56 protein-coding genes, 5 tRNA genes, 1 pseudogene and 1 riboswitch (1 of these 63 only partly in view) are annotated in these 55,407 nt (G+C 64.3%); of the genes and pseudogenes, 24 read left to right on the top strand and 38 right to left on the bottom strand.

What is annotated here, in order from left to right; translation table 11 throughout:
* The 15 genes from rpoB to rsmD all read right to left on the bottom strand — a co-directional run.
* Nucleotides 1-784 carry the 5' end (the start) of a DNA-directed RNA polymerase subunit beta gene (rpoB, locus tag BI344_RS18375; RefSeq protein ID WP_071114276.1) on the bottom strand. 3,392 nt of this gene lie to the left of the window's left edge, so the window shows 784 of its 4,176 coding nt (coding positions 1-784); its start codon is at nt 782-784; its stop codon lies beyond the left edge, outside the window.
* Nucleotides 785-938: 154 nt separating this feature from the next.
* Nucleotides 939-1,307, bottom strand: a complete 369-nt coding sequence (gene rplL, locus BI344_RS18370; RefSeq protein ID WP_071114275.1) for a 50S ribosomal protein L7/L12 — start codon at nt 1,305-1,307, stop codon at nt 939-941.
* Nucleotides 1,308-1,343: 36 nt separating this feature from the next.
* Nucleotides 1,344-1,841: a 50S ribosomal protein L10 gene (rplJ, locus tag BI344_RS18365; RefSeq protein ID WP_071114274.1), complete on the bottom strand. Its 498-nt coding sequence runs from the start codon at nt 1,839-1,841 to the stop codon at nt 1,344-1,346.
* An 87-nt stretch (nt 1,842-1,928) separates the two neighbouring features.
* Nucleotides 1,929-2,003 (bottom strand) — tRNA-Thr (locus BI344_RS18360).
* A gap of 178 nt (nt 2,004-2,181) precedes the next feature.
* Nucleotides 2,182-2,877, bottom strand: coding sequence for a 50S ribosomal protein L1 (gene rplA, locus BI344_RS18355; protein WP_071114273.1), 696 nt, complete (start codon nt 2,875-2,877; stop codon nt 2,182-2,184).
* Nucleotides 2,878-3,309, bottom strand: coding sequence for a 50S ribosomal protein L11 (rplK, locus tag BI344_RS18350; protein WP_043575242.1), 432 nt, complete (start codon nt 3,307-3,309; stop codon nt 2,878-2,880).
* Between the two features lie 103 nt (nt 3,310-3,412).
* Nucleotides 3,413-3,946 carry a transcription termination/antitermination protein NusG gene (gene nusG / locus BI344_RS18345; protein WP_071114272.1) on the bottom strand — a complete coding sequence of 178 codons (534 nt, stop codon included), beginning with the start codon at nt 3,944-3,946 and terminating at the stop codon, nt 3,413-3,415.
* Nucleotides 3,946-4,302 carry a preprotein translocase subunit SecE gene (gene secE / locus BI344_RS18340; protein WP_071114271.1) on the bottom strand — a complete coding sequence of 119 codons (357 nt, stop codon included), beginning with the start codon at nt 4,300-4,302 and terminating at the stop codon, nt 3,946-3,948. The genes nusG and secE overlap by 1 nt, the downstream gene beginning before the upstream one ends.
* A 64-nt stretch (nt 4,303-4,366) precedes the next feature.
* A tRNA-Trp gene (locus tag BI344_RS18335) sits at nt 4,367-4,442 on the bottom strand.
* Between the two features lie 11 nt (nt 4,443-4,453).
* The gene (tuf, locus tag BI344_RS18330) at nt 4,454-5,644 is read right to left on the bottom strand and encodes an elongation factor Tu (protein WP_071114270.1); all 1,191 of its coding nucleotides are present in this window, start codon (nt 5,642-5,644) and stop codon (nt 4,454-4,456) included.
* A 37-nt stretch (nt 5,645-5,681) separates the two neighbouring features.
* Nucleotides 5,682-5,756: transfer RNA gene (locus tag BI344_RS18325), tRNA-Thr, on the bottom strand.
* Between the two features lie 24 nt (nt 5,757-5,780).
* Nucleotides 5,781-5,854, bottom strand: a tRNA-Gly gene (locus BI344_RS18320).
* 49 nt (nt 5,855-5,903) lie between these two features.
* Nucleotides 5,904-5,989 (bottom strand) — tRNA-Tyr (locus BI344_RS18315).
* Between the two features lie 137 nt (nt 5,990-6,126).
* On the bottom strand, nt 6,127-6,378 hold the full coding sequence (locus BI344_RS18310; RefSeq protein WP_071114269.1) for a YfhL family 4Fe-4S dicluster ferredoxin: 252 nt from the start codon (nt 6,376-6,378) through the stop codon (nt 6,127-6,129).
* Between the two features lie 108 nt (nt 6,379-6,486).
* The gene (gene rsmD, locus BI344_RS18305; RefSeq protein ID WP_071114268.1) at nt 6,487-7,050 is read right to left on the bottom strand and encodes a 16S rRNA (guanine(966)-N(2))-methyltransferase RsmD; all 564 of its coding nucleotides are present in this window, start codon (nt 7,048-7,050) and stop codon (nt 6,487-6,489) included.
* A 236-nt stretch (nt 7,051-7,286) separates the two neighbouring features.
* Here rsmD and ftsY point away from each other — a divergent pair, with 236 nt between their 5' ends.
* From ftsY to rpoH, 4 genes are all read left to right on the top strand, one after another.
* On the top strand, nt 7,287-8,432 hold the full coding sequence (ftsY, locus tag BI344_RS18300; RefSeq protein WP_071114267.1) for a signal recognition particle-docking protein FtsY: 1,146 nt from the start codon (nt 7,287-7,289) through the stop codon (nt 8,430-8,432).
* A 63-nt stretch (nt 8,433-8,495) separates the two neighbouring features.
* The gene (ftsE, locus tag BI344_RS18295) at nt 8,496-9,149 is read left to right on the top strand and encodes a cell division ATP-binding protein FtsE (protein ID WP_071114266.1); all 654 of its coding nucleotides are present in this window, start codon (nt 8,496-8,498) and stop codon (nt 9,147-9,149) included.
* The gene (ftsX, locus tag BI344_RS18290) at nt 9,146-10,054 is read left to right on the top strand and encodes a permease-like cell division protein FtsX (RefSeq protein WP_071114265.1); all 909 of its coding nucleotides are present in this window, start codon (nt 9,146-9,148) and stop codon (nt 10,052-10,054) included. Before ftsE ends, ftsX begins: the two co-directional genes overlap by 4 nt.
* Before the next feature lie 127 nt (nt 10,055-10,181).
* A complete protein-coding gene (gene rpoH / locus BI344_RS18285; protein ID WP_071114264.1) occupies nt 10,182-11,045 on the top strand; it encodes an RNA polymerase sigma factor RpoH in 864 nt (287 codons plus the stop codon).
* Between the two features lie 82 nt (nt 11,046-11,127).
* Here rpoH and BI344_RS18280 read toward each other — a convergent pair whose 3' ends face one another.
* The 4 genes from BI344_RS18280 to BI344_RS18265 all read right to left on the bottom strand — a co-directional run bounded on the left by BI344_RS18280 (nt 11,128) and on the right by BI344_RS18265 (nt 16,018).
* Nucleotides 11,128-12,918 (bottom strand): PglL family O-oligosaccharyltransferase, encoded by a 1,791-nt coding sequence (locus BI344_RS18280; RefSeq protein ID WP_071114263.1) that lies wholly within the window; start codon nt 12,916-12,918, stop codon nt 11,128-11,130.
* 93 nt (nt 12,919-13,011) lie between these two features.
* Nucleotides 13,012-14,874 (bottom strand): PglL family O-oligosaccharyltransferase, encoded by a 1,863-nt coding sequence (locus BI344_RS18275; protein WP_071114262.1) that lies wholly within the window; start codon nt 14,872-14,874, stop codon nt 13,012-13,014.
* 103 nt (nt 14,875-14,977) lie between these two features.
* Nucleotides 14,978-15,448: a pilin gene (locus BI344_RS18270; RefSeq protein WP_071114261.1), complete on the bottom strand. Its 471-nt coding sequence runs from the start codon at nt 15,446-15,448 to the stop codon at nt 14,978-14,980.
* 93 nt (nt 15,449-15,541) lie between these two features.
* Nucleotides 15,542-16,018, bottom strand: a complete 477-nt coding sequence (locus BI344_RS18265) for a pilin (protein WP_071114260.1) — start codon at nt 16,016-16,018, stop codon at nt 15,542-15,544.
* A gap of 270 nt (nt 16,019-16,288) precedes the next feature.
* On the opposite strand from BI344_RS18265, the gene BI344_RS18260 reads away from it, so the two are divergent.
* From BI344_RS18260 to BI344_RS18245, 4 genes are all read left to right on the top strand, one after another.
* Nucleotides 16,289-17,638: an adenosylmethionine--8-amino-7-oxononanoate transaminase gene (locus BI344_RS18260; protein WP_071114259.1), complete on the top strand. Its 1,350-nt coding sequence runs from the start codon at nt 16,289-16,291 to the stop codon at nt 17,636-17,638.
* Between the two features lie 63 nt (nt 17,639-17,701).
* Nucleotides 17,702-19,234 carry a hypothetical protein gene (locus BI344_RS18255; RefSeq protein WP_083338778.1) on the top strand — a complete coding sequence of 511 codons (1,533 nt, stop codon included), beginning with the start codon at nt 17,702-17,704 and terminating at the stop codon, nt 19,232-19,234.
* Between the two features lie 75 nt (nt 19,235-19,309).
* Entirely contained in the window at nt 19,310-20,428 is a 1,119-nt protein-coding gene (gene proB / locus BI344_RS18250; protein ID WP_071114258.1) for a glutamate 5-kinase, read from the top strand.
* Between the two features lie 107 nt (nt 20,429-20,535).
* Nucleotides 20,536-21,609: an ABC transporter substrate-binding protein gene (locus BI344_RS18245; RefSeq protein ID WP_071114257.1), complete on the top strand. Its 1,074-nt coding sequence runs from the start codon at nt 20,536-20,538 to the stop codon at nt 21,607-21,609.
* A 198-nt stretch (nt 21,610-21,807) separates the two neighbouring features.
* Here the strand turns inward: BI344_RS18245 and BI344_RS18240 are convergent, their stop codons facing one another.
* The 3 genes from BI344_RS18240 to ruvB all read right to left on the bottom strand — a co-directional run bounded on the left by BI344_RS18240 (nt 21,808) and on the right by ruvB (nt 23,931).
* On the bottom strand, nt 21,808-22,386 hold the full coding sequence (locus BI344_RS18240) for a nucleotidyltransferase family protein (protein ID WP_241499399.1): 579 nt from the start codon (nt 22,384-22,386) through the stop codon (nt 21,808-21,810).
* Nucleotides 22,387-22,390: 4 nt separating this feature from the next.
* Nucleotides 22,391-22,813: a hypothetical protein gene (locus BI344_RS18235; RefSeq protein ID WP_071114256.1), complete on the bottom strand. Its 423-nt coding sequence runs from the start codon at nt 22,811-22,813 to the stop codon at nt 22,391-22,393.
* An 83-nt stretch (nt 22,814-22,896) separates the two neighbouring features.
* Entirely contained in the window at nt 22,897-23,931 is a 1,035-nt protein-coding gene (gene ruvB / locus BI344_RS18230; protein ID WP_071114255.1) for a Holliday junction branch migration DNA helicase RuvB, read from the bottom strand.
* 84 nt (nt 23,932-24,015) lie between these two features.
* Nucleotides 24,016-24,162, top strand: a riboswitch (FMN riboswitch).
* A gap of 129 nt (nt 24,163-24,291) precedes the next feature.
* Here ruvB and ribB point away from each other — a divergent pair.
* Complete coding sequence (gene ribB, locus BI344_RS18225; RefSeq protein ID WP_071114408.1) at nt 24,292-24,924, top strand: 3,4-dihydroxy-2-butanone-4-phosphate synthase; 633 nt, start codon at nt 24,292-24,294, stop codon at nt 24,922-24,924.
* Between the two features lie 11 nt (nt 24,925-24,935).
* Entirely contained in the window at nt 24,936-25,610 is a 675-nt protein-coding gene (locus BI344_RS18220) for a riboflavin synthase subunit alpha (RefSeq protein ID WP_071114254.1), read from the top strand.
* 30 nt (nt 25,611-25,640) lie between these two features.
* Here the strand turns inward: BI344_RS18220 and BI344_RS18215 are convergent, their stop codons facing one another.
* The 6 genes from BI344_RS18215 to amgK all read right to left on the bottom strand — a co-directional run bounded on the left by BI344_RS18215 (nt 25,641) and on the right by amgK (nt 29,632).
* Complete coding sequence (locus tag BI344_RS18215) at nt 25,641-26,417, bottom strand: substrate-binding periplasmic protein (protein ID WP_071114253.1); 777 nt, start codon at nt 26,415-26,417, stop codon at nt 25,641-25,643.
* 108 nt (nt 26,418-26,525) lie between these two features.
* On the bottom strand, nt 26,526-27,119 hold the full coding sequence (ruvA, locus tag BI344_RS18210; protein ID WP_071114252.1) for a Holliday junction branch migration protein RuvA: 594 nt from the start codon (nt 27,117-27,119) through the stop codon (nt 26,526-26,528).
* A 38-nt stretch (nt 27,120-27,157) separates the two neighbouring features.
* On the bottom strand, nt 27,158-27,688 hold the full coding sequence (ruvC, locus tag BI344_RS18205) for a crossover junction endodeoxyribonuclease RuvC (RefSeq protein WP_071114251.1): 531 nt from the start codon (nt 27,686-27,688) through the stop codon (nt 27,158-27,160).
* Nucleotides 27,685-28,383, bottom strand: a complete 699-nt coding sequence (gene murU / locus BI344_RS18200; RefSeq protein ID WP_071114407.1) for an N-acetylmuramate alpha-1-phosphate uridylyltransferase MurU — start codon at nt 28,381-28,383, stop codon at nt 27,685-27,687. The genes ruvC and murU overlap by 4 nt, the downstream gene beginning before the upstream one ends.
* An 11-nt stretch (nt 28,384-28,394) precedes the next feature.
* Complete coding sequence (locus BI344_RS18195; RefSeq protein WP_071114250.1) at nt 28,395-28,598, bottom strand: hypothetical protein; 204 nt, start codon at nt 28,596-28,598, stop codon at nt 28,395-28,397.
* A complete protein-coding gene (amgK, locus tag BI344_RS18190; RefSeq protein WP_071114249.1) occupies nt 28,598-29,632 on the bottom strand; it encodes an N-acetylmuramate/N-acetylglucosamine kinase AmgK in 1,035 nt (344 codons plus the stop codon). Before amgK ends, BI344_RS18195 begins: the two co-directional genes overlap by 1 nt.
* 76 nt (nt 29,633-29,708) lie before the next feature.
* Between amgK and BI344_RS18185 the strand changes: the two genes are divergently transcribed.
* The 3 genes from BI344_RS18185 to pdxA are packed head-to-tail and all read left to right on the top strand — an operon-like array spanning nt 29,709 to nt 34,261.
* The gene (locus tag BI344_RS18185; protein WP_071114248.1) at nt 29,709-31,973 is read left to right on the top strand and encodes an LPS-assembly protein LptD; all 2,265 of its coding nucleotides are present in this window, start codon (nt 29,709-29,711) and stop codon (nt 31,971-31,973) included.
* 9 nt (nt 31,974-31,982) lie between these two features.
* On the top strand, nt 31,983-33,272 hold the full coding sequence (locus tag BI344_RS18180) for a peptidylprolyl isomerase (RefSeq protein WP_193431008.1): 1,290 nt from the start codon (nt 31,983-31,985) through the stop codon (nt 33,270-33,272).
* The gene (gene pdxA, locus BI344_RS18175; protein ID WP_071114246.1) at nt 33,269-34,261 is read left to right on the top strand and encodes a 4-hydroxythreonine-4-phosphate dehydrogenase PdxA; all 993 of its coding nucleotides are present in this window, start codon (nt 33,269-33,271) and stop codon (nt 34,259-34,261) included. The genes BI344_RS18180 and pdxA overlap by 4 nt, the downstream gene beginning before the upstream one ends.
* A 15-nt stretch (nt 34,262-34,276) precedes the next feature.
* Here the strand turns inward: pdxA and BI344_RS18170 are convergent, their stop codons facing one another.
* Genes BI344_RS18170 through BI344_RS18160 form a run of 3 tightly spaced genes read right to left on the bottom strand, consistent with a single transcriptional unit; the run spans nt 34,277 to nt 36,225 of the window.
* The gene (locus BI344_RS18170; protein ID WP_071114245.1) at nt 34,277-34,780 is read right to left on the bottom strand and encodes a TPM domain-containing protein; all 504 of its coding nucleotides are present in this window, start codon (nt 34,778-34,780) and stop codon (nt 34,277-34,279) included.
* A gap of 1 nt (nt 34,781) precedes the next feature.
* Nucleotides 34,782-35,627: a TPM domain-containing protein gene (locus BI344_RS18165; RefSeq protein ID WP_071114244.1), complete on the bottom strand. Its 846-nt coding sequence runs from the start codon at nt 35,625-35,627 to the stop codon at nt 34,782-34,784.
* Between the two features lies 1 nt (nt 35,628).
* Nucleotides 35,629-36,225: a LemA family protein gene (locus tag BI344_RS18160; protein WP_420912616.1), complete on the bottom strand. Its 597-nt coding sequence runs from the start codon at nt 36,223-36,225 to the stop codon at nt 35,629-35,631.
* A 322-nt stretch (nt 36,226-36,547) separates the two neighbouring features.
* On the opposite strand from BI344_RS18160, the gene BI344_RS18155 reads away from it, so the two are divergent.
* The 5 genes from BI344_RS18155 (at nt 36,548) to BI344_RS18135 (ending at nt 44,910) form a co-directional block, all read left to right on the top strand.
* Nucleotides 36,548-40,399, top strand: a complete 3,852-nt coding sequence (locus tag BI344_RS18155) for a DUF3683 domain-containing protein (RefSeq protein ID WP_071114242.1) — start codon at nt 36,548-36,550, stop codon at nt 40,397-40,399.
* Nucleotides 40,400-40,637: 238 nt separating this feature from the next.
* Nucleotides 40,638-41,744: a DNA polymerase III subunit beta gene (gene dnaN, locus BI344_RS18150; protein WP_071114241.1), complete on the top strand. Its 1,107-nt coding sequence runs from the start codon at nt 40,638-40,640 to the stop codon at nt 41,742-41,744.
* Between the two features lie 85 nt (nt 41,745-41,829).
* Nucleotides 41,830-43,317, top strand: coding sequence for a sensor domain-containing diguanylate cyclase (locus BI344_RS18145; RefSeq protein ID WP_071114240.1), 1,488 nt, complete (start codon nt 41,830-41,832; stop codon nt 43,315-43,317).
* Nucleotides 43,318-43,357: 40 nt separating this feature from the next.
* Complete coding sequence (locus BI344_RS18140) at nt 43,358-44,329, top strand: D-2-hydroxyacid dehydrogenase family protein (protein WP_071114239.1); 972 nt, start codon at nt 43,358-43,360, stop codon at nt 44,327-44,329.
* 56 nt (nt 44,330-44,385) lie between these two features.
* A complete protein-coding gene (locus BI344_RS18135; RefSeq protein WP_071114238.1) occupies nt 44,386-44,910 on the top strand; it encodes a cysteine hydrolase family protein in 525 nt (174 codons plus the stop codon).
* Nucleotides 44,911-44,971: 61 nt separating this feature from the next.
* Here BI344_RS18135 and BI344_RS18130 read toward each other — a convergent pair whose 3' ends face one another.
* The 3 genes from BI344_RS18130 to paeA form a co-directional block, all read right to left on the bottom strand.
* Complete coding sequence (locus BI344_RS18130; RefSeq protein ID WP_071114237.1) at nt 44,972-46,600, bottom strand: glycosyl hydrolase family 18 protein; 1,629 nt, start codon at nt 46,598-46,600, stop codon at nt 44,972-44,974.
* Nucleotides 46,601-46,877: 277 nt separating this feature from the next.
* Entirely contained in the window at nt 46,878-47,117 is a 240-nt protein-coding gene (locus BI344_RS24970) for a hypothetical protein (RefSeq protein ID WP_071114406.1), read from the bottom strand.
* Between the two features lie 129 nt (nt 47,118-47,246).
* Entirely contained in the window at nt 47,247-48,563 is a 1,317-nt protein-coding gene (gene paeA / locus BI344_RS18120; protein ID WP_204378024.1) for a polyamine export protein PaeA, read from the bottom strand.
* Nucleotides 48,564-48,713: 150 nt separating this feature from the next.
* On the opposite strand from paeA, the gene BI344_RS18115 reads away from it, so the two are divergent.
* Nucleotides 48,714-49,112 carry an HIT family protein gene (locus tag BI344_RS18115; protein ID WP_071114236.1) on the top strand — a complete coding sequence of 133 codons (399 nt, stop codon included), beginning with the start codon at nt 48,714-48,716 and terminating at the stop codon, nt 49,110-49,112.
* 7 nt (nt 49,113-49,119) lie between these two features.
* On the opposite strand, the gene BI344_RS18110 is transcribed toward BI344_RS18115, so the two are convergent.
* Nucleotides 49,120-50,769 (bottom strand): methyl-accepting chemotaxis protein, encoded by a 1,650-nt coding sequence (locus BI344_RS18110; protein WP_071114235.1) that lies wholly within the window; start codon nt 50,767-50,769, stop codon nt 49,120-49,122.
* A gap of 178 nt (nt 50,770-50,947) precedes the next feature.
* Here BI344_RS18110 and BI344_RS18105 point away from each other — a divergent pair, with 178 nt between their 5' ends.
* Nucleotides 50,948-51,787 (top strand): sulfurtransferase, encoded by an 840-nt coding sequence (locus tag BI344_RS18105; RefSeq protein ID WP_071114234.1) that lies wholly within the window; start codon nt 50,948-50,950, stop codon nt 51,785-51,787.
* 81 nt (nt 51,788-51,868) lie between these two features.
* On the opposite strand, the gene BI344_RS18100 is transcribed toward BI344_RS18105, so the two are convergent.
* Nucleotides 51,869-52,465: an alpha/beta hydrolase gene (locus BI344_RS18100; protein WP_071114233.1), complete on the bottom strand. Its 597-nt coding sequence runs from the start codon at nt 52,463-52,465 to the stop codon at nt 51,869-51,871.
* Complete coding sequence (locus BI344_RS18095) at nt 52,465-53,241, bottom strand: exodeoxyribonuclease III (RefSeq protein ID WP_071114232.1); 777 nt, start codon at nt 53,239-53,241, stop codon at nt 52,465-52,467. The genes BI344_RS18100 and BI344_RS18095 overlap by 1 nt, the downstream gene beginning before the upstream one ends.
* A gap of 76 nt (nt 53,242-53,317) precedes the next feature.
* On the opposite strand from BI344_RS18095, the gene pyrE reads away from it, so the two are divergent.
* A complete protein-coding gene (gene pyrE / locus BI344_RS18090) occupies nt 53,318-53,962 on the top strand; it encodes an orotate phosphoribosyltransferase (protein ID WP_071114231.1) in 645 nt (214 codons plus the stop codon).
* Nucleotides 53,962-54,558 (top strand): DUF4124 domain-containing protein, encoded by a 597-nt coding sequence (locus BI344_RS18085; RefSeq protein ID WP_071114230.1) that lies wholly within the window; start codon nt 53,962-53,964, stop codon nt 54,556-54,558. The genes pyrE and BI344_RS18085 overlap by 1 nt, the downstream gene beginning before the upstream one ends.
* A 5-nt stretch (nt 54,559-54,563) precedes the next feature.
* Here BI344_RS18085 and BI344_RS18080 read toward each other — a convergent pair whose 3' ends face one another.
* Nucleotides 54,564-54,893: a hypothetical protein gene (locus BI344_RS18080; RefSeq protein WP_071114229.1), complete on the bottom strand. Its 330-nt coding sequence runs from the start codon at nt 54,891-54,893 to the stop codon at nt 54,564-54,566.
* A 187-nt stretch (nt 54,894-55,080) separates the two neighbouring features.
* Here BI344_RS18080 and BI344_RS18075 point away from each other — a divergent pair.
* Nucleotides 55,081-55,293: pseudogene (locus BI344_RS18075) on the top strand (potassium-transporting ATPase subunit KdpA); the annotation flags it as partial.
* The coding region (locus BI344_RS26205) for a potassium-transporting ATPase subunit KdpA (protein ID WP_420912617.1) at nt 55,277-55,407 on the top strand (131 nt) is incomplete at its 3' end. The pseudogene BI344_RS18075 and the gene BI344_RS26205, both read left to right, overlap by 17 nt.

The following is a 55,407-nucleotide window of genomic DNA, read 5'->3' as shown; positions in this document are numbered from 1 at the left end:
CGGCAACGATGTCGAACTTGGCCACTTCGCCCTTCAGACGGTCCGGCACCACGCGCATGAACACGCCGTTGCGGGTCAGGTAGAAGGTGTCGAAGCTGTAGAACTCGGACAGGATCTCTTCGTTGCTGTAGCCCAGCGCCTTCAGCAGAATGGTCACCGGCATCTTGCGGCGACGGTCGATACGGAAGTACAGCAGGTCCTTCGGATCGAATTCGAAGTCCAGCCAGGAGCCGCGGTAAGGAATCACGCGGGCGGAGAACAGCAGCTTGCCCGAGGAATGGGTCTTGCCGCGGTCGTGCTCGAAGAACACGCCCGGCGAACGGTGCAGCTGGGAGACGATGACACGCTCGGTGCCATTGATGATGAAAGACCCGTTGGTGGTCATGAGCGGAATCTCGCCCATGTACACCTCATTCTCGCGCACTTCCTTCACTACCGGCTTGGACGATTCCTTGTCGAAAATCGTCAGACGGATGCGGGCGCGCAGCGGGGCGGCGAAAGTGATGCCACGCAGCTGGCACTCCTGCACGTCGAACGGCGGTTCGCCCAGGATATAGTGGGCGAAGTCCAGTCGTGCGTAACCATTATGGCTGATGATCGGGAAGATCGACTTGAACGCAGCCTGAAGACCCACATCCTTGCGCTCATCCAGCGGCACACCCAGCTGGAGAAATTCGGTGTAGGAATCAATCTGGGTCGCCAACAGGAATGGGACGTCGAGAACACTGGCACGTTTCGCAAAGCTCTTACGAATACGCTTCTTCTCAGTAAACGAATAACTCATAGAGTCTCCATCGAGGTGGGTGGCGCAAGAAACTAAAAGTCAGCAGCCACGCCAAGTATATTGCTGGCTTTTACCTTCTTCGTTTCCGCCAACTACAAGCGCAATAAGGCTGGCGGATTTCTCCGCCAGCCTCACCTTCTTTTTTCAAAGAAGATTATTTGACTTCAGCCTTAGCACCAGCTTCGATCAGTTGCTTGGCAACGTCGTCGGCTTCAGCCTTGGACACGCCTTCCTTCACGTTCTTCGGAGCGCCGTCTACCAGGTCTTTGGCTTCTTTCAGGCCCAGACCGGTGATTGCGCGAACAACCTTGATCACGCCAACCTTGTTGTCGCCAGCAGCGGTCAGAACGACGTCGAACTCGGTCTTTTCTTCAACAGCAGCAGCAGCGCCGGCCGGGCCAGCAACAGCTACAGCAGCGGCGGAAACGCCGAACTTCTCTTCGAACGCCTTAACCAGGTCGTTCAGTTCCATCACGGTCAGACCAGCAACGGCCTCGAGGATGTCTTCTTTGGTGATTGCCATGTGAAAATCTCCTGAATTCTATAAGAATCAAATAAGTTAAGCGGCTTCGGCTTGCTTCTTGTCGGACAGGGCGGCCAGCGCGCGGGCGAAGCCAGCGACCGGAGCCTGCATAACGTAGAGAAGCTTGGACAGCAGTTCTTCGCGGCTCGGGATGGACGCCAGCTCAGCAACCTGAGCAGCGGACAGCACCTTGCCTTCGTAGGAACCTGCCTTCACGACGATCTTGTCGTCAGCCTTGGCAAATTGATGCAGCACCTTGGCAGCAGCAACCGGGTCAGCGGAAATCGCGTAGACCAGCGGACCAACCATCTGGTCAGCCAAGCCTTCGAACGCGGTACCGGACACGGCACGACGCACCAGCGTGTTCTTCAGAACGCGCAGGAACACGCCGTTAGCTCGCGCCTGAGCGCGGAGCTTGGTCATGCTGCTTACCTCGATGCCCCGATATTCAGCGATAACGAGGGTCTGAGCGCCTGCCAGTTCGGCAGAAACTGCTTCGACGACCGCCTTTTTATCTTCGATATTGAGACTCAAGGTCTACCTCCTAGACTGAAATGAAATGGAAAAAATTTCCATCTCGCTTTGCAGCGGCGACCTGTATCAGGAGACATCATAAAGAACTGGTGCTCATGGGCGGAATTGAACCGCCGACCTCTCCCTTACCAAGGGAGTGCTCTACCCCTGAGCTACATGAGCTTTGAACTTTTCAGAAGCCTGTTCGGGTACACCATCTGCGTAGGATGCTGGCCTCAGTAACAAGCAAGCCTGCTATTAAGCCTTGCGGCACCTACGGTCTTTGACAATCCGGCAGGCGAACCTGCCAGCCCAAAGCCTTGACGGGGCGGCGAACCGCCCCATCGCGACTCCGCAACGCTTAGGCGTTTACGGAGCCGGTATCTACGCGAGCGCCGACACCCATGGTGCTGGATACGGCGATCTTTTTCAGATACACACCCTTGGAAGCTGCCGGCTTGGCTTTCACCAGGGCATCAACCAGAGCGGACAAATTTTCGCGCAGCGCTTCAACTTCGAACGAAGCACGGCCAATGGTGGCGTGGATGATACCAGCCTTGTCGGTACGGTACTGAACCTGGCCGGCCTTGGCGTTCTTCACGGCCTCGGCGACGTTCGGGGTAACCGTGCCAACCTTCGGGTTCGGCATCAGGCCGCGCGGGCCCAGAATCTGACCCAGCTGACCGACAACGCGCATCGCATCCGGCGAAGCAATCACGACGTCAAAGTCCAGATTGCCGGCCTTGACTTGCTCGGCCAGGTCTTCGAAACCTACGACTTCAGCGCCGGCAGCCTTGGCGGCTTCGGCGTTGGTGCCTTGAGCAAACACAGCGACGCGCACGGACTTGCCGGTGCCACGCGGCAGAACCACCGAGCCACGAACCACCTGGTCGGACTTACGCGGATCCACGCCCAGGTTCACGGCGACGTCGATCGACTCGTCGAACTTGGCGGTGGCTGCGGTCTTGACCAGGGCGATCGCCTCTTCAACAGCGTACAGCTTGTTGCGATCAACGGTAGCCTTCAGGGCTTGCAAGCGCTTGGAGATCTTAGCCATTTACACGCCCTCCACTTCCAGACCCATCGAACGGGCGGAGCCGGCGATGGTGCGAACAGCGGCGTCCAGATCACCAGCCGTCAGATCCGGCTGCTTGGTCTTGGCGATTTCTTCCAGCTGAGCGCGGGTCACTTTGCCCACTTTGTCCACGTGCGCCTTGGCGGAACCGGACTTGATGCCAGCAGCCTTCTTCAGAAGGATGGTGGCCGGCGGGGTCTTCATGATGAAGGTGAACGACTTGTCTGCGTAGGCAGTGATCACAACCGGAATCGGCAGACCCGGCTCAACGCCTTGAGTCTGAGCGTTGAACGCCTTGCAGAATTCCATGATGTTCAGACCACGCTGACCCAGTGCCGGACCGATCGGAGGAGACGGGTTAGCCTTGCCAGCGGGCACTTGCAGCTTGATATAGCCGACAATTTTCTTTGCCACGATTAAAACTCCTAAAACGGGTGTAACGCGAACGGCAGCGTTCGCTTCCCAGGACGAAAGCGCAGAATTTTACACGCCTTCGCCAAACTTGCCAAGCAGAATTTTACAGCTTCTCTACCTGGCCGAATTCCAGCTCAACCGGGGTGTCGCGGCCGAAGATCTGCACCGACACGCGCAGTTTGTTGCGCTCGTAATTGACTTCGTCCACCGAGCCGTTGAAGTCGTTGAACGGACCATCGATCACGCGCACGCGCTCGCCCACCTCAAACAACACCTTCGGCTTCGGCTTTTCCACGCCCTCTTGCATCTGCTGCATGATGGCCTCGACTTCCTTCTTGGAAATCGGCGCCGGGCGGTTGGCGGTGCCGCCGACAAAACCGGTCACCTTGGGCGTACTCTTCACCAAGTGCCAGGTATCGTCGGTCATTTCCATTTCCACCAGCACGTAGCCGGGGAAGAACTTGCGCTCGGTGATGGATTTGCGGCCGTTCTTGATATCGACCACTTCCTCTACCGGCACCAGGATCTGACCGAATTGATCTGCGATGTCGGAACGTTCGATACGTTCACGCAGCGCCTTCTGCACGCTTTTCTCAAAACCGGAGTACGCGTGTACCACATACCAGCGCTTTGCCATTATCTACCTCGACCGAGAATCACATCGTAAAACAGCCATGACAGGCTGGAGTCCACCAGCCACATGAAGAGCGCCAGCACGGTGACGAATACAAACACCATCAGCGTCACCTGGGTCGCCTCCTTGCGTGTCGGCCATACCACCTTGCGAGCCTCGACGATGGACTCATTGGCATAGATCACCAGACCCTTGCCAGTCGCAGACGTCCACACCACGCCGGCAGCCAGCACAATGGAGACGATGAATGCCAGCGCGCGCAGCAGGCCCTGACTTTCCGGTATCAGGTAAAAGCCGACGATGCCGGCCACCACCACAAGACCAGCCAGAACCAACTTGATCTTATCTTGCATTTCCATGTCGAATCTTCTCTCGCATATGCGACAAAAGACCAACCGGCGCAAAGCGCCGGCTGGTCTTAATTGGCAGGCCAGGAGGGTCTCGAACCCCCAACCCTCGGTTTTGGAGACCGATACTCTACCAATTGAGCTACTGGCCTTTAAACTTTAATTAAGCAATGATCTTGGAAACAACGCCGGCACCGACGGTACGGCCACCTTCGCGGATCGCGAAACGCAGACCCTCTTCCATCGCGATCGGAGCGATCAGCTTAACGGTGATTTCCACGTTATCGCCCGGCATTACCATTTCCACGCCCTCAGCCAGCGTAACCGCGCCGGTCACGTCAGTGGTGCGGAAGTAGAACTGCGGACGGTAGTTGGCGAAGAACGGAGTGTGACGACCGCCCTCTTCCTTGCTCAACACGTACACGGAACCGCTGAACTCGGTGTGCGGCTTGATGGAGCCCGGCTTCACCAGAACTTGGCCACGCTCAACGTCTTCACGCTTGGTGCCGCGCAGCAGCACGCCCACATTGTCGCCAGCCTGACCTTGGTCCAGCAACTTGCGGAACATTTCCACGCCGGTGCAGGTGGTCTTGGCGGTTTCTTTCAGGCCAACGATTTCCAGCTCTTCGCCGACTTTCACGATGCCGCGCTCTACACGACCGGTCACCACGGTGCCGCGGCCGGAGATCGAGAACACGTCTTCGATCGGCAGCAGGAACGGCTTGTCGATAGCGCGTTCCGGAGTCGGGATGTAGGAATCCAGAGCAGCGGCCAGACGGAAGATCGACGGTTCGCCCATTTCGGACTGGTCGCCTTCCAGCGCCAGACGAGCGGAGCCGGTTACGATCGGGGTGTCGTCGCCCGGGAAGTCGTAGGAAGACAGCAGATCGCGCACTTCCATTTCAACCAGTTCCAGCAGCTCGGCGTCGTCAACCAAGTCAGCCTTGTTCAGGTAGACGATGATGTACGGCACGCCAACCTGGCGGGACAGCAGGATGTGTTCGCGGGTTTGCGGCATCGGACCATCAGCGGCCGAGCAGACCAGGATCGCGCCGTCCATCTGGGCGGCACCGGTGATCATGTTCTTAACGTAGTCGGCGTGACCCGGGCAATCTACGTGTGCGTAGTGGCGGGCTTCGGTTTCGTACTCAACGTGCGCGGTATTGATGGTAATACCACGTGCCTTTTCTTCCGGCGCGCTATCGATCTGGGAGTAGTCTTTAGCTTCGCCACCGAACTTCTTCGACAGAATGGTGGTGATAGCAGCGGTCAGAGTGGTTTTACCATGGTCAACGTGACCGATGGTGCCGACGTTTACGTGCGGCTTAGTCCGCGCAAACTTTTCCTTAGCCATGGCAAAATTCCCAAATACGAAACATAGTAGTAAACGGTGGTGCCCATGGGCAGAATTGAACTGCCGACCTCTCCCTTACCAAGGGAGTGCTCTACCCCTGAGCTACATGGGCCCTTAAAACAGGCTTCTAAACGCTTGGAGCGGGTGAAGGGAATCGAACCCTCGTCGTAAGCTTGGAAGGCTTCTGCTCTACCATTGAGCTACACCCGCCTGGTCACTACACCACAACACTTCCACTGCCAAACGTCCAACTAAATTCTGGTGGGGGGAGAAGGATTCGAACCTTCGAAGGCTAAGCCGCCGGATTTACAGTCCGGACCCGTTGACCGCTGGGGTAACCCCCCCGTGAGAGACCCGAATATTATAGATGCCCCCCGATTCCGTCAACACCTTTCGCAAAAAAATCTGCATTGTTTTGCGCAAAAATAAGAAACGCCCCGCGGCGCGCAAGGCGTTTCTTTTCTTTTCAGTCACTTGCCGCTTCAGGGCTTGGCGGAAATCTTCAGGTACTTGGCGTGCAGTTGCTCTTCCGTCTCCTGATTGGACGGGTCCAGCGGGATGCAATCCACGGGACAGACCTGCTGGCATTGCGGCTCGTCGTAGTGGCCGACGCACTGGGTGCACAGTTCGGGATCGATCTGATAGATCTCCTCGCCCTGCGAGATCGCGTTATTCGGGCATTCCGGCTCGCAGACGTCGCAATTGATGCATTCGTCGGTAATCATCAAAGACATAGTAAATTCCTCAGGTATTCCATTACATGAATTCTGTCACCCGTGGCGGCGGGTCGCAAGTTCGCACTGGTTATAACCTTATGCGGCGACTCCGGCCACGCGGCGCAATCAAACGGGGTCCGCCGCCACACGCCGCAGCAGGCCATACTGTACGGTGCCGGCCTTGTCTCGCCTGACAAGCTCCAAGCCCTCGGGCAGCGTTTCCGGCCATAGCCTGGCCTCCAGATAAACCATTCCCTCCTCCGTCAACAGCGGCGGCAGCAAAGGCAGGGCCTGCTCCAGCAGGTCGGAATCGTAGGGCGGGTCCAGGAAAATCACGTCGAACCGCTCGCGACTGCTCTTCAGATACAGCAGCGCATCGCCGCTCTGCACTTCCAGCGCGGCCGCCTGCAACAGCTGGCGGTTGTCCTGCAGCGACTGATAAGCCTTGCGCGACTTCTCCACCATCACCACGCGGCGGGCCGAACGCGATGCCGCTTCAAAACCCAGCGCGCCGCTGCCGGCGAACAGGTCCAGGCAGCTTTTGCCATACAAATCCTGGCCCAACCAGTTGAACAGGGTTTCGCGGACGCGGTCCGGCGTGGGACGCAACCCCTCCGCGTCGGGGAAGGGCAACAGGCGGCGGCGATAATCGCCGCCTATGATTCTGACCTTGTTACGTGACTGACTCATGGCTCTTGACTCTTGAAACAAGCGCCAGAGTTTAACCTGATCAGGACTTTACCGCCTCAATCATGCTCGGGATCGACCGATTGTGTCGCGCGCCCGCCCACAAACTGCGCAATATTCCTTATATTAGTGCCAGTCTCTCCGGCATGGCGCAAACGCCCGTCGCGAGCCGATTCGGTGCGCGAGGGCATTTGAGGATACAATTTAGCCGTTTACCGAAATCTCTGGCCTGATTACGCATGTTCAGCTTCTTCAAGAAAAAGCCCAAGCCGGTGGAAACGCCGCAAACCGCAAACCCGCCAGCGGAAGCCGCTGAGCCGCTCGCCGCGCCAGCCGCCCTCGTCAGCGCCCCCGAACCGGCGCTCGAAACCACGGCGGCTGCCGTGGAAATCGAGGCGCCAGCCCAGCCCTCCGGCCCTCAGCCCGAAGCCGAGTCCCAAGCCGCCCCGGCGCAGGAGGCCCCGCCAACGCCTAAAAAGATCGGCTGGACCGAACGGCTGAAAGCCGGCCTCGCCAAAACCCGCGACCGGCTGGGCAAGCAACTGGCCGGCCTGTTCGGCGGCGGCAAGATAGACGAAGACCTGTACGAAGAGCTTGAAACGGTGCTGCTGACCGCCGACATGGGCATGGACGCTACCGTGCACCTGCTGAAGGACGTGCGCGAGCGGGTGTCGCTCAAAGGCCTGAAGGATTCGTCCGAACTGAAGGGCGCGCTGAAGGATTCGCTGCAGGACCTGATCGGGCCGCTGGAAGTGCCGCTGAACGTGGAAGGCAAGAAACCGTTCGTGATCATGATGACCGGCGTCAACGGCGCCGGCAAGACCACGTCCATAGGCAAGCTGGCCAAGTACTACCAGAGCCAGGGCAAGAGCGTGCTATTGGCCGCCGGCGACACCTTCCGCGCCGCCGCGCGCGAACAGCTGATCGCCTGGGGCGAACGCAACAACGTCACCGTGATCGCCCAGCAGGGCGGCGATTCCGCCGCGGTATGCTATGACGCCATCCAGGCCGCCATCGCCCGCGGCATCGACATCGTGCTGGCCGACACCGCCGGCCGCCTGCCCACCCAGCTGCATCTGATGGAGGAAATCAAAAAGGTGAAGCGGGTGATCCAGAAGGCGCTGCCGGAGGCGCCGCACGAAGTGGTGCTGGTGCTGGACGCCAATATCGGCCAGAACACCGTCAACCAGGTGAAAGCGTTCGACGACGCGCTGGGCCTGACCGGCCTGATCCTGACCAAGCTGGACGGCACCGCCAAGGGCGGCGTGATCGCCGCCATCGCCAAGCAGCGCCCGGTGCCGCTGCGCTTCATCGGCGTCGGCGAGAGCATAGACGACCTGCGGCCGTTCGACAGCCGCGACTACATCGACGCGCTGTTCGAATAAGCAACGCCCGCGGCCGCGCTCGGCGGCCGCCTTTCTCAGCCAAGTCAAGCGGGAAACCACTACATGATCCAGTTCGACCAGGTCACCAAGCGCTACCCCGGCGGCAACGAAGCCCTGAAGAACCTGTCCTTCACCATAGAAACCGGCGAGATGGTGTTCCTCGCCGGACACTCCGGCGCCGGCAAGTCGACGCTGCTGAAGCTGATCGCCGGCATCGAGCGCGCCACCAGCGGCGGCGTGCTGGTCAACGGCCAGAACCTGTCCAAGCTGCGCGCCAGCCAGATTCCCTATGTCCGCCAGCATCTGGGCATGGTGTTCCAGGACCACAAGATCCTGTTCGACCGCAGCGTGTTCGACAATGTGATGCTGCCGCTCGACATCATAGGCTTCGACCGCCGCGACGCCGCCAAGCGGGTGCGCGCCGCGCTGGACAAGGTGGGCCTGCTGTCCAAGGAAAAGAGCATGCCGATCCGCCTGTCCGGCGGCGAGCAGCAGCGGCTGTGCATCGCCCGCGCCGTGGTGCACCGCCCCAGCATCCTGCTGGCCGACGAGCCGTCGGCCAACCTGGACCGCGCCTACGCGCTGGACATCATGGAATTGTTCAAATCCTTCCACCAGGTGGGCGTCACCGTGCTGATCTCCGCCCACGACGAAACCCTGATGGAAGACTACGGTCGCCGCATCATCCGCCTGAGGGAAGGACAGTTCGCCGCATGAAACACTTTCTCTATCTGAACTGGCAAAGCGCCAGGCAGGCGCTGGTCAAAATCCTGCGCCAACCGTTCGGCAGCCTGCTTACCCTGCTGATGCTGGCGCTGGCGCTGACGCTGCCTCTCTGCCTCTACCTGTCGGTCAGCAGCGTGCAGGACTGGGTGGGCCGCCTCACCGCCACGCCGCAGATCACGCTGTTCATGGAGCTGTCGGCCGAGGAGGCCGACATCGCCGCGGTCAACAGCACGCTGGCCCACCACCCCAAGGTCAAGAGCTTCACCTTCATCAGCAAGGGCAAGGCGCTGCAGGACCTGGAGCGGCGCAACGGCCTGGCGGGCCTGTCCGACGGCCTGGACGGCAATCCGCTGCCGGACGCCTTCGTGGTGACGCCCGCCTCGCTGGAGCCTCGCGAGCTGGAAATGCTGCAGAAGGAGCTTTCCGGCCTGCCGATGGTGGAGATGGCGCAATTCGACGCCCACTGGGCCAAGCGCCTGTTCGGCATGGTGGAGATGGGCAAGAAGCTGACCTGGTTCCTGGCCGCCGCGCTGGGCCTGGCGCTGGTGCTGGTGACCCATAACGCGATCCGCATGCAGATTCTGGCGCGCCAGGACGAGATCGAGGTGTCCAAGCTGATCGGCGCCACCGACAGCTTCATCCGCCGCCCCTTCATGTACCATGCGCTGTGGCAGGGCGTGTTTGCCGCGCTGCTGGCCTGGAGCTTGAGCAGCTGGCTGGCGGCGGTGGCCAACCCCGCCATCCGCGAGTTCGCCATGCTCTACGGCGAGCGGGTGGAGCTACGCGGGCTGAATCCAGCCGAGCTGGCCGCGCTGATAGGCGTAGCGGCGCTGCTGGCGATGCTGGGCGCGCGCCTCGCCGCCGATCATCACCTGCGCAAGGTCGAGCCGAAGTAAACATGCCAAATGAAAGGTTTCGGCTATCGCATCGATTGTTAAAATCATTGACGCGGGAACCTTTCGTTGCTAGCACTCTCCATACACGAGTGCTAACATAGCACTACCCAAGGAGGTAGCCATCGCAATGAACACAACATTTGCCCTGCCCGTTCCGTCGACCAGCGGCAGCCTGGAGCAGTATATCCAGGCGGTAAACAGCGTCCCCATGCTGTCGCCGGAACAGGAAAACGAGCTCGCAGTCCGCTTCCAGCAAGACAACGATCTGGAAGCTGCCCGGCAGATGGTGCTGTCGCACCTGCGCGTGGTGGTATCGGTATCGCGCGGCTATGCCGGCTATGGCCTGCAGCAGGCCGACTTGATCCAGGAAGGCAATATCGGCCTGATGAAGGCGGTGAAGCGCTTCGAACCGGGCCGCGGCGTACGGTTGTTCTCGTTCGCCATCCACTGGATCAAGGCCGAGATCCACGAATTCATCCTGCGCAACTGGCGCCTGGTGCGCATCGCCACCACCAAGCCGCAGCGCAAGCTGTTCTTCAACCTGCGCAGCATGAAAAGCAGCTTCTCCGCGCTGTCGGAACAGGAAGCCAAGTCCATCGCCGAAGACCTGGGCGTCAAGCCCGAGGAAGTGCGCGAGATGGAAATCCGCATGAACGGCCAGGACGTGTCGCTGATCGGCGACGCCGACGACGACGAAAGCTACGCGCCGATAGACTGGCTGGCCGACTCGCACAGCGAGCCGACCCGCGCGCTGGAACGCCGCGCTTTCGACCATCTGCAGTCGGAAGGCCTGGAGTACGCGCTATCGACACTGGACGCGCGCAGCCGCCGCATCGTAGAAGCGCGCTGGCTGACCGACGACAGCGGCTCCACCCTGCATGAACTGGCGGCGGAGTTCGGCGTATCCGCCGAGCGCATCCGCCAGATCGAAACCAAGGCGCTGGGCAAGATGAAGACCGCGCTCAGCGAAGGCGTGGTGCTGGACAACTAATCCACCAACTGCACCGTAAAAAAAGCCGCTCGAACCATCGAGCGGCTTTTTACTTGCCCGCCGTCTGGCGGGCGCTCGCCGATCACTCCTGCAAGGTACGGAACTTGGCCGGCAGCTTGTCGTAGGCCTCGCGACTGATGCGCCTCAGCGGCTCCCAGGCCGGATTCTGGTCGCCCAGCGTTTCCAGGAACTGGCCTGCATAAGTGGGGAAGGACGCCAGCGTGGTGCGCAGCGTCTGTTCCGCTTGGGCCTGCTGCCCCGCCAGGATTTCCATCTGCGCGCGCTTGAGCATCACGTCCGGATACGGGCGGAATTCGGTCAGCCTGTCCTCCAGCGCCAGCTTCTGCGCCAGGTTGTCGCGGCTGATCGGCAGATAGTCGTCCAGTGTGTACAGCGCATGATAGGCAAACAACGGCTTGGTCTTGACGATTTCGATCAGCCGCTCGGTGCGCTTGGCGTCCTTCTGCGCATTGCCGGTGGGGGTGTACAGATTGACCAACTCCCAGAACATCGGCGTGGTGCTGATAGACAGCCAGCCCACCCACGCCAGAGCGGCCAACAGCGGCAGGCGCAGGAATATAGGAGCGGCACGGGAGCCGTCTCCGCGCGGCGACATCGCCATGAACAGCACCAGCATCGCCAGGAAATAGAAGTACCACAACGGATATTCGAGCATGCTGTGGGTCAGCGTCACCGCCAGGCAACCCAGCGCCAGCACGCCCTCCGGCGCGGCCCGGCGGCAGAAGAAGGGCGTCAGCACCCAGACGAAGCCGCCCAACACCAGCGCGGTGGCCACGCCGCCCATCTCGGCCAGCAGTTGCAGCACCAGATTGTGCGCGTTGGTGAACAAGCCGCTGTTGTAGCCGGCGGCGGCGAACTGCGGCAGCGGCTGCAAGCGCACGCTCTCCGCAGCGTATTGCGACCAGCCCACGCCCCACAGCGGGTGCGCCTTGAACGTGAGCCAGGCTTTGTGCATCTCGGCGAAGCGGCGCGCGCCCATGTCATCGCCATTGGCCGCCAGCCGGGCCACGCCGGAGGCGTTCTCCACATCGGAATGGGTCAGCAGCGAGATCAGATGGTTGAACAGCGGCAAAGCGAACTGCCCAGCCAGAATCGCGCCGCAGCTGGCCCACATCGCCAGCATCAGCCGGCGCGAGGTATCGTTGCGGCTGCGCCAGTGCCACAGCGCGGCCAGAGCGGAAATCGCCACCAGGTACAGCAAGGTGGTGCGGGAGCCCGCGGTGGCCAGCATCAGCGCCATCCACAACACCAACGCGATCAGCCAGCTGCGCCCCAGCCGCTCGACGGCGAACAGGTAGACCCCGGCCACCACCGACCACGTCAGGTAGTGCGCGTACTGGTTGCGTTGGCCGATGTGGCCGAAGATATTGGTGGTGGGGTGGGAGCCGTCGTAAAACAAGCCCAGCGGCGCCGCCAGGCCGGTGAGCTGGGCAGTACCGATCAACGACTGCACCAGGCCGCCGACGATGATAGCGCGCGCCAGCCATACCGCGAACTCGCGCTCGCCGAAGGCGCCGCGCAGCGAGGCCGCAACCGACGCCAGCAAGGCCAGCGACAGCCAGCCCAGCGCAGTGGCGTAGCTCATGCCCGGGAACATCAGGCTGACCAGTTGCGGCTGCAGCGCCCAGATGCCCGCCAGCAGCAGGCACCACCAGCCGGCGCGCGGCACGGTGTCGAACAGCCTGCCACCGGGCAGCAGCAGCATACCGGCCGCCAGCAGCAGCCAGATCACATTGATTTCGCCAAACCACTGCGGCAGCGGCACGAAGTGGACGCGGGAGGCAAACGGCACGATGGCAACCAGGCACAATGCCAACAGGGCCAGGCGCTCGGAAATTTTCTGAAAAGTCATGGCGGGCCAGATGTCGAAACAACAAAGCCGGCAGCATACCGCATGCGCACAGCCGGCAAAACCAGTCAAATGTGTCCGCGCGTTACAAACGCCTTAAAACAAGGGTTTGCGCGTGACGGGAGACGCCACCGCCATCACCGCCGCCATCCGGGCGGCATCGGTGTAGGCCCCGCGCTGCAGATAGATCTTTTTCACCCTGCCGGTCAGCTCGGCCAGCCGCCGCACTTCCGGCTCCTGCCAGGACTGCAGGCTGGCATCCAGTTTCAACACCTCGTCCGGGTAGCTGGCGATGGCCTGCACCAGCGTCCGCCTGGCGGCCTCCGGCTGCCCGGCCAGCGCTTGGCACACGCTCAGCCGCTGCAGCACGGCGATATAGGGCTGATTGAGCGCCAGCCGCTGGTAGAACGGCAACACGATGTCGACATGCCGCTTGCTGGGCAACAAATAGTTGCCCATCACCATCGCGGCGGGATCCACCCACAACGGGTTGAGCTCCACCTTGCCGAGGTAGTTTACCCGCCGGATGTTCTCCGCCGCCGACTGGCTGGGCGCGCTGTACTCCACCAACCGCCAGAAGATGGCTACGCCGCTGACGATATGCGCCGCCATCAACGCGCCGCCGCCGATGCAAGCCAGCCTCAGCACCGCGGTGCGGATCGGCGCCTGCCACAACCGCGCCGGCGACAGCGTGCACACCGTCACCAGCATCGCCAGAAAGGGCAGGTACCACAAAGGGAACTCGAACATGCTGTGGATCAACAGCATCATCGCGATACTGATCAGCAACAGGTTTTCCGGACTCTGCCGGCCGCGTCCGAAAAACGGCAACAGGCACCCACCCAGGCCCAATACCACGATCAGAGTCCCCGGCAACCCGGTTTCAGCCAACAACTGGAAAAACAGATTATGGCTCTGGGTAAACAACACGGCTTCCGGATACTTGGGCAGGCCGCCGAAAGCTTCCAGCCAAACGGACTGCTCCGGATAACGCTCCAGCCCCACTCCCAGCCAGGGATGCTGCTGAAACACCATCCAGGCCTTGGTCCATTCGATGCGGCGCCGGGCGCCGAAGCCGGCGTCCAACAACCGCTCGGAACCGCTTTGCGCATGAATCGGCAGGCCCAGCCAATTGAGAAGCCAGATGATCTGCTCATTGAACAGCTGCAGCAGCGACAGCACGATCATCGCCGCCATCAAGGCCTTCAGCATCCGCGCCAGCGTCTCGTCACCGGACGCGCGCCGCTGCCAAAACCAGGCCAGCAGGCAGACTCCCAGGCAGTATGCCAAGGGCAGCCGCGCGCCGGACCAGGTAATGAACAACAACTGGAACAAGACCAGCAAACCGCAAAAACCGCCGCGCAGCCGCCGCCGGCCATACAGATAGCAGGCCGCCACCACGCCCCAGTTCAGGTACTGCGCATACTGGTTGCGCTGGCCGACATTACCCATCACCTCGGTCGGCGTCAGGTAATTCAACATCACCAAGCCGCGGGTATAGCGAGCCAAGTCCAGCACCTGGATGCCGCCCAACACGATTTGCAGACAACTGCCCAGCAGCAGGCAGGACGCCAGGATGACGCAAACCTGCGCCAGGTCGGGCCGCAGCCGGTTGGCCAGGAACACAGCCAGCAGCAACATCACCGCCAAGCTGCCGATACCCAGAATCGCCGGCTGGTAGTTATCCAACAACAGGCCGTTGCTGAATGACAGCCACAATAGCAGCGCGGTCAGCGCCAGCGCCGCCAGCGGCACTCTCACGCCGCTTTGCCGGCGGCGGAAGACGAACAGCCCGGCGATGCCGATGGCGAACACCACGCTGGCGTTGGTCCACCAGTCCTGCAGCGGCGTATAGCGGGCGCAATTGAGAAAGGGAAACACAAAACAAAAGCAGAAGAAGACATGCAACAAAACATCGTTCCATCCGGCTTTGCCGGTCGACTGGGCTTGACTCTGCATCGGGCTTTATCCGCGATCGAATGCAGTGATTATACGCAGCCAAGCGGTTCATTGACACGTCATGCGCGACGCCGCTGGAAAGCGGCGCCAGCCGCGCCCTGCCTTACAAACGGCAGGTGGCCGGCACCCAGTTGGCCTGCAGCTGGGTCGAAATGGCATTGGTGCCGCCGCCGGTGCCGGTATAGGTGCAGGTCCACTGGATCGAACCGGAAGACAAGGCCGGCACCAGGTCCAGTTGGGCGCCGCTGGACACCGTGCTGTTGTAGGTGATCTGAATCACGCCGCTGGCCAGCACCGACACGCTGCTCACCGCGTTACCGGTAATCGACGCCGCCGTGGCCAAGCCGTAGGCGCTGTTGTAAGGCGTGGTGCTGGCGAATGCGTTCTTGTTGGCGTAGTACTCGGTAACGGCGGTCTTGGCGGCGTCGGCCAGCGCCAAACCTTCGGCCACCCTCGTCCGCTTGACATAGTCCTGATAAGCCGGGATCGCGATGGCCGCCAGAATGCCGATGATCGCCACCACAATCATCAGTTCAATCAAGGTGAAACCCTGCTGGGTTGGTCTGTTCTGCATGTTACGCGTCTCCTGACGACAAGGCTGCCCGCCTTCGCCGGAAAGGCAAGAGGCACCGCAGTGCCTCTCGTTCCATCTATTTCGCTGCCGCGCTTATTGACGGCAGCTGGTCGGCACCCAATTAGACAGCAACTGCGTCGAGATCGCAGTCGCGCCGCCGCCGGTACCGGTGTAAGTGCAGGTCCATTGCACCGAGCCGGAGGTAATCGCCGGCACCAGGTCCAGCTGGGCGCCGCTGGACACCGTGCTGTTATAGGTGATCTGGATCACGCCGCTGGCCAGCACCGACACCTGGCTGACCGAGTTGCCGGTGATGGACGCCGCACCGGCCAGGCCGTAGGTGGAGTTGAAAGGCGCAGAGCCGGATGCAGCGAAAGCATTGTTGGACGAGTAGTACTCGGTGACAGCGGTCTTGGCCGCATCGGCCAGCGCCAGGCCTTCCGTCACCCGCGCCCGCTTGGTGTAGTCCTGATAAGCCGGAATCGCGATGGCCGCCAAGATGCCGACGATAGCCACTACGATCATCAATTCGATCAGGGTGAAACCCTGCTGGATCTGCTTTCTCTTCATGTCTGAACTCCCGGATTGCCAAGCTTCGCCGAATGAAATGACCGCGGCCTCGCCAGCCGCCAGTCTCGTCTGCGGATTCCGGACGGAGACCGCCCTATGCATGTCCACTGCATTCAGCAGGAAGCATGCCAGGCCGGCCGCAGCCTGCGCAGATGCGGCGGCGATTGCCTCAAGCTGTCGCCATAGGGCATAAACTGACGTTTTTCGTCACCTCGTAGCCGCCGCGCGGACTGTGCTAGCATCGCCTTTCTCCTTATCGGAACCCGTCGCATGAGCAATCAAGCCTGGCTGCAACGCAGCTTCGCCGCCGTCTGGCACCCCTGCACTCAGATGAAACGCCACGAAAGCCTTCCCATCGTTCCCATCGCCGGCGCCGACGGCGTCTGGCTCACCGACTTTGACGGCAAGCGCTATCTGGATGGCGTCAGTTCCTGGTGGGTCAACCTGTTCGGCCACGGCGAGCCGCGCATCAAGCAGGCGATCAAGGATCAGCTGGACAGCCTGGAACACGTGATGCTGGCCGGCTTCACCCACCAGCCGGTGGTGGAGCTGTCCGAACGGCTGGCGGCGCTGAGTGGCCTGGGTCACGCCTTCTACGGCTCGGACGGCGCCAGCGCCACTGAAATCGCGTTGAAAATGAGTTTCCACTACTGGAAGAACCGCGGCCACAGCGGCAAGACCCGTTTCATCAGCCTGGAAAACAGCTACCACGGCGAAACCATCGGCGCGCTGGCCGTCACCGACGTGCCGCTGTTTTCATCCACCTACGCCGACCTGCTCAAACCGGGCCTGCGCGCGCCTTCGCCGGACGCCCGCCAGGCGGCGCCGGGAGAAAGCGCCGCGGATACGGCGCTGCGCGCCGCGCGGGCGATGGAGAACTTGCTGGCCAAGCACACCGGCGAAATCGCCGCCGTCATCGTCGAGCCGCTGGTGCAGGGCGCAGCCGGCATGGCGATGTACGATCCGACCTACCTGGCGGAACTGCGCCGGCTGTGCGACCGCTATCAGGTGCACCTGATCGCCGACGAGATCGCGGTCGGCTTCGGCCGCACCGGCACCTTCTTCGCCTACCAGCAAGCCGGCATCGTGCCGGACTTCCTGTGCCTGTCCAAAGGCATCACCGGCGGCTTCCTGCCCTTGTCCTGCGTGCTGACCCGCGACGACGTCTATCAAGCCTTCTATCATGACGACGTCGCGCGCGGCTTCCTGCATTCGCACAGCTATACCGGCAACGCGCTGGCGTGCCGAGCCGCGCTGGCGGTGCTGGACATCTTCGAAACCGACGATGTGCTGGCCGCCAATCGGCAAAAAGCGGCGGAATTCACCCGGCGGATGCAGCCGCTGGCCGCGCGGCCGGAAATCCGCCATTTCCGCCATTGCGGCATGATCTGGGCCTTCGACGTCGAAACCGGGCGCTCCGACTTTGCATTGGCCTTTTTTTCGGCCATGCTGAAACGCGGATGTCTGTTGCGGCCGATAGGCCGGACGGTCTACTTCATGCCGCCTTACACCCTGAGCAACGAAGAGATGGATTGGCTGATCGAGGCAAGCTGCGCGGCGCTGGACGAGGTCCTGGCCGGCGGCGCCGGCGCGGCGGGCGTGGAAACGCGATTGCCCTGAGCCGCCAGCCCCGTCCGACCATTCCCGACAATATGCAGCGACCCAGCTCGGAGCCCTGCCCGGATGCCGTCATTCGTCTTGCCGAAGAAGGATATGGACCCGCAACTCGTCGACACCCAGCCGGCCAGCGTGGCAGCCTGGCTGGAGCGCCTTCCCTACACCGATCTGACGGAGTGCGGGCGGCTGCTTGGCCAGGCGCTGTACCACCTGGGCCGCACTCCGCTGGACCCGATGCAACGCTACAAGCTGCTCCAGCTCTATCTGAAGGCGCTGGACCGCTACTATCCGCTGCTGGAAGCCGAAATCCAGCACAACGACATTCTGGCCTCGCCCAAGACCCGGCTGCTGGCCGTGCTCAGCGTCAAGCTGTTCGCCAACCTGTTCATCGCCTTCAAGCAGACCCTCAACGAGAAGCTGAGCAGGCAGGGGCTGATCGATCGCGACCAGCCCAAGATCGAACTGCTGCTGTACACCATGATGGCGGCGCGGCAGTACCTGAACAGCAGCCAGCAGAACTACTGCCCGCTGCCTGACGGCTTCTGGCTGGACTGTCACCAACTGTACGCGCTGGCGCTAGAGCGCGGCTGGCAGGACAAGGCGCTGGCCAACGACGACTCGCTGGCCACCATCTACCGCCAGATCCTGTTGCTGGGCCTCACCTCCACCAACCGCCTGTCGCTCGCAGACATGCAGCTGGCGCGTCAGCTGATCTACGACCTGGCCCGCCAGGTGTCGCTGCTGCCGGTGGCCGAGCTGCCCGACAACCGCCACGGCTACCTGCTGGATCCGCAGGAAGACAATCCGCCGCGCTACCTGCTGGTCACCCCCGGCTCGCTGCAGAGCCGCTGCAGCCTGCTGGAGCTGACCGGCGCGCTCAGCACCATGCGCCGCAGCCTGGAGCAGCTGCAAAAATCCGCCGCCGGCGCCGGCGCCGCGCCCACCAATGACGAAACCCAGCTCCTGGGCAGCCTGGTGGAGGAATGGCAGCACCCGCGCCGCCGCAAGCACGGCCGCGAAAACACCCGGACGGTGGTGGAGGTCACCACCACCGTCCCGTCGATCTGGCACCGGGTCAACGGCAACGGCTGGCAGCTTGCCGGGGCTGGCGGCGAAGAAGAAAACGCCCGCCTGCGGCCGCCTCCCCCTTCCTGCCTGCTGGTCATGGTCAACCAGAGCGAATCCGGCTACCTGCTGCGCGGCCTGCCGCGCGACCAGACGCTGCGCGCTGGCGAGGTGCTGTTGCTGCAGCCGCCGGATCAGCCGGGCGAGATCCAGCTGTGCTCGGTGCGCTGGGTGCTGATGCAGCCTACCGGCAAGGAAGTGGAATGCGGCGTGGAAATCCTCGGCCGCCAGCCGCAGCCAGTGCTGGCGATGCCCAGCATCACCCATAGCGGCGACAATTTCCAACGCGGCCTGCTACTGCCCGCCGCAGCCGGCCGCCCTGAATTGCTGCTGCTGACTGGCCGTCAATTCAGCCAGTTGCGCGAGTTTCGCCTGCGCGACGGCGAGGGCGAGCGATTGATACGCGCAGGCAAGCTGCTGCAGCAATCCCCGCATTTCCAGCTGATGGAATACCGCCCCAGCGAGTACTTTTGACCTGGCTCAAGCCCGCCGCTTTTTCGGTTACACTGACCTCTCTATAATTATCTGCTTTCATAGCGAGGTCTGTTGATGCACTCGGTGATTCACGCTTCCGACCGTATCGTGGTCAAAGTCGGCTCCAGCCTGGTAACCAACGATGGCAAGGGTCTGGATCTCAATGCCCTGGCGCGCTGGGCCGCGGAAATCGCCGAACTCAAGCGCCGCGGCAAGCAGGTGGTGCTGGTTTCCAGCGGCGCCATCGCCGAAGGCTGCCAGCGCCTGGGCTGGACCGTGCGTCCCAAGGGCGTGCACGAGCTGCAGGCCGCCGCCGCCGTCGGCCAGATGGGACTGTGCCAGGCCTATGAAAGCGCCTTCCGCTCCTTCGGCCTGCAGACCGCCCAGATCCTGCTGACCCATGAAGACCTGGCCGACCGCACCCGCTACCTGAACGCCCGCTCGACGCTGACCAGCCTGCTCAACCTCAACGTGGTGCCCATCATCAACGAGAACGACACCGTGGTCACCAGCGAAATCCGCTTCGGCGACAACGACACGCTGGGCGCGCTGGTGACCAATCTGATCGAAGCCGACGCGCTGGTGATCCTCACCGACCAGAAGGGCCTCTACAGCTCAGATCCGCGCAAGCATCCGGACGCCGAATTCATCCATCTGGCCGAGGCCGGCGACGCCCGGCTGGAGGAAATGGCCGGCGGCGCCGGCTCCAGCGTCGGCACCGGCGGCATGATCACCAAGATACTGGCGGCCAAGCGCGCGGCGCGCAGCGGCGCCGCCACTGTGATCGCCTGCGGCCGCGAGACCCAGGTGCTGTCGCGGCTGGCCGACGGCGAAGCCATCGGCACCCAGCTGGTGGCCGCCACCAACCGCATGGCGGCGCGCAAGCAATGGCTGGCCGATCACCTGAAACTGTCGGGCACGCTGCGGCTGGACGACGGCGCGGCGCTGGCGATACGCGAGCGCGGCACCAGCCTGCTGCCGGTGGGCGTCAGCGCGGTGGAGGGCGAGTTCCTGCGCGGCGAGGCGGTGGCCTGCGTCGACGCCGCCGGCCGCGAGGTGGCGCGCGGCCTGATCAACTACAGCTCGGACGAGGCGCGCCAGATCATGCGCAAGAGCACCCGCGAGATCGAGGGCGCGCTGGGCTATATCGTGGAGCCGGAACTGATCCACCGCGACAATATGGTGGCGCTGTAGCCGCACCGCAGCTCCCCGCTTCGCCGGGGAAAAGCGCAAGGTTTACCCCGACCCCTGCCAGTGTCTGGCCGGGGTTTCATTTTTAGCTGACACAAGGATGACAAGGTATGAACAAGCTGGCTCTTGCGGCGCTGATGACACTAGCCTGCGGTTCGGCATTCGCCGCGGATGTGCTGCACATCTACAACTGGAACAACGCGCTGTCCGCGGACACCGCCAAGCGTTTCGAGCAATCCTGCAACTGCAAGCTGGTGCAGGACTACTACGGCGACAACGAGGAAATGCTGGCCAAGCTGGCCGCCGGCGCCAAAGGCTACGATATGGTGTTCCCCACCGCCTTCGCCGTGAACACGCTGCTCAAGCAGGGCAAATTGCAGCCCCTGGACAAGAGCAAACTGCCCAACTGGAAAAACCTGAACAGCGGCTATCTGGCCCTGAACCAGCCGTTTGACCCGCGCAACCGCTATGCCGCGCCCACGGTGGTGTCGCTGACACTGCTGGGCTATAACGCCACCCAGCTGAAGAAAGCCGGCGTGGCCGACAAGGCTAACAGCTGGGCGCTGGTCTTCGATCCGGCCGTGCTGGCCAAGATCAAGGGCAAGGTGACGGTGCTGGACAGCCAGCGCGAGCTGATGGCCGCCGCGCTGATGTATCTGGGCAAGGATGCCAACTCCGTCAACCCGGCCGACTGGAAGGCCGCGGCGGAAGTGATCCGCCAGGCCAAGCCGTACTGGGCGGCGTTCAACAACCAGAGCTACATCAAGGAATTGACCGTCGGCAACATCTGGGTGGCGCTGGGCTACTCCAACGACCTCTACCAGGCGCAGCAGGACGCCAGGGCCGCCAAGCGGCCGTTCGAGCTGGCCTACCAGCCGCAGAAGGAAGGCAATGTGCTGGCGATAGACAATATGGTGATCCTGAAGGACGCGCCGCGCCCTGACCTGGCCTACCGGTTCATCAACTTCATGCTGGACGGCAGGAACGCGGCGGCGATCTCCAACCAGATCGGCGCCACCAATCCGGTGAAGGCGGCGGAAGCCTTCTTCCAGCCGCAGATCAAGGCCAATCCGGTGATCATGCTGGACCCGGCCAAAGGCCGCTACGTGGCGCTGAAGGACCTGGACGCCAAATCGCGGCGCGAGCTGAACCGCTTGTGGACGCAGGTGAAGATTGGGCGGTGAGCCCCGCGCAATAGCGTCCGCTATGCGGACGATGATTTTCACGGCGGTTCCGCCCGCCGGACGGGCAAGGGAACTGTCCCGCCAGTTCCCTTGCAACCCTAGGCGGCCCCCACGGCCGGAGAAACCCCGGCATGGGCCGAAGGGAGAGTGGCAGCGGCCGACTCAGGCGCCAAGCCATTCATGACTTACTCCTCTCCCTCACTCCCCCACCACCGTCACCCGCGGCCAGCGCTCGGCGTAGCGCTTCTGCGCCAACCGCTGGCGGTAAGTCTCCACGCTGACCCGCGCCGGGTTGCGCCTCACCACCATCTCGAACAAATCTCCCAGGCCATGGGGCGCGATGACGCGCAGGCTGTCGTCGGCGTTCAGCGCCACGCCGACCGCCGTCGCGTATTCCGGCCAGCTGGCCACCGCCTCCTCCAGCGACAGCAGAGGTGGGACTTGGTAACCGAAATGATCGGCGAACCACAGGTGGACGGCGGCCTGGTTGGTCACCTCCCACGGGATGTCGGGATGGCTGGCCGCAAGGCTGGCCTGCAGGGCAGCGTCGCGCGCGGTCGAGAGGTCGGCGGCATCGAAATAGACCAAGTCCAGGTCGGGAAGGCACGAGGGAATGGTATGACCGTGCAGCGCGTCCCACACCAGGTTGCGCAGCGCGCCGGCGCCTATGCACCAGTCGGCCAGGTCCAGCGCGCGCGCCGCGCGCAAGACCGGCATCAGCCAGGGGCTGGCGCGTACCAGCCGTTCCAGGCGAACGTTCAGCGGCGATCCGGGCACCGGTTTATTGCTGGCCGCTGTTGCGACGGCTTTCCGCTTCCTGGCGGCGAAACTCCACCGCGCGCATCACCACATAGGCCAGCATCGCGCACAGGAAAAACAGCAATACCACCCAGGCGATGGACTGCAGCGTGCTGATGAAGGCCTGGAACAGCTCCAGCATCCAACGTTCGCCGCCCAAAGCCAGCTGGGTGCTGCCCTTGCCCGGCGCCGGCGCCAGGTAGCGCTCCAGCGACCACGGCCGCACTCCGCCGGAAATGCCGGTCACCACGATGGCGAAGAACACATACTTGCGCCAGGCGAAGGCCAGTTCCTCGCCTATGGTGCGGCCCAGAATCTTGGCCACCGCCGGGTCGAAGAAACGGGCGGCGGCGGCGGCGGTAGCCGCCACCACGATCAGGATGGTGCCAAACAACACGTAGAACATGATTACTCGCTCGCAAGCCAAATGGTTCCATTGTACGCGCATTGCATGGCGGCGGCGCCGCCCAGCGCTTGCGCTACGGCAAATCAGCTGTCGCGCGCAGGCAGACCGAAATGCAGATAAGCCTGGCTGGTGGCCATCCGGCCGCGCGGCGTGCGCTGCAGATAGCCCTGCTGAATCAAATAGGGCTCGATCACGTCCTCGATGGTGTCGGTGGATTCGCCTATCGCCGCCGCCACGTTGTCCAGGCCCACCGGGCCGCCGCCGAACTTCTCCAGGATGGCCGACAACAGCTTGCGGTCCATCACGTCCAGTCCGGCCGGATCGACATCCAGCATCGCTAGCGCGGCGTCGGCCACCTCCGCCGTCACCACGCCGTTGGACTTCACTTCGGCGTAGTCGCGCACCCGGCGCAGCAGGCGGTTGGCGATGCGCGGCGTGCCGCGCGAACGCTTGGCCACTTCCAGCGCGCCGTCGCCCGACAACTCCACGTTGAGCAGGCCGGCCGAGCGGCTGACGATGCGGGTCAGTTCCTCGGCGGTGTAGAACTCCAGCCGGGCGACGATGCCGAAACGGTCGCGCAGCGGGTTGGTCAGCATGCCGGCGCGGGTGGTGGCGCCCACCAGCGTGAACGGCGGCAGGTCCAGCTTGACGGAACGGGCCGCCGGCCCCTCGCCTATCATGATGTCGATCTGGTAATCCTCCAGCGCCGGGTAGAGAATTTCCTCCACCACCGGAGACAGCCGATGGATTTCGTCGATGAACAGCACGTCGTGCGGCTCCAGATTGGTCAGCAGCGCGGCCAGGTCGCCGGCGCGCTCCAGCACCGGGCCGGAGGTCTGGCGCAGGTTGACGCCCATCTCGCGCGCCACGATGTGGGCCAGCGTGGTCTTGCCCAGGCCCGGCGGGCCGAACAGCAGCACGTGGTCCAGCGCCTCGCCGCGGCGCTTGGCGGCCTCGATGAAGATTTCCAGCTGCTCGCGCGCCTTCCTCTGGCCGACATAATCGTCCAGCTGCTTGGGCCGCAACGCCCGCTCCAGCGCCTCTTCCTGCTCGCCCCGCTGCGGGGTGACGATACGGCGCTCAGGCGCGGCGCCGAACAGCTTGTCGGTTTCTATCATCGGATGCTCGTGTCTCTATCGGGTGGCAATATTCTAACATCGCGTTATACTCGGCGCTGGCCGCCCGAACAGGCGGCCGTCAAGCTACGTCTTCAGGGCGGGGTGCGATTCCCCACCGGCGGTATGGTCGCAAGACCGAGCCCGCGAGCGCTTTCGCCATCAGGCGGAAGGTCAGCAGATCTGGTGCGATGCCAGAGCCGACGGTAATAGTCCGGATGAAAGAAGACGACGCCAAAACCCCGCCCGCGCCTGCGGCGGGGCCTCGTGTCGTATCCGCGCCGTTTGGCGCCGGATGGCCGCGCGCTGTCCGCTTCACGCCCCGTGACGTGTTTCTCAGTGTAGTTTTGAGGACCGTTGATCATGAATGCCCACACCAATATCCTGACCCTGCGCATCGAAGCCGCCATCGCCGCCTTGCAGCAAGGCCTGCCGGTGATCGTATCCGACGACCACGACCGCGAGAACGAGGCCGACCTGATCCTGGCCGCCGACGCGCTCACCGTGCCGGAAATGGCGCGGATGATCCGCGACGGCAGCGGCATCGTCTGCCTGTGCATCACGCCGCAACACGCCGCTCGCCTGCAACTGCCGCCGATGGCCGCAAGCAACGGCAGCCGCTACGGCACCGCCTTCACCGTCGCCATCGAAGCGGCCGAAGGCGTCACCACCGGTGTGTCCGCCGCCGACCGCGTCACCACCATCCGCGCCGCCATCGCGCTGGACGCCAAACCGGCCGACCTGGTGCGACCCGGCCACGTCTACCCCATCGTCGCCCGCCCCGGCGGCGTGCGCGAGCGGCGCGGCCATACCGAGGCCTCGGTGGAGCTGGCGCGGCTGGCCGGCTTCAGCCCGGCCGGGGTGCTGTGCGAACTGATGAATCCGGACGGCAGCATGATGCGCGGCGCCCAGTTGGATGCCTACGCCGAACGCCACGGCCTGCCGCAGCTGACGGTGGCGGAACTGGCCGACTGGCTGCAATGCCAGCAAGGCTGAGGGAGGCTGCCATGTTCAGCGGAATCACCCAGGGCGTCGCCCGCATCGTCGCCATCGCCGAGGGCGACGGCAGCCGCCGCCTGACCATCGCCTTTCCGGATGGTTTCTGCGCCGGCCTCCAGCAGGGCGCCAGCGTGGCGATAGACGGCGCCTGCCTGACGGTGGCCGCGCCTCCCGAAGGCGACCTCGCCCAGTTCGACCTGATCCTGCCAACGCTGGTCACCAGCACGCTGGCCGGCTGCCAGGTCGGCGACAGGATCAACGCCGAGCGCGCCTTGCGCGACGGCGCCGAGATCGGCGGCCACGCCTTGTCCGGCCATGTCGACTACCAGGCCACGGTCGAACAGCTGCGGGAATACGGTGACAATCTGTGCCTCAGGCTGGCGGTGCCGGCCGGCGCGCTGCGCTACCTGTTTGCCAAGGGCTATGTGGCGGTCAACGGCGTCAGCCTGACCATCGCCGGCATCGACAAGCCAGCCGGCTGGATCGAAGTGTGGCTGATCCCGGAAACCCGCCGCGCCACGGTGCTGGCGGACAAAGGCCCAGGCAGCCGCCTGAACCTGGAAATAGAAAGGCAAACCCAAGTGCTGGTGGACACCATGCGCGAGGCTCTGGAGGAGAAGCTGTCGGCGCTACTGCCGCTGCTGGCCCGTCCAGGCAAGCCCGCCGCGCTGCCCGCCGGCTGAAGGACATGGCGGCATGGCCCGCCATGTCCTTCAGCGCCACAAGGCCACGGCGGTTTCCTCTGGCGTCATGTAACGGCCGATCAGCCGACGCATGGTGCCGTCGTGGTTCATTTTATCCACCAGCTTGCGCCACTGGCCAATGTCCTGCGGCGGGAAGGTTCGCTTGGCGAAAACGATGCCGCGCGGACTCGGCTCGGACAACCGGTCCCAATCCGCCACCCGCACCCGCCCCTCCAGGCCGAACTCCTTCAGCTTCTGCCGGTATACCATCGGTGTGGAGAAAATGCCGGCCGCGCGGTTCTGCGCCAGCATGCGGAACAGGAAATCGTCCTCCGCCACCTCCACCACCCGCCCCCGCTCGGACAGGCGCGCAATCCAGGGATCGTAATAGCGGCTGGTGCTGTAGCTGCGCACAATCGCCCAGCGCCATTGCGGCTCGGCGTCGAGAAAACCTTGCATCGAGTCGATTTGCCGCGGCAGGCGCGGCGAGAGCAACACATACTGCTTGAGCTGGATGTAGTTGAGAAACCAGTAGATCTGCTCGCGCTCCGGCGTGGCGATGGCGGACAGCGTGACATCCAGGCGCCCCGCCTCCAGCTCCTTCCAGATCCGGGCCCGCGGCATCAGCACATACTCGAAACGGCAGCCGCTGCGGCGGCGCAACTCCTCCGCCACATCCCAGTCCAGCCCGCTATGATCGCTGTAGAACTGGCCGATGCGGTAAAAAGCCAGCCGAACGGGCTGATCCGGACAATGCATGGCCGACCAGGCCGGCTGCCACTGCAGCCATGCCGCCAGAGACACCATCCAGAGCCTCTCCCGCCATCCCGGCATGCATCCCCCCGCTCCGCCTCCCCGAGCGCGCCGGATCCGGCGCGCCATCCGATGAGTCCACCCGCCACGGCAGTATAGCCGTCACCCCTTCATCAGGTTCTTCAAGGCCAGCCGCACGCCCTCGCCCACCGTCACCTCGGCCGGCAGGCCCTTGGTCGCCGCGGCGGCTTCTTTCTCGTTGTAGCCCAGCGCCAGCAAGGCGCCGACGATGTCGCTCTTCTCGTCCGGCGTGGCGGCGAAGGGCAGGCCGCCCGGCACCGTCAGGTTGCCGCCGGTGGCCAGCTTGCCGCGCAGCTCCAGCACCAGCCGCTCGGCGGTCTTCTTGCCTATGCCCGGCACCGACGACAGCCGCTTGATATCCTCGCTGGCCACCGCGATCGCCAACTCGTCGGCCGTCATGCCCGACAGCAGCGCCAGCGCGATCTTGGCGCCGATGCCGGTCACCTTGATCAGCTGGCGGAAAGTCTGCCGCTCTTCCTTGCTGGCGAAGCCGAACAGCAGATGGGCGTCCTCGCGTATCACCAGGTGGGTAAACAGCGTGGTGCTCTGGCCCAGCGCCGGCAAATGGTAAAAGGTGGTCATCGGCACATCCACTTCGTAACCGACGCCGTTCACGTCCACCACCACCTGCGGCGGCAGTTTTTCAATCAGTTTGCCAGTCAGGCGTCCGATCATCTTGCATTCTCGCTATGGATGAATATTGTCGGGGGCGGTCACACCAGCCTCCCGCCCTTTACTTTCAGGCCTTTCAGCGCCAGTTTTCCTATCGCGCCGCCGCTGTGGTTGGCGTGGGTCAGCGCCACCGCCAGCGCGTCGGCGGCGTCGGCCTGCGGCGTGCCGGACAGATTCAGCATGCGCACCACCATGTACTGCACCTGCTCCTTCGGCGCCTTGCCCTGGCCGACCACCGACTGCTTGACCTGCAGCGCGGTGTATTCCGCCACCGGCAGGTTCTTCAGCACCAGCGCCGTCATGCAGGCGCCGCGCGCCTGGCCCAGCATCAGCGTGGCCGCCGGGTTGACGTTGACGAACACCCGCTCCAGCGCCGCCTCGGTGGGCTGGTAGGTGGCGATCACTTGGTGGATGCCGTCCACCAGCACCTTAACCCGCTCCGCCAGCGTGGAGCCGCTCTTGTTGCGGATGGCGCCGGAAGCGACGTAGTGGCGCTGGTTGCCCACCACGTCTATCACGCCGAAACCGGTGATCAGGCTGCCTGGGTCGATGCCCAGGATGCGCCGGCTCATGCCGTCCAGCCGGCGGCGATGGCGTCGGCCTCGGCCAGCCGCTCCGGCGTGCCGACATCCAACCACACGCCCGCCTGCACTTCGCCGCTCACCTGGCCGCGCGCCATCGCCTGCAGCAGCCACGGCAGCAAAGGGCTGGCCGCGCCGGCAGCCACATCGCGGAAAAAGGCCGGATGGTAGGCGGCCAAACCGCAGAAGGTATAAGGCGCATCGCCGTCGCCGCAGGGCTCTACCCTGCCGTCGGCGCGCAAGGTCAGATCGCGGCCGGTCGGATAGCCCGCCTTGGCCGTCAGCACCAGGTGGGCCAGCCGCGTTTCGCCATCCAGCGCCGCCGCGGCTTCGATCAGCCGCGCCACCGGGAAGTCGGTCAGCACATCGCCGTTGATCACGATGAACGGCGCTTCGCCCAGCAGCGGCAAGGCGGTGGCGATGCCGCCGGCGGTCTCCAGCGCGCTCGCCTCCGGCGAATAGCGGATGGACGCGCCGAAGCGGCCGCCGTCGCCCAGCGCCTGTTTTATCTGCGCGCCCAGCCAGGCGTGGTTGACCACCAGCTCCCGCACGCCGGCCCGCGCCAACCGTTCGATATGCCACTGGATCAGCGGCTTGCCGCCGGCCCGCAGCAAGGGTTTGGGCGTGTGGTCGGTCAGCGGCCGCATCCGTTCGCCGCGGCCGGCTGCCAGTATCATTGCCTTCATGGTTTTCTCGGTCATTTCGGGAATAGCCGCTCCGCCGGAAAATCGCCTTCGTTTTCCCAGAAGCCGCGCTCGTTGCGTTCGGACAGCAGCCACTGGCCGTGCCGCAACGTCAAGCGGCGGTAGCTGACGCGGAAGCTCTGGCCATCCCAATCGCCCTTGGCCGCGAAGTCCGGCGCGCAGGGCACCAGCAGCAATCCGGCGCCAAGCATCCGCATCAACTGCCCTTCACGCCCAGCACCGGGTAGCTGGACTGCAGCTCGGCGTCGGTTTCATCCTTGCCCACCAGTTGCACCAGCAACTGGTAGAACGGCGCCAGCTCGTGATAGCGGCGGGTGGCGCGCTTCAGGTACTTGATGAAGCGCGGAATCTCGGCGCGGTACTTGTCCTTGCCGTCGCGGTGGTGCAGCCGGGAGAAGATGCCGGCCACTTTCAGGTGGCGCTGCACGCCCATCCATTCGAAAGCGCGGTAGAAGTCGTCGAACGCTTCCGGCACCGGCAGGCCGGCGGCGCGCGCCTTTTCCCAGTAGCGGATGGCGATGTCCAACACGAAGGGCTCGTCCCACTCGATGAAGGCGTCGCGCAGCAGCGATACCAGATCGTAGCTGACCGGGCCGTACACCGCGTCCTGGAAGTCCAGCACGCCGGGCGCGCCGGCGCTGAGCATCAGGTTGCGCACGATGAAGTCGCGGTGGACGAATACCTTGGGCTGCGACAGCAGCATCGGCAGCAGCGCCTTGACCCCAGCGTCCCACAACTGCTTCTGCGCGAAGTTGAGCGGCTTTTGCAGCTCTTTGGCGCAATACCAGTCGGGGAACAGACTCAATTCGCGCAGCAGCAGCGCTTCGTCGTATTCCGGCAACACGCCGGGCTGGCTGCCGCGCTGGATTTCCACCAGCGTGTCCAGCGCCTCCAGCAGCAGATGCTGGTGCACCTGCGGCCGCTCGTCGTGCTGCAAGGCCGCCAGATAGGTGATCTTGCCCAGATCCTCCAGCAACATGAAGCCCTGCTCGCGGTCGCGCAGCAGGATCTGCGGCACCCGCACCATGGCGAAGACGTCGCGCACCTTGACGTAGGCGTCGGTATTCATGTGCTCCGGCGGCGCGTCCATCACGATGCGGCTGGCGCCATCAGGCCAGATGGCGCGGAAATAGCGGCGGAAATCCGCATCGGCGGCGGCGAATTCAACCTGGATTTCCACTCCAGGATATTGCTGCGCCAACCATTTCTTGAGCTGTCCCAGTCTTTGCATGTCGCTTTATCTTGGTACTGATATAGAATTGGGCGATTCTATACCGCCCACTAGCCCCCACGATATGGCTTTGTGCATGCCCAAACAAAAACTGACTCCGCTGGCCCTGGCTGTTGCCACCGCCTTTGCCCTGAACGCCCATACTGCCCGCGCCGGCGAGGAAGCGCCGGTTGCGCTGCCCACCCCACCGAAACAACAAGGACAGACCGTAGTCACCGCCGACAATCTGGACGGCGAAATGAATGTGATCCTGCACGCCAAGGGCAATGTAGTGCTTACCCGCGACGACCAGAAAGTCGAGTCGGACTGGCTGGACTACTACCAGGCGAAGAACCGGGTGAAAGCCGGCGACCAATTCCGCATGACGCGCGGCAGCGACGTCATCACCGGCACCACGCTGGACTACAACGTGGACGACTACAGCGGCACCGGCATGAATCCGGTGTTCTCCATGTCGAAGCAAAACCCACCCGCCGCCAAATCAGCGCCAGTCAAACCGGTCACCATGCGCGGCGACGGCAGCCAGTTGGACTTCCAGGGTCAGAATCAGTACAAGATCTACGGCAGCCGGATGACCACCTGCGATCCCGGCGACGACGCCTGGTATCTAAAGTCCGCCAGCACCGACCTGGACTACAACAGCGGCGTAGGCGTGGCGCACAACGCCTGGATGCAATTCTACGGCGTACCCATCCTGTATACGCCGTGGCTGGACTTCCCGCTCAACGGCAATCGCAAGTCGGGCCTGCTGACTCCCACCTTCAAGACCGGCACCTCCGGCACTGAACTGTCGCTGCCCTACTACTGGAATATCGCCCCCAACTACGACGCCACCATCACGCCGCACTTCAATGACAAGCACGGCAATATGCTGGCCGGCGAATTCCGTTATCTGGAGCCCAGCTACAGCGGCAGCATCTACACAGAGCAGTTGCCCAACGACAAGGTCACCGACACCTCGCGTTACGCCTGGAGCGTACGCCACCAGCAGAACTTCGGCCACGGCCTGACGTTCGGCCTCGACTACAACCAGGTGTCGGACAACAACTATTTCACCGACTTCGGCGATCAGGTGGCCATCGCTTCCAACGTCAACCTCAACCGCGAAGCCTGGTTGAACTACGCACTGAACTGGCAGGGCGGCAGCGGCAACCTCACGCTGCGCACCCAGCACTACCAGAATCTGACCATCAACCCGGCCCCCACCGACATCCCCTATGCGCGGATGCCGCAGCTGACCTTCAACGCCAATCAGGCGCTGCCCAGCGGCTTCTCCGCCAATCTGGTCACCGACCTGACCCGCTTCGACCATCCGACGCTGCAGACCGGCGACCGCTTCGTCGCCTATCCCAGCGTGAGCTGGAACTTCGACCGCAGCTGGGGCTTCATCCGACCCAAGATCGGCGTCAACTACACCGAATACAATCTGAATGCCTTCCAAGGCAATCCGCAAGGCACGCTTAGCCGCACCCTGCCGATCTTCAGCACCGACGCCGGCCTGTATTTCGACCGCGATGCCCAGTTCCTCGGCCGCGACCACCTGATGACGCTGGAGCCCCGCCTGTTCTACGTCAATATCCCCAACAAGGACCAGAGCAAGCTTCCCAATTTCGACACTTCGGTCAACGACTTCAACTTCGCGCAGCTGTTCACCGAGAACCGCTTCTCCGGCTACGACCGCATCAACGGCGCCAACGAGATCACCACCGCGCTGACCAGCCGCTTCATCGATCAGAGCAATGGCCTGGAGCGGCTGCGCATCGCAATCGGCAAGCGCTACTACTTCAGCCAGCAGGACATCAGCCTGGCGGGCACCCCCAGCCAGGTGACCGATACCGGCAACGACTGGCTGGTGGGCGTGGGCGGCGACATGAGCAAGTCGGTCCGCCTGGACAGCAGCTACGAATACAACCCGACCCTGAACGCGACCCAGCGCTACAATGTCCAATTGCGCTACAACCCGGAGCCGGGCAAAGTCGCCAGCATCCGTTACCGCTACGGCATCTACGAGCTGCAGGACGACAACGGCAACTATGGTCCGCTTCGCCAGGTGGACGTGGCCGCGCAGTGGCCGATCGCCAAGCGCTGGTATGCCATCGGCCGCTACAATTACTCGCTGATCCAGCAACGGCCTATTGAGCAACTGGCCGGCTTCGAGTACAACGATGGCTGCTGGTCGGCCCGTTTTTACAGCCAACGCTACGTCACCGACCTGACCACCACCAAGAACGCGATATTCTTCCAGCTGGAACTGAAGGGACTGGGAGCTCTGGGCAACGGCAATCTGCAAGACACGCTGCGCCTGGCCATCCCCGGTTACACCAAGACTAACGAGCAATAAAGCCTGACCATGAAAAAGACCCTGCTTGCCCTGTTGTTCGCCAGCGCCATGCAAGCCGCGCTGGCCGCTCCCGCCACCCCGGTACGCGAAGTGGATCGCATCGTCGCCGTGGTCAACAAGAACGTGATCACCTGGCAGGAGCTGCAGTCGCGCGTCGACGAGGCGATCAAGCAGTTGGAAGCGCAAAAAGTGGCGCCGCCTTCGCGCGACGTGCTGGAACACCAGGTGCTGGAGCAAATGATCACCGAAGAGGTGCAGCTGCAGTACGCCGCCAGCGGCGGCCTGCGCATCGACGACGCCGCGGTGGACCAGGCGGTGGCCAACCTCGCCAAACAGAACAAGCTGAGCGAGGCCGGCCTGAAGGCCCAACTGGCCAAGGACGGCATCACGCTGGACCGGCTGCGCGGCGACATCCGCCGCGAACTGACCCTCTCCCGCCTGCGCGACAGCGAAGTCGGCTCGCGGGTAATGGTCAGCGACAGCGAGGTGGACCAGGTCCTGAAGAGCGCGCAAAGCGCCAACCGCACCGAATACCACCTGGCGAGCATCCTGGTGGGCGTGCCGGAACGCGCCGACGCCAAGCAGATCGACGCGCTGTCGCAGAAAGTGCACAAGGCGCTGGCCGATCTGGAGGCTGGCCAGCCGTTCGCCAAGGTATCGGCCACCTATTCCGACTCTCCCAACGCGCTCAAAGGCGGCGACATGGGCTGGCGCAGCGCCACCTCGCTGCCGGTGGAGTTCGTGCAGTTGCTGGAACAGCTGAAAACCGGCGCCCATACCGACGTGATCCGCACCCAACAGGGCTTCTTCATCTTCCAGTTGCAGGAAAAACGCGCCGGCGGCGCGCCGATGCTGGTGGAGCAGTACCACACCCGCCATATCCTGATCCGCACCAACGAGGCGGTGTCGGAAGCCGACGCCAAGGCCCGCATCGAACAGGTGCGCGACCGCATCATGCGCGGCGCCAAGTTCGCCGACATGGCCAAGCTGTACTCGGAAGACGGCAGCAACGCCAAGGGCGGCGACCTGGGCTGGGTCAATCTGGGCGACCTGGTGCCGGAATTCGAGAAGGCGATGGTGGCGCTGCCCATCGGCCAGGTGTCGCAACCGGTGCGTTCGCCGTTTGGCTGGCACCTGATCCTGGTGGAAAGCAAACGTAACCAGGACGTCTCCAGCGACCATGAAAAAATGGCGATCAAGCAGCAGATCCGCGCCCGCAAGATGGAACAGGCCTACACCGACTGGGTACGCCAATTGCGTGACTCCGCCTTCGTCGAAGAACACCTGGACGACAAGTGACCACTGCGACCCAGCCCATCCTGGCGGTGACGGCCGGCGAACCCGCCGGCATCGGCCCCGATCTCGCGCTGCAGTTGCCGCGGCTGGTCTCCGGCCTGCGCTGCGTGGTCGTCGCCGACAAGGACATGCTGGCGCAGCGCGTCGCGCTGCTCGGCCTGGATATCGCGCTGGCGGATTATCGCCGGCATCAGCCGGCGCCGGCCGGCGCGCTGGAAGTGCTGCATGTGCCGCTGGCCGAGCCGACCGTTGCCGGCAGGCTGAACCCGGCCAACGGCCGCTATGTGCTGGACACGCTGGACGCGGCGATAGACGGCTGCCTGGCCGGCGAATTCGCCGCCATGGTCACCGCCCCGGTGCATAAGGGCGTGATCAACGACGCAGGCGTGCCGTTCACCGGCCACACCGAATACCTGGCCGAGCGCACAGCCACCGGCAAGGTGGTGATGATGCTGACCGGCGGCGGCATGCGGGTGGCGCTGGCCACCACCCACCTGCCGCTGCGCGCGGTGGCGGACGCCATCACGCCGGAACTGCTCGACGAAGTGATCCGCATCCTGCACGCCGACCTGGTGCATAAGTTCGGCATCGCCGCTCCGCGCATCCTGGTGGCCGGCCTCAACCCGCACGCCGGCGAGAGCGGCCACATGGGGCGCGAGGAAATAGACGTCATCGAGCCGGCGCTGGACAAGCTGCGCGGCGAAGGCATGCATCTGGTCGGCCCGTTGCCGGCCGACACCCTGTTCAATCCGGACAAGCTCTCGCAGGCCGACGCGGTGTTGGCGATGTACCACGACCAGGGCCTGCCGGTGTTGAAACACGCCAGCTTCGGCGCCGGCATCAACATCACGCTGGGCCTGCCCATCATCCGCACCTCGGTCGACCACGGCACCGCGCTGGATCTGGCCGGCAGCGGCCGCGCCGATCCAGGCAGCCTGGTCGAGGCTGTGCGGCTGGCGGCGCAGCTGGCGCAGCGCTCGTCCCGCCGCTGAAGTCCGCCACGCCGCTCAACGCACCACCACCTGGTTCGGCAGCTCGTTGACGAAGGGCTCCTCTCCCCGCGGCGCGTGCTTCAGCAACGCCTCGTGTATGCGGCTCAGCCCCAGCTCCAGCCCCGCCACGTGATCGCGGGCGGCGAAGGCCCGCTGCATCTCGGCGCAGATGCCAGCCCACTCTCCGGCCGCTACCCGGCGGTTGATGCCGCGGTCGGCGACGATTTCTATTCTCCGCTCCGCCAGCAGCAAATACACCAGCACGCCGGTGTTCTCCTCGGTATCCCACACCCGCAGCTCACCGAACCACTGCAGCGCCCGCTGGCGCGCGCTCATGCCCCGCCAGACGGCGCGCCAGTCCAGCGCCGACTCAACCACGAAGCGCAGCTGGCCGCGGTGGGCCAGCTCGGACTCGGCGATCTGCCGCTCCAGCCGGGCCAGTTGGCCGGCCGGAAACCGGCGCCGCGCCTGCCAGCCGGTGCTGCACAGGTGGCGCCATGCTCGTTGCCATCGATTCATTTCACCAGTCTCCCGAAGCGCCGCCGCCGCCGAAATCTCCGCCGCCGCCGGACCAGCCGCCGCCATCGCGCCCGCCCGATCTGCCGCCTCCGCTCCAATCGCCCCAGCTGGCCAGCGACAAACCGTGCTCGCCCAGCACCAGGCACAAGCCGGCGGCCACCGCGCCGGTCAACAGCGCGAACAGCGTTCCGGCGCCCAGCAGCAGCGACAGCGCGATGCTGAGACTGCCGATGATGAAGCTGCCGATCAGGCGGCCGAACAAGCGGCCGGCCAGGCCGGAGCCGAACAGCAGGAAGAAGGCCAGCACCGGCCAGCTGTCGCTCCAGCCAGATGCGTGCGCGGCCGGCGGCTTAGGCTCAGGCAGCTTCTCGCCGTCTATCAGACCCTCGACCTGCGTCGCCGCGGCCTGTATCCCCTGCAGGCGCAAGCCCTGCTTGAGCAAGGGCCGCAAGGTGTCCTGCAGGATGCGCTTGGCGTAGATGTCCGGGATCGCGCCTTCCAAGCCGCGCCCGACCAAGAGCTGGGTCTGGTGCGAGTCGGCGACGATCAGCAGCAGCACGCCGTCGTCCACGCCCTGGCGCCCCAGCTTCCAGCTGGCCATCACCCGGGCGCCGTAATCGAAAGGCGTTTCCGGACCGACCGACGGCACGATCAACACCGCCAGCTGGCTGCCTTTGCGCTGATGAAAGTCCAGCAGCTGCTTTTCCAGCTGGCCGCGCTCGGCATCGCTCAGGAAAGCCACCTGGTCTATCACCGGCGAGGTAGGCGGCGGCACCGCCTCCTCGGCGCGGGCCGTGCCCATCAGCAGCCACAGCGCCAAGCCCAGCCAGACCCATGCGCGGCTCATCTCACTTGCCTTGCTGGTCGAAGTTCACCTGCGGCGGGGCGGAGATCGCCTTCTCGTTGTCCACGGTGAAATTGGGGCGGGTCTTCAGGCTGAACATCATCGCCGTCAGATTGTTGGGGAAGCTGCGCACGGTGACGTTATAGGACTGCACCGCGTCGATGTAGCGCTTGCGCGCCAGCGCGATGCGGTTTTCGGTGCCCTCCAGCTGCGCCTGCAGATCGCGGAACGACTGGTCAGCCTTCAGCTGCGGGTAGTTTTCCGACACCACCAGCAAGCGCGACAGCGCCGAGCCCAGCTGATTCTGCGCGGCGGAGAACTGCTTCAGCTTGTTCTCGTCGCCGGCCGCCGCCGCGTCCATCTGGATGCTGCCGACGCGGGCGCGCGCCTCGGTCACCTGGGTCAGCACATCCTTCTCGTGCGTGGCGTAGCCCTCCACCGTCTTCACCAGATTGGGGATCAGGTCGGCCCGGCGCTGATACTGGTTCAGCACTTCGGACCAAGCAGCGTTGGCCGCCTCGTCCTTGGACTGCATCGCGTTATAACCGCAACCGCTGAGCGAAGCCGCCAGCGCCAACATCAACAACAGTTTTTTCCACATCGTCGCCATCCTTTCCATATTGCGCAATCCCTGCCGGGAAACACTCACACAGCCATAGCTTAACCAAAAACAGCGGTATGCCGGAAATACAAAAACTCATGGACATGGATATTTTTGGCACAAAATGACAGAGGGCAGATCAGGGCCAGGCCATTTCAATTGAATAAAATATCCATCATCAGCCGCATGAGCGCAAGGCATGAGCAGAGGCAATATCTTGATATAAAGAGGAAAAATCCCTATTCAACTCATGTTTTTCGCAGCGCAGCAATTAGGATAAACTGGCAGACACTCCTCTAATTAAAAGCAAGCTTGCGGACAAATGACAGCCATCACCAGCGAACAGCGCCTGCGGGAGATCCCGTACAACTACACCTCCTATTCCGACCGCGAAATCGTCATCCGCCTGCTGGGCGAGCCGATGTGGCAACTGCTGGATGAGTTGCGCGGCCAGCGCAAGACCGGCCGCTCGGCGCGGATGCTGTTCGAGGTGCTGGGCGACATCTGGGTGGTGGACCGCAATCCCTACCTGGTGGACGATTTGCTGGACAACCCCAAGCGGCTCTCCGCTCTGGTGGAGGCGATGCGCCACCGCCTGAACGAAGTGGAGAAACGCCGCGACGGCAACGGCCGGGTGGGCGAGATGATCGCCGCCGCCCGCCAGGCGGTGGAGCTGTTCGCCCGCCAGTTCGAGGAAACCCGCGAGCTGCGCGCCAGGGTGCTGAAGAAGCTGTCCCGCTTGACCCGCCGCGACAATATCCTGTTCGACGGCCTGTCTCGCGTCGCCCACGTCACCGACGCCACCGACTGGCGCGTGGAATATCCGTTCGTGGTGCTGAGCCCGGACGACGAAGAAGAGATGGCGCCGCTGGTGCGCGCCTGCATCGAACTGGGCCTCACCATCATCCCGCGCGGCGGCGGCACCGGCTACACCGGCGGCGCGGTGCCGCTGGAGCGGATGAGCGCGGTGATCAATACCGAAAAACTCGACCGCCGCCTGGGCATCGAGCATGTCGAGCTGCCGGGCCTCACCGGCAAGCAGGCGACGATACAGTGCGGTGCCGGCGTGGTGACCGCCCGGGTGTCGGAAGCCGCAGCCGCAGCCGGCCTGGTGTTCGCTGTGGACCCCACCTCGGCCGAGGCGTCCTGCATCGGCGGCAACATCGCGATGAACGCCGGCGGCAAGAAGGCGGTGCTGTGGGGCACCACGCTGGACAACCTGGCCAGCTGGAAGATGGTCGACCCGGACGGCCGCTGGCTGCTGGTGGAGCGCATCGGCCACAATTACGGCAAGATCCACGACGTGGCCGAGGCGCGCTTCAGGCTGTCGCGGCTGGCCGACGACGGCAAGACCATAGAGTCCAGCCGCGAGCTGGCGATCCCCGGCTCGGCCTTCCGCAAGGTGGGCCTGGGCAAGGACGTCACCGACAAATTCCTGGCCGGCCTGCCCGGCGTGCAGAAGGAAGGCTGCGACGGCATCATCACCAGCGCCCGCTTCGTGCTGCACCGCATGCCCAGGCACACCCGCACCGTCTGCCTGGAGTTCTTCGGCAGCGTGGCCGAAGCCACGCCGGCCATCGTCGAAATCACCGACCTGTTCAAGCCCGGCGGCGCCTGTCTGATGGCCGGCGTGCGGCTGGCCGGCCTGGAGCACCTGGACTGGCGCTACGTGCGCGCGGTCGGCTACACCACCAAGGCCAAGTCCAAGGGCCGGCCCAAGATGGTGCTGATCGCCGACATCGTCTCCGACGACGAGAACGCGGCGGCCGAGGCCGCCAGCCAGGTGGTGCGCATCGCCAACGCCCGCCACGGCGAAGGCTTCATCGCCGTCACCCCGGAAGCGCGCAAGACCTTCTGGCTGGACCGCAGCCGCACCGCCGCCATCGCCAAGCACACCAACGCCTTCAAGGTGAACGAGGACGTGGTGATCCCGCTGCCGCGCCTGGGCGACTACAGCGACGGCATCGAACGCATCAACATCGAATTGTCGATCGCCAACAAGCTAGAGCTGCTGGACACCCTGACCGAGTACTTCCACGGCCGGCTGCCGGTGGACAAGCTGGACACCAATCTGCCGTCGGAAGAGCTGATCGGCGACCGCCGCGCCGCCGCGCTGTCGCTGCTGGCCGTCTGCCGCGACCGTTGGCAGTGGCTGCTGGCGCATATGGACAGCCCCTTCCACGAATACCGCGCGCTCTGGCCGCAGGCGCCGCTGGAAGACAGCGCCGCCCAGCCGGACACCGTGTTCCACGCGCTGCGCGACTTCACGCTGCGCGTCAGCTGGAAGCGCGAAGTGCGGACGGAGCTGGAGCAGCTGTTCTCCGGCAGCACCCATAGCAGCATCCGCGCCGCCATCCGCGAGCTGCAGCAGCACGTGCTGCGCGGCCGGGTGTTCGTCGCGCTGCACATGCACGCCGGCGACGGCAACGTCCACACCAACATCCCGGTCAACTCCGACAACTACCAGATGCTGCAGACCGCGCACCGCGCGGTGGTGCGCATCATGGCGCTGGCGCGCGAACTGGGCGGGGTGATCTCCGGCGAGCACGGCATCGGCATCACCAAGCTGGAATTCCTCACCGAGGCCGAAATCCAGCCCTTCCGCGACTACAAGGCCAGGGTGGACCCCAATGGCCACTTCAACCGCGGCAAGCTGCTGCCGGGCGCCGACCTGGCGCTGGCCTACACCCCGTCGTTCTCGCTGCTTGGGGCCGAATCGCTGATCCTGGAACAATCCGACATCGGCGCGATCAACGATTCGATCAAGGACTGCCTGCGCTGCGGCAAATGCAAGCCGGTGTGCTCCACCCACGTGCCGCGCGCCAACCTCTTGTACAGCCCGCGCAACAAGATACTTGGCGTCGGCCTGCTGACCGAGGCCTTCCTGTACGAGGAGCAGACCCGGCGCGGCGTCAGCCTCAAGCACTTCGAAGAACTGTCCGACGTGGCCGACCACTGCACGGTGTGCCACCGCTGCGTCAAGCCCTGCCCGGTGAAGATAGACTTCGGCGACGTTTCGGTGGCGATGCGCAACTTCCTGCGCAAGTCCGGCAACAAGAAGTTCAACCCCGGCACCGCGCTGGGCATGGCCTTCCTCACCGCCAAGGACCCGGCCACCATCAAGACCATCCGCGCCGGTCTGGTCGGCGTCGGCTACAAGGCGCAAAGGCTGGGCAACGCGGTCGGCAAGCGGCTGGGGCTGCTGGGCGGCCAGAAGCGCCAGCCGCCGGCCACCGTCGGTCCGGCGCCGGTCAAGCAGCAGGTGATCCACTTCATCAACCGGCCGATGCCGGGCGGCCTGCCCAAGAAGACCGCGCGCGCGCTGCTGGACGTGGAAGACGCCAACATCGTGCCGGTGATCCGCAATCCCAAGCTGGCCGAAGACGCCGAGGCGGTGTTCTACTTCCCCGGCTGCGGCTCGGAGCGGCTGTTCAGCCAGGTCGGCCTCGCCACCCAGGCCATGCTGTGGCACGTGGGCGTGCAGACGGTGCTGCCGCCGGGCTATCTGTGCTGCGGCTACCCGCAGACCAGCGCCGGCTACCAGGACAAGGGCGACGCCATCACCACCGAAAACCGCGTGCTGTTCCACCGCGTCGCCAACACGCTGAACTACCTGGACATCAAGACCGTGGTGGTCAGTTGCGGCACCTGTTTCGACCAGCTGGCGCATTACCGCTTCGAGGACATCTTCCCCGGCTGCCGGGTGATAGACATCCACGAGTTCCTGATGGAGAAAGGCGTCAAGCTGGAAGGCATCGCCGGCCAGCAATACCTGTACCACGACCCCTGCCACACGCCGATGAAAAGCTACCAGCCGATCAAGGTGGTGAACGAGCTGATGGGCGGCGGCGTGCCGCTGTCCGACCGCTGCTGCGGCGAGGCCGGCACCTTCGCCGCCAGCCGCCCCGACATCGCCACCCAGGTGCGCTCGCGCAAGGAAGAGGAGATCCGCGCCAACCTGGCGGCGCTGCCGCCGCAGGACAATTCGGCGCCGGTGAAGATCCTCACCTCCTGCCCGTCCTGCCTGCAAGGCCTGTCGCGCTACAACGACGACACCGGCACCGAAGCCGACTACATCGTGGTGGAGATCGCCAAGCACCTGCTGGGCAAGAACTGGCTGCCGGACTACGTGGCCAGGGCGCGCGACGGCGGCATCGAGCGGGTGTTGCTGTAAGCCACGGCACGCTGATGTTTTTGCGTCCGCATCGCGGCAGATAGTTTCATGGCGATTCCGCCCGCCGGGCGGGCAAAGGAGACCGCGCAGAAGATGCCGGCGCAGCGCTTTGCCCGCATTGCACACCAAGGTCCGATGACCGGGCTGCTCACCGCCATCCGCCCAAGCGAACGGCATCACATCGACATAGGACAATGTGATAAATTGCCGGGTTCTGCCCGATCAGGAGAACCCGGCCATGCTGCTTCTGCAAACCGAACGCGATGCTCTGCTCAAACCTCTGGCCGCGATCTGCGGAGTGGTGGAGCGCCGCCACACCCTGCCTATCCTGTCCCACGCGCTGATTGAGGCCGATGGCGGCGGCCTGTCGCTGCTGGCCAGCGATCTGGAAATCCAACTGCGCAGCCACAGCGCCATCGCCTGCGCCCAGCCTTTCCGCCTGTGCGCCCCGGCCCGCAAGCTGCAGGACATCCTGCGCGCGCTGCCGGCCGGCAGTCCGGTGCAATTGCGGCGCAAGGGCGAACAGTTGCTGCTGCAGGCCGGCGGCAGCCGTTTCCAGTTGCAGACGCTTCCCGCCGACGATTTTCCGCTGCTGGCCGAGGGCCGCCGCCAGACGACTGAGCTGGAATTGGCGCAAGGACCGCTCAAGCGCAAGCTGGAGCAGATCCTGTACGCGATGGCCGGCAACGACATCCGGCCCTACCTGAACGGCCTGCTGCTGCAACTGGACGGCAGCGAACTGCTGCTGGTCGCCGCCGACGGCATCCGGCTGGCCCTCCAGCGCTGTCCGCTGGGAAAAAACGCGCCGGCCGCGCAGGCCATCCTGCCGCGCAAGGCGGCGCTGGAGCTTGCCAAACTGTTGCGCGACGACGACGATGCGCGGCTAACGGTTACGCTGCAAGACGGGCAGGTCGGTTTCGAGCTGGGAAGCCAGCGGATGATCAGCAAGCTGCTGGACGCGCGCGCGCCAGACTACCTGCGCCTGCTGCCGGACAGCCACGACTGCGTGCTCTCGCTGCCACGGCAGCCGCTGCTGGAAGCGGTGCAGCGGGTGGCGGTGTTGGCTCATGCCAAGTTCCGCCAGCTGGAGCTGGCGATACGTCCGGGGCAACTGACGGTGCGTTGCCGCAACGCCGAACGGGAAGAGGCCGAGGAACATCTGCCGATAGACTGGCAAGGCGCGGAGCTGGACGCCAGCTTCAACCTGCAGTATCTGCTGGACGTGCTGGCCAGCCAGCAGGCGGAGCATTTGACATTCGGCTTCGGCAACGGCCTGCGCGGCCTGCTGATCACCAACCCGCTCGAACCGCACTTCCAGTACCTGGCCATGCCGCTGCGCGGCTGAGAAATCCACTCGCCGCACTGGTGCTTGGCGCATAACATTCTATTTTCATATTACAATCCGCCATCTCTTCACGGAAGGGTGCAGCGTGTCCGGCACATTCGCGCGCTACCGACTGGTCATCATCATCACCCTGCTGCTGCTGGGCGGCATCGTCATCAACGCCTGCCTGTACTACCGGCAAGCCAGCGACGACATCCGCCGCAGCATCGCCGAGCAAGGCCTGCCGCTGACCGGCGACACCATCTTTTCCGAAATCGACCAGGGCATTCTGCGGCCGCTGTCGGCGGCGACCCTGATTGCGCACGACACCTTCATGGCGGCCTGGCTACAGGATGGCGAGACCAATCCCGCACTCGCCAGCCGCTACCTGCGGGCGATCAATGGCCGCAACGGCATCAGCGGCAGTTTTCTGGTATCCGAACGCAGCCGCCGCTACTACTACGCCGGCGGCGTCCACAAAACCGTTTCCGCCGGTGATCCGCAGGACACCTGGTACTTCCGCTGCCGCGACATGCGCCGCGACTACGAAATCAATCTGGACTGGGACATGACCAACGGCGGCCAGGCCACCATGTTCATCAACCACCGCATGCTGGACGAACAGGGCCGCCTGCTGGGCGTGATCGGTGTCGGACTGCCGCTGCCACAGCTCAGCAAGCAGTTGGCCGCGTACGAGCAGCGCTTCCAGCGCCGCATCTATTTCATCGACGGCAACGGCCGCGTGATGCTCAGCAGCATGCCCACCACCCTGCCCCGGCCGCGGCTGCAGGAACTGCCCGGGCTGTCCACGCTGAGCGGCGCCATACTTTCCGGTCCGGAAACGCCGAAAAAACTGGAATACAAGCTGCATGGCAACCGCTATCTGCTGAGCAGCCGCTTTCTGCCGGAACTGGGCTGGCACCTGCTGGTGGAGCAGAACGAAACCAGCGCGCTGCGGCAGCTGCGGACGGCCGTGCTGACCAATCTGGCGATCAACAGCGCCATCCTGTTGCTGGTGGTGATGGCGGTGCTGATCACCTTGCAGCGCCATCAGCAGAAGCTGCGCCAACTGGCCACCACCGACCAGTTGACAGGCTGCCTGAACCGCCTCGCCTTTCTCGACCTGCTGCCGGGCTGGCTGCGCCATTGCCGGCGCAGCGACGCCATTCCGCAACTGCTGATGCTGGATATCGATCACTTCAAGCAAGTGAACGACCGCTACGGCCACCAGGTGGGCGACCTGCTGTTGCGCGAAACCGCGGAACTGCTGCGCTCGCAGCTGCGCGGCAACGACCTGCTGATACGCTGGGGCGGCGAGGAGTTCATCGTGCTGGCCGCCAGCTACGGCCACGACGACTCGCTGGCCGAACGACTGCGCAGCATCGTCTCCCGCCACATCATGCAAGGGGCGCCGGACAAGCTGACCATCACCATCAGCATAGGAATGTGCCTGTGGCGGGAGCCGGAAACGCTGGAGTCCGCCATCGACCGCGCCGATCAGGCGCTATACGCCGCCAAACAAGCCGGCCGCAATCGCGTCTGCCTGGCGCGTCCCCACTCCTCCGACAGCCCGGGGAGCTTTAGCGAAAAATGACAATAAGTTAAAGTATCGATTTTCACCGCCAGCGACAGCCATGACCACCATCCACTTGCTGGTGCCGGACGACTACCAGTCGGCTAGCCGCCAGATCGCCGCCCTGCATCAGAATCCCGCGTTCCCCTGCCATGCGCTGGGCGACCTGTCGCTCGATCCGGAAGCGGAAGCGCGGCTAGCCGAAGCCCAGGCGCTGCTGCTGATACGCGAGCGCACCGTGGTGGACGCGGCGTTGCTGGCGCGCATGCCCAAGCTGAAGCTGATCAGCCAGACCGGCAAGCTGGCGCGCAATATCGACATCGCCGCCTGCAGCGCCGCCGGCGTCGCGGTGGTGGAGGGCAGCGGCTCGCCCCATGCGCCGGCGGAGCTGGCCTGGCTGCTGATCATGGCGGCACGGCGGCGGCTGGCGGAAAACCTGGACAGCCTGCGCCAGGGCCGCTGGCAGGGGCCGGTCGGCAGCGTGGTGCGCGACCAGACGCTGGGCATATTGGGCTTCGGCAAGATAGGCAAGCTGGTGGCCAGCTACGCCCGCGCCTTCGACATGAAGGTGTTAGTATGGGGCAGCGAGCGCGCCCGCAATGAGGCGCTGGCGAAAGGCTGCCTGGCCGCTGCCAACCGCGAGGCCTTCTTCGCCGACGCCGACGTCGTCACCCTGCACCAGCGGCTGGTTCCCGCCACCGCCGGCAACGTGACCCGCGCCGACCTCGCGGCGATGAAGCCGAATGCGCTGCTGGTCAACACCAGCCGCGCCGAACTGATCGCGCCCGGCGCGCTGGAAGCAGCACTCGACGCCGGCCGCCCTGGCTTCGCCGCGCTCGATGTGTTCGAACTGGAGCCGATATACGACACCGACCATCCCCTGCTGCTGCGCCCGAACGTGCTGTGCACGCCGCACCTGGGCTATGCCGAAGCGGGCAGCTATCGCCAGTATCTGGAGATCGCCTACCGCAACGCCATCCGCTTCTTCGACGGCGACACCTCTCATGTGCTGAACCCGGAAGTCTTGATCTGAAACTCCATGCCGCAGGCGCCGCCGCCTGCCGGCCGCCCCCACCCAGGAGAAAACCAATGTCCGATACCGCCCTGCTGATCATCGACATCCAAGTCGGCGTCGTCGACGGCGAGCTGCGCGCCGCCCGGCTCGACACCGTGCTCGACAACCTCAACCTGGCGATCGCCGCCGCGCGCCGGCGCGGCATCCCGGTGATCTTCGTCCAGCACGAGGAAGACGAGCGGCCGCATGGCTCCGCAGCCTGGCAGCTGCACCCCGGGCTCGCTCGGCAGGACGGCGACCAGATCGTCTACAAGCGCTACGGCGACAGCTTCTGCGAGACCAATCTGGCGCAGCTGCTGTCGGCGCACGGCGCGAGCAAGCTGTGGATAGGCGGGGCCGCCACCGATTTCTGCGTCGACAGCACGCTGCGCAACGCGGTGTCGCGCGGCTACCAGGTCACCGTCATCGGCGACGGCCATACCACGGTCAGCGCCTTCGCGCTGAGCGGCGAGCAAGTGATAGACCACTTCAACGCCGCCTGGGGCGCCACCAGCGCCACCCCGCAGCCGCTGCGGGTCAAGCCCGCGGCCGAGCTGTAATCCTGTGCGGATAGACGACAAAAACGGCGGGTCTCCCCGCCGTTTTGCCTAGCCTGCCGCTTTACTGCTTCTGGGCCGCCTTGGCCTTCGCTTTCGCCGCGGCGGCTGCCGCTGCCGCCTTGCGCTTGGCGGCCGCAGCCGCGTCCAGCCGCACTTCGGCGCTGGTCTTCAACAGCGTAGCCTGCGCGTCGTCGCCGTCCAGCGACCAGCTGAACACCCCGCCCAGCTGCTGCTGGCGCACGAAGTCCAGCTTGCCGCGGATGGTGGCCGGATCGTCGTAGCTCCAGAACTCGTTGCCGTCATAGGTCCACAGCTGCTTGGCCACCGGGCTGACGAACTGCTTGGCGCTGCGGTTCACCAGCACGCGGTAGTCCTCGATGCCTTGCTCATAAGTGCCCTTGGCCGGACCGGTGGCCACCTGGTACAGGCCGTTGCTCTGCGGACCGGCCGCCACGCCGGTCCAGCCACGGCCGTAGAACGGCAGGCCGACGTTGATCTTGGCACGCGGCACGCCGGCGTTGACCAAGGTCTGCACCGCGTCGTTGACGGTGTAATAGACTTGGTCGCCGGTCACCGGAGCCGCCGGATCTCGGTACAGATTGGACTGGAAGTTGGTCGGGCCCTTGGCTTCCCAGCCGCCGTGGAAGTCGTAGGTCATCACGTTGATCCAGTCCAGATAACTGCTGTAGTTGGCTGGTTCGGTGTTGCGAATCTTGTCGACGCCGGAGCCGATGGCGGCGGTCAGGTAGTAACGGCGCTTGTTCTGGGTGGACAGCGCGTTCAGCTGATTGCGGAACTCGGCCATCAGCAAGGTATAGTTCTGCTTGTCATTGGGGTCGACGCTATTGGTCGGCAGTCCGCCGCCGCCCGGGTATTCCCAGTCGATGTCGAAGCCATCGAACACGCCCAGCGCCGCGCCCGCCCCGCCGGCGCTCTCGCCCACCGGCAGGTTGCCCTTGATGTAGAGGTCTATGCACGAGCTGACCATCGCCTTGCGGCCGGCGTCGGTAGCGGCGAAGGTGCCGAAGTTCTTCGACCAGGTCCAGCCGCCCAGCGAGATCAGCACCTTCAGCGACGGATTGGCCAGCTTCAGCTTGCGCAGCTGGTTGAAGTTGCCGCGCAGCGGATCGTTCCAGCTGTCGGCCTTGCCGTCCACCGACTCGTTGGCGGCAAAGGAGCGCTGGTAGTCGGCCCAGGCGTCGCCGCCGTCGCCGTTGCCGCTCTCGGCCTTGGTGACCATGCCGCACTGGCCGTTGGCGTAGACATTGCCGAAAGCGTAGTTGAGGAAGGTAAGCTGCTTGTCGCCGCCGGCCTGCACCAGGTTATAGACTTTGTAATTGCGGTCGTAGATGCCCCACTGGGTGAAATAGGAGCCGACATTGCGTCCGACTGTCGGCTTGGGCTCGGGCGGCACGCCGTTGCCGGGCTGACCGGGCTGGCTAGGATCGCCTGGCGTGCACTCGCTGGCCGGGCGCTCCTGCCAGGCGCCCCACTGCGAGCTGCCGGGCTGCTCGCCCTGGGTCCACCAGCTGGCGCGCCAGGTCTTGCCGCCGTAGGTGGCGTAATCGCCGGCGTTGTAAACCTGGCTGCCGGCCCACGGCGAGCAGGACGGCGCGGCATAGACCGCCTGGGTCAGCACGAAGGCCGCGCCGACTGCCAACAGCACGCGCGACAGGGGGAAATGCAGCATGGTATTTCTCCTCTTCTTGATGGATGGACGGCAGAGGGATCGCTCTTGCCACTGCAATCACCGACATGAGCGCCTCATGTGGTATTACATTGGTATCAGCATCGAATATCCACGCAGGAAAACACAAGAAGAGATTTAATCATCCATCATTTAGTACAGGGTATAACCATCCACAATGGCAGGCCGCCATTCGCGCCGCCGCCGGCGAAAGGCAATAAAAAAAGGAGGCCTGCGCCTCCTTTTCCCACATCCGGACTGACCCGGTCGTCAAACCGCCTTACTTCACGTGGTGGTGCTTTTTGTGATGATGGTGGCGGCCATGCTTCTTGGCAGCTTGCGCCTTTTGCGCGGCCGGAGCCGAGCTTGCCTTCTTGGCGTGATGCTTCTTGTGATGCTTGTGGTGTTTATGCGCCGGCGCGGCGGCCTTGGCGGCCGGAGCGGAGGCGTCGGCGGCGTAGCCGGCTGCGGAGGTCAGGCCCAGGGCGGCGGCCAACAGGAGGGCGGTCAGTTTTTTCATGGTCATGCTCCCGAATCTGAGATGTTTTTCTGCCGGAGCACCGCTCGGTGCATCCTTGAATCCATCTTAGGCAGGCTGCCGCCGCGCCGTCTGTGAGGCATGTGTAATGGGGTGTAACCAATCGTAATATCAGCGGGCCGATTCGTCTTCCGCCGGCAGCGGCGGGATCAGCGTCACCAGCAGCTGATCGATGCGGTAGTTGTCGATGTCTACCACTTCGAACTTGTAGCCCTCGAACTCCACGCTGTCGGTGCGCTTGGGGATCTTGCGCAGCATGTACATCATGAAGCCGGCGATGGTCTCGTAGTTTTCGTCGTCGGGGAAGGCTTCTATGTCCAGCGCGCGCAGCACGTCCTCCACCGGGGTGGCGCCATCCACCAGCCACGAGCGCTCGTCGCGCTGGACGATCTGCTCTTCCTGGAACTGGCTGACCAGATCCCCCATCACCGTGCTCATCACGTCGTTGAGGGTGATCACTCCCACCACCAGCGCGTACTCATTCATCACCACCGCGAAATCCTCGCGCGAGGCCTTGAAGCGCTCCAGAAGCTCGGACAGCGTCAGCGAATCGGGAATGATCAGCACGCTGCGTATCGTCAGCTCGCGCTTCATCGACAGGCTCTGCTGATTGATCAGCCGCATCAGGATGTCTTTGGAGTCGACATAGCCGATCACCGAATCGATCACGCCGTCGCACACCAGGAATTTGGTGTGCGGATGCTCGGCGATCTTCTGCTTGATGCTGGCTTCGTCCTCGTGCAGCGTGAAATAGATGATGCTCTCGCGCGCGGTCATCGACGACGGCACGGTGCGGCTTTCCAGCTCGAACACGTTTTCTATCAGGTGGTGTTCGCGCTTTTGCAGCACGCCGGCTTCGGCGCCGGCATCCATCATCGCCACAATGTCGGCGGAGGTGAGGTCGTCCGGGCGGCCGGTAGGCACACCGAACAGGCGGAAGAACACATTGGCCAGGCCGTTGAACAGCCACACCAGCGGGCTGCACGCCCGCACGCAGAACAGCATCGGCCGCACCACCAGCAGCGCGATGCGCTCCGGCGCCACCATGCCCAGCCGCTTCGGCATCAGGTCGGCGAACAACACGAACAGCGAAGTCACCGTGACGAAGGACAGGATGAAGCTGAGGTGCTCAACCCAACCCTCCGGGCTGACCAGATGCAGCATGGAGGAAAAATATGGAGTAAAGGCAGCCTCGCCCAGGATACCGGCCAAGATGGCCACCGCGTTGAGGCCGATCTGCACCACGGTGAAGAAGTGCCCGGGCTGCTGCTGCAACTCCAGCACCCGTTCGGCATTGGTCACGCCTTCGTCGGCCAGTTGCCTGAGCTTGATCTTGCGCGCGGCGGCCAGGGAGATTTCCGAAACCGAGAAGAAGGCGCTGGCGGCGATCAGGAGGGCGATGACAAAAAGACTGTTGACGAAACTCACATTGATTCCCGGACTGTAATGGTTGCAATTGCCTGTCGGCATGGCCAGAAGGCCGCGCCGACCCTTTAAGTATAACAGAGCCGCGCCGCTGCCCCGGCGGCGCGGCTGGCGTAAAATCAAAGGTCTATTCAATCAAGACAGGGCCGGACCATGCATTGCGAATTATGTGAACAAGCCAGCGGCGAACTGCTGCACCAGGACGACAGCCTGCGGGTGCTGCTGGTGGAGGAGGCCGGCTACCCCGGCTTCTGCCGCGTCATCTGGCGCGGCCATGTCGCCGAAATGACCGACCTGGCGCCGGCCGAACGCCAGCACCTGATGGACTGGGTCTATCGCACCGAGACGGCGCTGCGCCAGGTGATGCAGCCGGCCAAGATCAACCTGGCCAGCCTGGGCAATATGGTGCCGCATCTGCACTGGCACGTGATTCCGCGCTTCACCGACGACGCCCACTTCCCCAGCCCGGTCTGGGCCTCGCCCCGCCGCGACGGCGCCGACCACAGCCAGCCGCACCTGGCCGAACAGTTGCGCGCCGCGTTGGCGCTGTAGCCCCTCCTCAGGCGGTGCGGAAGCGGCTGATCGCCTGATCCAGGCCATGCGCCAGCTGCGACAGTTGTTGCGCCATGTCGGACGAGGCCTCCACCGACTGGCCGTTTTCCGCGCCCATGCTGGCAATGCGCTCCACGCTCTTGGCCGCGTCGTTGCTGGCGGTGCTCTGCTCGCGCATCGCGCCGGCGATCTCGCTGGTTTTCTCCAGCAGCCGCGACGACAGCTCGCGGATCTGCGCCAGCCGTTCGCTGACCTGGGAGCTGAGGGCCACGCCGCTGCCCACCCGCTCGGCCGCCTCGCGCATGCTGGCCACCGCGGTGGTGGTGTCGCCCTGCACCGCCTGGATCTTGGACGAGATCTCGCCGGTGGCCTGGGCGGTGCGCTCGGCCAGCTTCCTCACCTCGTCCGCCACCACCGCGAAGCCGCGGCCCATCTCGCCGGCCCGCGCCGCCTCGATCGCGGCGTTGAGCGCCAACAGATTGGTCTGCTCGGCGATGTCGTGGATCACCTCGACGATATTGCCTATCTCGTCCGAGCGCTGGTTGAGCGTATCGATCACCGCCTCCGATTCGCCTATCACCCGCGCGATCTCCTGCATCTCCCTGGCGGCCTCGCCCGCCACCTGGGTGCCGCTCACCGCCTCGCGCATGCTGCTTTGCGCCTCGCTGGCCATCTCATGCGAATGGTCGGCCACCAGATTGATGCTGACCGTCATCTGCTCCACCGAGGCGGCCGTCGACGACGAGGCGTCAGTCTGCATCCGCGAGGCGTCGGCGATGCGCTGCGACACCTGCGACAGCGATTGCGCGGTGCTGGTGACCTGGGCCGAGTCCTGGCGCGTGCGTTCGATGAAGGCGCGCAGATTGCCCAGCAGCCGCGCCAACGCGCGGCCGGTCTCGCTGACCTCGTCGCGCCCGGTCTGGTCTATTTCCACCGTCAGGTCGTTATGCTCGGCGGCGTGGCGCATCTTTTCCTGCATCGCCGCCAATGGCCGAGTGATGGAGCGCGAGATCAACCAGGCCAGCGCGCCGCCCAGCAGCAACGCCAGGACCACCAGCGCCAGCATCGCCTGTATCGTGCGCGCCATCGTCGCCGACATCTGCTCTTCCGACGCCTTGGAAGTTTGATCGGCCAGGTCGGTCAGCTTGTTCAGCGCATCGCGCGCCGCATACAACTTGGGCTTGAACGGGACGATGGCGGCGTCGCCGGCGTTGGCCGCCGCGATCTCGCCCTTGGCGATGCGCTGGTACAAGGCATCCATGCCCTGTTGATAACCGTCTATGCCCTGCAGCATGCTGTCGAATTCCGCCAGGTGCTCCGCCGCCATCGGCATGGTCTTGGCCTGGGTCGCCAGCTCCTTGAACTGGACAATCTCCTTGTCCAGCAGCTGCTTGTTGGTCTGTATGCTCTGGTCGGTATTCGCCGGGTTGCCGATGCTGATGAAGATGTTCTTCTCGTCCTGCCGCACCCGCAGCATGCTGCGCTGCATGCTGTCCAGGTGATGGCGGAAAGCCAGCTTCTCGCCGAACAATACCGTCAACTCGCTGCCGATGCCGTTAAGCGACCACCAGCCGCCGCCGCCCACCAGGCATAGCGCCAGCAATAAACTGCACGCCAGCAGCAGGATGCGCTGGCCTATCGTCAAAGCACTGAACATGTTCTTTCCCCGTTACGCATTGTCTGGAATTATTGTCGGCCGCCTCGGTCGGCGGCCCGCTGCAGAGCATACCGTTGAATGTCCGCATATGAATGATCAATGTTAACGTTCTAGCACACTTGCCAGCGCCCGGCTCCTGCCGCTAGGCTGGACCTTCTCGCATCGATACGGACACCCCATGTACACCACGCTGATTTCTCCCGCCCAGCTGGCCGGCCTGCCGTCCGAGCGGCTGGTGGTGCTGGATTGCCGCTTCCAGCTGGACCAACCCGACTACGGCCACGCCGCCCATGCCGCCAGCCACATCCCCGGCGCCCATTACCTGCACCTGGACTACCACCTGTCCGGCAGCAAGAACGGCCACAACGGCCGCCATCCCTTGCCCGACGGCCAGCGGCTGGCGGTGGATCTGGGCGCGATCGGCGTGGACGAAGACAGCCAGGTGGTGGCCTACGACGACGGCGCCGGCCAGTACGCGGCGCGCGCCTGGTGGCTGCTGCGCTGGCTGGGGCATGAGAAGGTGGCGGTATTGGACGGCGGCTTCGCCGCCTGGCGGGCCGGCGGCGGCGCGGTGGACGCCGAAACGCCGCAGCGCCGCTCGTGCCGCTTCGCCATCCGTCCGCCGCTGCAGCAGGCGGTGGACGCCGGCGCGGTGCAGGCCAATCTGGCAAGCCGGGACTTCACCGTGGTGGACGCGCGCAGCGGCGAGCGCTTCCGCGGCATAGGCGAGACGATAGATCCGGTCGCCGGCCACATTCCCGGTGCGGCCAACCGCTTCTTCATGAGCAATCTGGATGCCGGACAGCGCTACAAGCCGGCGGCGCAGCTGCGGGCGGAATGGGAAGCGCTGCTGGGCGCCGGCTTCGACCCGGCGTCCATCGTCCACCAGTGCGGCTCCGGCGTCACCGCCTGCCACAATCTGCTGGCGATGGAAATCGCCGGCTTTTCCGGCAGCCGGCTGTACCCGGGCTCTTGGAGCGAATGGTGCAGCGACCCGGCGCGGCCCGTCGAACGCTGAGCATGGCCGCGCAGCGCGGCCGGGCGCGCCGCCAAGCGGTCTAGATGCTTAGGCGGATCGCCCTCGCGGCGGGCTTCCGCGCTAGCCGAGGATCAAACGCTGCAACAGACTCTGGCCTGCCGGCCAGCTGCCCAGGCCCGCATGGCTGCCCATATGGCCGGCGCGGCCGGCGTCGACGAACTGCGCGCCCCAGATGCCCGCCATGCGCTCGGCTTCGGCAAGCTCGCAAAAAGGATCGTCGCGGCTGGCCACCAGAATGGCCGGCACCGGCAGACGCTGCAGCGGCAGCGCATCGAAACCGGCGAAATCCGGCAGCGGCGCGCCCTCCGGCAGTTCGCCGCTGGCGCGCGCCCGCTCATCCGTCAGGGGAATCGCCGGCGGCGCCACCAGCAGCATGCCTCTCACCTTGCGCTGTTCCGGCAAGGATGCCTGCAGCAACCAGGCCACGGCCGTGTGGCAACCCAGGCTGTGGGCAGCGATCACCAGCTTGCCGGGAATCTCCGCCACCGCCGCCGCCACGCCGGCCACCCATTCGTCGCGGGCAGGGTACAGCCAATCGCGCTGCGCGACCCGGCGCGCCAGCGGGTAGGTCACCTCCCAGCGGCCATGCCAATGCTGCGCGCCGGAATTGCCCCAGCCTGGGACGTTCAACAGCGTCACGTCATCGTCGTCCCACATCACAGGCTCCGCTGGTAGTCGACGATCAAGGGCGCATGATCGGAGAACTTCTCGTCCTTGTAGATGCTGGCGCTTTGCGCGTCGGCCATCAGCGCCGGCGTGACGATGTGGTAGTCGATGCGCCAGCCCACATCCTTGGCGTAGGCCTGGCCGCGGTTGCTCCACCAGGTGTAGCCCGGCGCCTCCGGATACAGCTTGCGCCACGCGTCGCACCAACCCACCCGGCCCAGCAGGTCGGTCATCCAGGCGCGCTCTTCCGGCAGGAAGCCGGAATTCTTCAGATTGCCCTTCCAGTTTTTCAGATCGATCTCGTTGTGGGCGATGTTCCAGTCGCCGCAGATCACGATGTCGCGGCCGGCGGCCTTCAGGCTCTCAAGATGCGGCATGAACACGTCGAGAAAGTCGAACTTAACCTGCTGGCGCTCGTCGCTGCTGGAGCCGGACGGCAAATACAGCGACACCACCGACAGATTGCCGAAGTCCAGTTGCAGGAAACGGCCCTCGGCGTCGATCCAATCGACGCCCAGCCCCTCCACCACCGCGTCCGGCTGGTGCCGGGTATAGACGCCGACGCCGCTGTAGCCCTTCTTCTCCGCATAGTGGAAATAGCCGGTCAAACCGTCCGGCGCGCGCATGCGCTCGGACAGGTCGGCGGCCTGGGCTTTCAATTCCTGCACGCAGACAAAATCGGCCTGGATGGTGGCCAGCCAGTCGAAAAAGCCTTTCTTGTCGGCCGAGCGGATGCCATTGAGGTTGGCGGAAACGATTCGAAGCAAGAGTCTCTCCTGTGCTATGCTTGCGGCGATTTTTTACAGCCGTTCAAACAGTTAACGATTCAATAAAGGAGTAAGGATGAGCGATTTCCGTCAGGATTTTATTCGTTTTGCGCTCGACAAGCAGGTTTTGAAGTTTGGCGAGTTCATCACCAAGGCGGGCCGCAAGTCGCCCTACTTCTTCAACGCCGGCCTGTTCAACGACGGCGCATCCACGCTGAGCCTGTCGCGCTTCTACGCCAGATCCATCGTGGAAAGCGGCATAGCATTCGACATGCTGTTCGGGCCGGCCTATAAAGGCATCATCCTGGCCGCCGCCGCCGGCATGGCCCTGGCCGAACAGGGCCGCAACGTGCCCTTCGCCTACAACCGCAAGGAAGCCAAGGATCACGGCGAAGGCGGCACCCTGGTCGGCGCGCCGCTCCAGGGCAAGGTGCTGATCATAGACGATGTGATCTCCGCCGGCACCTCGGTGCGCGAATCGGTGGAGCTGATCCGCGCCGCCGGCGCCGAACCGGCCGGCGTGGCCATCGCGCTGGACCGGATGGAGCGCGGCCAGGGCGAACTGTCCGCCGTGCAGGAAGTGGCCCAGCAACACGGCCTGCCGGTGGTGGCCATCGCCACGCTGAAGGATCTGCTGGGCTTCCTGGAACACAGCACGGAACTGGCCGCCCACCTCGATGCGGTGCGCGCCTACCGCGCCCAATACGGAGTCAACGACTGATGATGCGCCTTGCCGGCTTTGCCATCCTGCTGTTGTGCGCGGCGACCCATGCCGGCAGCTCGCTATACAAGTGGGTGGACGAAGCCGGCAGGGTGCATTACAGCGACACGCCGCCGCTGCAAAACCAGAGCGGCGGCGTGGCGGAGCTGAACAAGCAGGGCGCAGTCAGAAAGCCGGCGGAGAGCGACGCCCAGCGCAAGGCCCGCGAAGCGTCCTCCGCCGCCGCCAGGATGCAGCTGCAGCGGCAACAGGATACCACCCGCCACGACCAGGCGCTGATACAAAGCTATTCCACGCTGGCCGACCTGAAGGCCGACCGGGAAAGGCAGCTGTCGGTGCTGCAATCGGCCTACCATGCGCTGGAACTGCGGGCGCAGGGGCTGCAGATCCAGCAGCGCGACCTGCAGAAAGACCTGGACCTCAGCCGCAAGCTGCAGCAGCAGCCGCACTCCGCGACCTTGCACAATCTGCAGGCGCTGCAACACGAGCAGCTGGACCTCAATACGCTGATGGCCGCCAAACGCGGCGAAGTGGATGCCTTCCGCCAGAAGATGCGGCAGGACATTCAACGCTACCAGCAGTTGAACTCCCGCTAGAGCCCTTACTGTCCGCCGTCCTTGCGCTGCCAGGCCTGGTTCAGCGTCCGGGTGGCGTTTTGCAATGCCTGCTGCGCGCTGCCTTGCGCCGCGGTCGCGGCCGCCAGATCGGCATTGGCCTTGTCCAGCGTCGCCTGCGCGCCGGCCAGCCGCTGCTCGGCCAGCGTCTTGGCGTCCTGCGCCATTTTCAGCTTGGCGTCCGCCTGCGATTGCTGGCTTTGCGCCTGCTGGAAAGCCATCTGCGCCGCCAGCAGCTGCTCGTCGGCGTTCTGCGCCAGCGCCGCGCCCGACCACAGGGCCGCCAGCAGCAGCCCGCCCTTAATCAGTTCCTTCATGGCATTCCCCCAAGGCTAATATCCAATGGCCGTATTATGCGGCAAGCCGGGCATTGATGACATTCTTACATCTTGGCGGCAAATTCTTAGCAGGCTTTAACAATGCCTTTCTTACAGTACACGGCGTAACGGCACGACTGTCATCGCATGCAGCGGGCTGCCCGGATATTTTTCTGCGAGAAACATCATGCTGACACACGCATCACTGCAATTGGGCCTGTTCCTGCTGGCTCTGCTGGCGCTGATCAAGCCGGCCGGCCATTACATGCGGCTGGCGATGGAGGGCCGGCCTCCGCTGCTGGGCCGCCCCGGCCGCTGGCTGGAGCGCCGGCTGTATCGGCTGGCGGCAGTGGACCCGGAGCAGGAAATGGCCTGGAAAAGCTATGCGATCAACCTGCTGCTGTTCCAAACTGGTCGGCACCGTGTTCCTCTACCTGCTTCAGCGCTGGCAAGCCTGGCTGCCGCTCAATCCGCAAGCCTTCGGCAACGTCGCTCCCGACTCCGCTTTCAACAC

The sequence above is a fragment of the Chromobacterium sphagni genome (assembly GCF_001855555.1).
Classification (GTDB): Bacteria; Pseudomonadota; Gammaproteobacteria; order Burkholderiales; family Chromobacteriaceae; genus Chromobacterium; species Chromobacterium sphagni.
This window is presented reverse-complemented; position numbering and strand designations above follow the sequence as displayed.

Excerpts from the sequence above, each read along its gene's own strand:
- rplL (WP_071114275.1), bottom strand. The coding sequence starts at position 1,307 with ATGGCAATCACCAAAGAAGACATCCTCGAGGCCGTTGCTGGTCTGACC.
- rplA (WP_071114273.1), bottom strand. The coding sequence starts at position 2,877 with ATGGCTAAGATCTCCAAGCGCTTGCAAGCCCTGAAGGCTACCGTTGAT.
- nusG (WP_071114272.1), bottom strand. The coding sequence starts at position 3,946 with ATGGCAAAGCGCTGGTATGTGGTACACGCGTACTCCGGTTTTGAGAAA.
- secE (WP_071114271.1), bottom strand. The coding sequence starts at position 4,302 with ATGGAAATGCAAGATAAGATCAAGTTGGTTCTGGCTGGTCTTGTGGTG.
- tuf (WP_071114270.1), bottom strand. The coding sequence starts at position 5,644 with ATGGCTAAGGAAAAGTTTGCGCGGACTAAGCCGCACGTAAACGTCGGC.
- BI344_RS18310 (WP_071114269.1), bottom strand. The coding sequence starts at position 6,378 with ATGTCTTTGATGATTACCGACGAATGCATCAATTGCGACGTCTGCGAG.
- rsmD (WP_071114268.1), bottom strand. The coding sequence starts at position 7,050 with ATGAGTCAGTCACGTAACAAGGTCAGAATCATAGGCGGCGATTATCGC.
- ftsY (WP_071114267.1), top strand. The coding sequence starts at position 7,287 with ATGTTCAGCTTCTTCAAGAAAAAGCCCAAGCCGGTGGAAACGCCGCAA.
- ftsE (WP_071114266.1), top strand. The coding sequence starts at position 8,496 with ATGATCCAGTTCGACCAGGTCACCAAGCGCTACCCCGGCGGCAACGAA.
- ftsX (WP_071114265.1), top strand. The coding sequence starts at position 9,146 with ATGAAACACTTTCTCTATCTGAACTGGCAAAGCGCCAGGCAGGCGCTG.
- rpoH (WP_071114264.1), top strand. The coding sequence starts at position 10,182 with ATGAACACAACATTTGCCCTGCCCGTTCCGTCGACCAGCGGCAGCCTG.
- BI344_RS18280 (WP_071114263.1), bottom strand. The coding sequence starts at position 12,918 with ATGACTTTTCAGAAAATTTCCGAGCGCCTGGCCCTGTTGGCATTGTGC.
- BI344_RS18275 (WP_071114262.1), bottom strand. The coding sequence starts at position 14,874 with ATGCAGAGTCAAGCCCAGTCGACCGGCAAAGCCGGATGGAACGATGTT.
- BI344_RS18270 (WP_071114261.1), bottom strand. The coding sequence starts at position 15,448 with ATGCAGAACAGACCAACCCAGCAGGGTTTCACCTTGATTGAACTGATG.
- BI344_RS18265 (WP_071114260.1), bottom strand. The coding sequence starts at position 16,018 with ATGAAGAGAAAGCAGATCCAGCAGGGTTTCACCCTGATCGAATTGATG.
- BI344_RS18260 (WP_071114259.1), top strand. The coding sequence starts at position 16,289 with ATGAGCAATCAAGCCTGGCTGCAACGCAGCTTCGCCGCCGTCTGGCAC.
- BI344_RS18255 (WP_083338778.1), top strand. The coding sequence starts at position 17,702 with ATGCCGTCATTCGTCTTGCCGAAGAAGGATATGGACCCGCAACTCGTC.
- proB (WP_071114258.1), top strand. The coding sequence starts at position 19,310 with ATGCACTCGGTGATTCACGCTTCCGACCGTATCGTGGTCAAAGTCGGC.
- BI344_RS18245 (WP_071114257.1), top strand. The coding sequence starts at position 20,536 with ATGAACAAGCTGGCTCTTGCGGCGCTGATGACACTAGCCTGCGGTTCG.
- BI344_RS18235 (WP_071114256.1), bottom strand. The coding sequence starts at position 22,813 with ATGTTCTACGTGTTGTTTGGCACCATCCTGATCGTGGTGGCGGCTACC.
- ruvB (WP_071114255.1), bottom strand. The coding sequence starts at position 23,931 with ATGATAGAAACCGACAAGCTGTTCGGCGCCGCGCCTGAGCGCCGTATC.
- ribB (WP_071114408.1), top strand. The coding sequence starts at position 24,292 with ATGAATGCCCACACCAATATCCTGACCCTGCGCATCGAAGCCGCCATC.
- BI344_RS18220 (WP_071114254.1), top strand. The coding sequence starts at position 24,936 with ATGTTCAGCGGAATCACCCAGGGCGTCGCCCGCATCGTCGCCATCGCC.
- BI344_RS18215 (WP_071114253.1), bottom strand. The coding sequence starts at position 26,417 with ATGGTGTCTCTGGCGGCATGGCTGCAGTGGCAGCCGGCCTGGTCGGCC.
- ruvA (WP_071114252.1), bottom strand. The coding sequence starts at position 27,119 with ATGATCGGACGCCTGACTGGCAAACTGATTGAAAAACTGCCGCCGCAG.
- ruvC (WP_071114251.1), bottom strand. The coding sequence starts at position 27,688 with ATGAGCCGGCGCATCCTGGGCATCGACCCAGGCAGCCTGATCACCGGT.
- murU (WP_071114407.1), bottom strand. The coding sequence starts at position 28,383 with ATGAAGGCAATGATACTGGCAGCCGGCCGCGGCGAACGGATGCGGCCG.
- BI344_RS18195 (WP_071114250.1), bottom strand. The coding sequence starts at position 28,598 with ATGCGGATGCTTGGCGCCGGATTGCTGCTGGTGCCCTGCGCGCCGGAC.
- amgK (WP_071114249.1), bottom strand. The coding sequence starts at position 29,632 with ATGCAAAGACTGGGACAGCTCAAGAAATGGTTGGCGCAGCAATATCCT.
- BI344_RS18185 (WP_071114248.1), top strand. The coding sequence starts at position 29,709 with ATGCCCAAACAAAAACTGACTCCGCTGGCCCTGGCTGTTGCCACCGCC.
- BI344_RS18180 (WP_193431008.1), top strand. The coding sequence starts at position 31,983 with ATGAAAAAGACCCTGCTTGCCCTGTTGTTCGCCAGCGCCATGCAAGCC.
- BI344_RS18170 (WP_071114245.1), bottom strand. The coding sequence starts at position 34,780 with ATGAATCGATGGCAACGAGCATGGCGCCACCTGTGCAGCACCGGCTGG.
- BI344_RS18165 (WP_071114244.1), bottom strand. The coding sequence starts at position 35,627 with ATGAGCCGCGCATGGGTCTGGCTGGGCTTGGCGCTGTGGCTGCTGATG.
- BI344_RS18160 (WP_420912616.1), bottom strand. The coding sequence starts at position 36,225 with ATGTGGAAAAAACTGTTGTTGATGTTGGCGCTGGCGGCTTCGCTCAGC.
- BI344_RS18155 (WP_071114242.1), top strand. The coding sequence starts at position 36,548 with ATGACAGCCATCACCAGCGAACAGCGCCTGCGGGAGATCCCGTACAAC.
- dnaN (WP_071114241.1), top strand. The coding sequence starts at position 40,638 with ATGCTGCTTCTGCAAACCGAACGCGATGCTCTGCTCAAACCTCTGGCC.
- BI344_RS18140 (WP_071114239.1), top strand. The coding sequence starts at position 43,358 with ATGACCACCATCCACTTGCTGGTGCCGGACGACTACCAGTCGGCTAGC.
- BI344_RS18135 (WP_071114238.1), top strand. The coding sequence starts at position 44,386 with ATGTCCGATACCGCCCTGCTGATCATCGACATCCAAGTCGGCGTCGTC.
- BI344_RS18130 (WP_071114237.1), bottom strand. The coding sequence starts at position 46,600 with ATGCTGCATTTCCCCCTGTCGCGCGTGCTGTTGGCAGTCGGCGCGGCC.
- BI344_RS24970 (WP_071114406.1), bottom strand. The coding sequence starts at position 47,117 with ATGAAAAAACTGACCGCCCTCCTGTTGGCCGCCGCCCTGGGCCTGACC.
- BI344_RS18115 (WP_071114236.1), top strand. The coding sequence starts at position 48,714 with ATGCATTGCGAATTATGTGAACAAGCCAGCGGCGAACTGCTGCACCAG.
- BI344_RS18110 (WP_071114235.1), bottom strand. The coding sequence starts at position 50,769 with ATGTTCAGTGCTTTGACGATAGGCCAGCGCATCCTGCTGCTGGCGTGC.
- BI344_RS18105 (WP_071114234.1), top strand. The coding sequence starts at position 50,948 with ATGTACACCACGCTGATTTCTCCCGCCCAGCTGGCCGGCCTGCCGTCC.
- BI344_RS18100 (WP_071114233.1), bottom strand. The coding sequence starts at position 52,465 with ATGTGGGACGACGATGACGTGACGCTGTTGAACGTCCCAGGCTGGGGC.
- pyrE (WP_071114231.1), top strand. The coding sequence starts at position 53,318 with ATGAGCGATTTCCGTCAGGATTTTATTCGTTTTGCGCTCGACAAGCAG.
- BI344_RS18085 (WP_071114230.1), top strand. The coding sequence starts at position 53,962 with ATGATGCGCCTTGCCGGCTTTGCCATCCTGCTGTTGTGCGCGGCGACC.
- BI344_RS18080 (WP_071114229.1), bottom strand. The coding sequence starts at position 54,893 with ATGAAGGAACTGATTAAGGGCGGGCTGCTGCTGGCGGCCCTGTGGTCG.